This window comes from Parabacteroides sp. 52 (assembly GCF_010500925.1).
GTDB lineage: Bacteria > Bacteroidota > Bacteroidia > Bacteroidales > Tannerellaceae > QVMG01.
Window position 1 is genome coordinate 57672 of sequence record NZ_QVMG01000011.1, and the last position, 57671, is coordinate 115342.

Annotated in this window: 47 protein-coding genes and 1 tRNA gene (2 of these 48 cut by a window edge); 20 read left to right on the forward strand and 28 right to left on the reverse strand. The window is 44.0% G+C overall.

Annotated features, from left to right (window positions below; all coding sequences use genetic code 11):
* The 7 genes from mazG to D0T51_RS07870 form a co-directional block, all read right to left on the reverse strand.
* Positions 1-342: the 5' end (the start) of a nucleoside triphosphate pyrophosphohydrolase gene (gene mazG, locus D0T51_RS07840; protein WP_203583349.1), read on the reverse strand. The gene continues 447 nt to the left of window position 1, outside the view; 342 of the gene's 789 nt are visible here — the first part of the coding sequence; its start codon is at positions 340-342; its stop codon lies beyond the left edge, outside the window.
* Positions 335-2392, reverse strand: coding sequence for a cytochrome c biogenesis protein CcdA (locus D0T51_RS07845; protein ID WP_163727589.1), 2058 nt, complete (start codon positions 2390-2392; stop codon positions 335-337). The genes mazG and D0T51_RS07845 overlap by 8 nt, the downstream gene beginning before the upstream one ends.
* An 11-nt stretch (positions 2393-2403) precedes the next feature.
* Positions 2404-3315, reverse strand: coding sequence for an RluA family pseudouridine synthase (locus tag D0T51_RS07850; RefSeq protein ID WP_163727591.1), 912 nt, complete (start codon positions 3313-3315; stop codon positions 2404-2406).
* Between the two features lie 123 nt (positions 3316-3438).
* Positions 3439-4308: a nucleoside phosphorylase gene (locus D0T51_RS07855; protein WP_163727594.1), complete on the reverse strand. Its 870-nt coding sequence runs from the start codon at positions 4306-4308 to the stop codon at positions 3439-3441.
* 4 nt (positions 4309-4312) lie between these two features.
* Complete coding sequence (floA, locus tag D0T51_RS07860) at positions 4313-5305, reverse strand: flotillin-like protein FloA (protein WP_163727597.1); 993 nt, start codon at positions 5303-5305, stop codon at positions 4313-4315.
* 14 nt (positions 5306-5319) lie between these two features.
* On the reverse strand, positions 5320-5811 hold the full coding sequence (locus tag D0T51_RS07865) for an NfeD family protein (protein ID WP_163727600.1): 492 nt from the start codon (positions 5809-5811) through the stop codon (positions 5320-5322).
* Positions 5812-5817: 6 nt separating this feature from the next.
* Positions 5818-7263: a tetratricopeptide repeat protein gene (locus D0T51_RS07870; RefSeq protein ID WP_163727602.1), complete on the reverse strand. Its 1446-nt coding sequence runs from the start codon at positions 7261-7263 to the stop codon at positions 5818-5820.
* Between the two features lie 110 nt (positions 7264-7373).
* On the opposite strand from D0T51_RS07870, the gene D0T51_RS07875 reads away from it, so the two are divergent.
* Complete coding sequence (locus D0T51_RS07875; RefSeq protein WP_163727605.1) at positions 7374-8120, forward strand: ATP-binding protein; 747 nt, start codon at positions 7374-7376, stop codon at positions 8118-8120.
* Between the two features lie 64 nt (positions 8121-8184).
* Here the strand turns inward: D0T51_RS07875 and lpxA are convergent, their stop codons facing one another.
* From lpxA to D0T51_RS07910, 7 genes are all read right to left on the reverse strand, one after another.
* Entirely contained in the window at positions 8185-8973 is a 789-nt protein-coding gene (lpxA, locus tag D0T51_RS07880) for an acyl-ACP--UDP-N-acetylglucosamine O-acyltransferase (protein ID WP_163727608.1), read from the reverse strand.
* 8 nt (positions 8974-8981) lie between these two features.
* Positions 8982-10367, reverse strand: a complete 1386-nt coding sequence (locus D0T51_RS07885) for a bifunctional UDP-3-O-[3-hydroxymyristoyl] N-acetylglucosamine deacetylase/3-hydroxyacyl-ACP dehydratase (RefSeq protein WP_163727610.1) — start codon at positions 10365-10367, stop codon at positions 8982-8984.
* Between the two features lie 2 nt (positions 10368-10369).
* Complete coding sequence (gene lpxD / locus D0T51_RS07890) at positions 10370-11413, reverse strand: UDP-3-O-(3-hydroxymyristoyl)glucosamine N-acyltransferase (protein WP_163727614.1); 1044 nt, start codon at positions 11411-11413, stop codon at positions 10370-10372.
* Between the two features lie 92 nt (positions 11414-11505).
* A complete protein-coding gene (gene pyrF / locus D0T51_RS07895; RefSeq protein ID WP_163727617.1) occupies positions 11506-12348 on the reverse strand; it encodes an orotidine-5'-phosphate decarboxylase in 843 nt (280 codons plus the stop codon).
* Between the two features lie 43 nt (positions 12349-12391).
* Positions 12392-13477, reverse strand: a complete 1086-nt coding sequence (gene prfA / locus D0T51_RS07900; RefSeq protein ID WP_163727620.1) for a peptide chain release factor 1 — start codon at positions 13475-13477, stop codon at positions 12392-12394.
* Positions 13477-14649, reverse strand: coding sequence for an AIR synthase related protein (locus tag D0T51_RS07905; protein WP_163727623.1), 1173 nt, complete (start codon positions 14647-14649; stop codon positions 13477-13479). Before D0T51_RS07905 ends, prfA begins: the two co-directional genes overlap by 1 nt.
* A 44-nt stretch (positions 14650-14693) precedes the next feature.
* On the reverse strand, positions 14694-15554 hold the full coding sequence (locus D0T51_RS07910) for a glucosaminidase domain-containing protein (protein WP_373457011.1): 861 nt from the start codon (positions 15552-15554) through the stop codon (positions 14694-14696).
* A gap of 135 nt (positions 15555-15689) precedes the next feature.
* Between D0T51_RS07910 and D0T51_RS07915 the strand changes: the two genes are divergently transcribed.
* The gene (locus D0T51_RS07915) at positions 15690-16166 is read left to right on the forward strand and encodes a cytidine deaminase (RefSeq protein WP_163727628.1); all 477 of its coding nucleotides are present in this window, start codon (positions 15690-15692) and stop codon (positions 16164-16166) included.
* A gap of 62 nt (positions 16167-16228) precedes the next feature.
* Here the strand turns inward: D0T51_RS07915 and D0T51_RS07920 are convergent, their stop codons facing one another.
* The 4 genes from D0T51_RS07920 to D0T51_RS07935 all read right to left on the reverse strand — a co-directional run bounded on the left by D0T51_RS07920 (position 16229) and on the right by D0T51_RS07935 (position 24470).
* On the reverse strand, positions 16229-17977 hold the full coding sequence (locus D0T51_RS07920; RefSeq protein ID WP_163727807.1) for a phospho-sugar mutase: 1749 nt from the start codon (positions 17975-17977) through the stop codon (positions 16229-16231).
* A 136-nt stretch (positions 17978-18113) separates the two neighbouring features.
* Entirely contained in the window at positions 18114-19802 is a 1689-nt protein-coding gene (locus tag D0T51_RS07925) for a M23 family metallopeptidase (protein WP_163727630.1), read from the reverse strand.
* Positions 19803-20127: 325 nt separating this feature from the next.
* Positions 20128-22701, reverse strand: a complete 2574-nt coding sequence (gene glgP, locus D0T51_RS07930) for an alpha-glucan family phosphorylase (protein WP_163727633.1) — start codon at positions 22699-22701, stop codon at positions 20128-20130.
* 110 nt (positions 22702-22811) lie between these two features.
* Positions 22812-24470 carry a glycosyltransferase gene (locus D0T51_RS07935; RefSeq protein WP_163727636.1) on the reverse strand — a complete coding sequence of 553 codons (1659 nt, stop codon included), beginning with the start codon at positions 24468-24470 and terminating at the stop codon, positions 22812-22814.
* Positions 24471-24596: 126 nt separating this feature from the next.
* Here D0T51_RS07935 and D0T51_RS07940 point away from each other — a divergent pair, with 126 nt between their 5' ends.
* Genes D0T51_RS07940 through D0T51_RS07955 form a run of 4 tightly spaced genes read left to right on the forward strand, consistent with a single transcriptional unit; the run spans position 24597 to position 27504 of the window.
* Entirely contained in the window at positions 24597-24893 is a 297-nt protein-coding gene (locus tag D0T51_RS07940; RefSeq protein ID WP_163727638.1) for a hypothetical protein, read from the forward strand.
* Positions 24890-25438: a lysophospholipid acyltransferase family protein gene (locus D0T51_RS07945; RefSeq protein ID WP_163727641.1), complete on the forward strand. Its 549-nt coding sequence runs from the start codon at positions 24890-24892 to the stop codon at positions 25436-25438. The genes D0T51_RS07940 and D0T51_RS07945 overlap by 4 nt, the downstream gene beginning before the upstream one ends.
* A gap of 12 nt (positions 25439-25450) precedes the next feature.
* Positions 25451-26236, forward strand: coding sequence for an amidohydrolase (locus tag D0T51_RS07950; RefSeq protein WP_163727644.1), 786 nt, complete (start codon positions 25451-25453; stop codon positions 26234-26236).
* Positions 26233-27504 (forward strand): MFS transporter, encoded by a 1272-nt coding sequence (locus D0T51_RS07955; protein ID WP_163727646.1) that lies wholly within the window; start codon positions 26233-26235, stop codon positions 27502-27504. The genes D0T51_RS07950 and D0T51_RS07955 overlap by 4 nt, the downstream gene beginning before the upstream one ends.
* A gap of 92 nt (positions 27505-27596) precedes the next feature.
* On the opposite strand, the gene pfkA is transcribed toward D0T51_RS07955, so the two are convergent.
* The 4 genes from pfkA to porQ form a co-directional block, all read right to left on the reverse strand.
* On the reverse strand, positions 27597-28577 hold the full coding sequence (pfkA, locus tag D0T51_RS07960; RefSeq protein WP_163727647.1) for a 6-phosphofructokinase: 981 nt from the start codon (positions 28575-28577) through the stop codon (positions 27597-27599).
* Between the two features lie 98 nt (positions 28578-28675).
* Entirely contained in the window at positions 28676-29545 is an 870-nt protein-coding gene (locus D0T51_RS07965) for a 4-hydroxy-3-methylbut-2-enyl diphosphate reductase (protein WP_163727650.1), read from the reverse strand.
* Positions 29542-30234: a (d)CMP kinase gene (gene cmk, locus D0T51_RS07970; protein WP_163727652.1), complete on the reverse strand. Its 693-nt coding sequence runs from the start codon at positions 30232-30234 to the stop codon at positions 29542-29544. Before cmk ends, D0T51_RS07965 begins: the two co-directional genes overlap by 4 nt.
* Positions 30235-30369: 135 nt before the next feature.
* Positions 30370-31365, reverse strand: coding sequence for a type IX secretion system protein PorQ (gene porQ / locus D0T51_RS07975; RefSeq protein ID WP_163727655.1), 996 nt, complete (start codon positions 31363-31365; stop codon positions 30370-30372).
* Positions 31366-31622: 257 nt separating this feature from the next.
* Between porQ and D0T51_RS07980 the strand changes: the two genes are divergently transcribed.
* The 8 genes from D0T51_RS07980 to D0T51_RS08015 all read left to right on the forward strand — a co-directional run bounded on the left by D0T51_RS07980 (position 31623) and on the right by D0T51_RS08015 (position 36755).
* Positions 31623-32315: an energy transducer TonB gene (locus tag D0T51_RS07980; RefSeq protein WP_163727658.1), complete on the forward strand. Its 693-nt coding sequence runs from the start codon at positions 31623-31625 to the stop codon at positions 32313-32315.
* 72 nt (positions 32316-32387) lie between these two features.
* Positions 32388-33362, forward strand: a complete 975-nt coding sequence (locus D0T51_RS07985) for a polyprenyl synthetase family protein (protein WP_163727661.1) — start codon at positions 32388-32390, stop codon at positions 33360-33362.
* Positions 33363-33364: 2 nt separating this feature from the next.
* Positions 33365-34150, forward strand: coding sequence for a TatD family hydrolase (locus tag D0T51_RS07990; RefSeq protein ID WP_163727664.1), 786 nt, complete (start codon positions 33365-33367; stop codon positions 34148-34150).
* A gap of 143 nt (positions 34151-34293) precedes the next feature.
* Positions 34294-34381 (forward strand) — tRNA-Ser (locus D0T51_RS07995).
* A 74-nt stretch (positions 34382-34455) separates the two neighbouring features.
* Complete coding sequence (locus tag D0T51_RS08000; RefSeq protein WP_163727667.1) at positions 34456-35184, forward strand: MotA/TolQ/ExbB proton channel family protein; 729 nt, start codon at positions 34456-34458, stop codon at positions 35182-35184.
* A gap of 8 nt (positions 35185-35192) precedes the next feature.
* Positions 35193-35669, forward strand: a complete 477-nt coding sequence (locus tag D0T51_RS08005) for a hypothetical protein (protein WP_163727670.1) — start codon at positions 35193-35195, stop codon at positions 35667-35669.
* A gap of 22 nt (positions 35670-35691) precedes the next feature.
* Positions 35692-36282 carry a biopolymer transporter ExbD gene (locus D0T51_RS08010; protein WP_163727673.1) on the forward strand — a complete coding sequence of 197 codons (591 nt, stop codon included), beginning with the start codon at positions 35692-35694 and terminating at the stop codon, positions 36280-36282.
* Positions 36282-36755 carry a biopolymer transporter ExbD gene (locus D0T51_RS08015; RefSeq protein ID WP_163727675.1) on the forward strand — a complete coding sequence of 158 codons (474 nt, stop codon included), beginning with the start codon at positions 36282-36284 and terminating at the stop codon, positions 36753-36755. Before D0T51_RS08010 ends, D0T51_RS08015 begins: the two co-directional genes overlap by 1 nt.
* Before the next feature lie 91 nt (positions 36756-36846).
* Here the strand turns inward: D0T51_RS08015 and D0T51_RS08020 are convergent, their stop codons facing one another.
* Positions 36847-37413 carry a GNAT family N-acetyltransferase gene (locus D0T51_RS08020; RefSeq protein WP_163727678.1) on the reverse strand — a complete coding sequence of 189 codons (567 nt, stop codon included), beginning with the start codon at positions 37411-37413 and terminating at the stop codon, positions 36847-36849.
* A 249-nt stretch (positions 37414-37662) separates the two neighbouring features.
* Between D0T51_RS08020 and D0T51_RS08025 the strand changes: the two genes are divergently transcribed.
* The gene (locus D0T51_RS08025) at positions 37663-38133 is read left to right on the forward strand and encodes an Lrp/AsnC family transcriptional regulator (RefSeq protein ID WP_163727680.1); all 471 of its coding nucleotides are present in this window, start codon (positions 37663-37665) and stop codon (positions 38131-38133) included.
* A gap of 64 nt (positions 38134-38197) precedes the next feature.
* On the opposite strand, the gene asnS is transcribed toward D0T51_RS08025, so the two are convergent.
* The 3 genes from asnS to purB form a co-directional block, all read right to left on the reverse strand.
* Positions 38198-39604 (reverse strand): asparagine--tRNA ligase, encoded by a 1407-nt coding sequence (asnS, locus tag D0T51_RS08030; RefSeq protein ID WP_163727683.1) that lies wholly within the window; start codon positions 39602-39604, stop codon positions 38198-38200.
* A gap of 113 nt (positions 39605-39717) precedes the next feature.
* Positions 39718-41172 carry a pseudouridine synthase gene (locus D0T51_RS08035; protein WP_163727686.1) on the reverse strand — a complete coding sequence of 485 codons (1455 nt, stop codon included), beginning with the start codon at positions 41170-41172 and terminating at the stop codon, positions 39718-39720.
* Between the two features lie 74 nt (positions 41173-41246).
* Positions 41247-42590 carry an adenylosuccinate lyase gene (gene purB / locus D0T51_RS08040; protein ID WP_163727688.1) on the reverse strand — a complete coding sequence of 448 codons (1344 nt, stop codon included), beginning with the start codon at positions 42588-42590 and terminating at the stop codon, positions 41247-41249.
* Between the two features lie 299 nt (positions 42591-42889).
* On the opposite strand from purB, the gene dxs reads away from it, so the two are divergent.
* The 5 genes from dxs to sprA all read left to right on the forward strand — a co-directional run bounded on the left by dxs (position 42890) and on the right by sprA (position 55847).
* Positions 42890-44797: a 1-deoxy-D-xylulose-5-phosphate synthase gene (gene dxs, locus D0T51_RS08045; RefSeq protein WP_163727690.1), complete on the forward strand. Its 1908-nt coding sequence runs from the start codon at positions 42890-42892 to the stop codon at positions 44795-44797.
* Positions 44798-44881: 84 nt separating this feature from the next.
* The gene (trkA, locus tag D0T51_RS08050; RefSeq protein WP_163727695.1) at positions 44882-46219 is read left to right on the forward strand and encodes a Trk system potassium transporter TrkA; all 1338 of its coding nucleotides are present in this window, start codon (positions 44882-44884) and stop codon (positions 46217-46219) included.
* Between the two features lie 29 nt (positions 46220-46248).
* A complete protein-coding gene (locus tag D0T51_RS08055; RefSeq protein ID WP_163727697.1) occupies positions 46249-47703 on the forward strand; it encodes a TrkH family potassium uptake protein in 1455 nt (484 codons plus the stop codon).
* A gap of 125 nt (positions 47704-47828) precedes the next feature.
* Complete coding sequence (gene ruvA / locus D0T51_RS08060) at positions 47829-48416, forward strand: Holliday junction branch migration protein RuvA (protein ID WP_163727700.1); 588 nt, start codon at positions 47829-47831, stop codon at positions 48414-48416.
* A gap of 3 nt (positions 48417-48419) precedes the next feature.
* Complete coding sequence (gene sprA / locus D0T51_RS08065; protein ID WP_163727703.1) at positions 48420-55847, forward strand: cell surface protein SprA; 7428 nt, start codon at positions 48420-48422, stop codon at positions 55845-55847.
* Positions 55848-55852: 5 nt separating this feature from the next.
* On the opposite strand, the gene D0T51_RS08070 is transcribed toward sprA, so the two are convergent.
* Together D0T51_RS08070 and D0T51_RS08075 are read right to left on the reverse strand one after the other, a co-directional pair.
* A complete protein-coding gene (locus tag D0T51_RS08070) occupies positions 55853-56809 on the reverse strand; it encodes a lipopolysaccharide assembly protein LapB (RefSeq protein ID WP_163727705.1) in 957 nt (318 codons plus the stop codon).
* A gap of 36 nt (positions 56810-56845) precedes the next feature.
* Positions 56846-57671 carry the 3' portion of a helix-turn-helix domain-containing protein gene (locus D0T51_RS08075; protein WP_163727708.1) on the reverse strand. The gene runs 143 nt beyond the window's last position, so the window shows 826 of its 969 coding nt (coding positions 144-969); the start codon falls outside the window, past its right edge; it ends in the stop codon at positions 56846-56848.

A 57671-nucleotide genomic window follows, 5' to 3' on the forward strand; every position in this document is an offset into this window, starting at 1 on the left:
CTGAGCTGTATCGGCATTTTCTGTTCCAAAAACATGCGGATGGCGGTAGATTAGTTTCTGACATAAGGTGTCGCATACATCTTTTATATCGAAAGCCTCTTTCTCTTCTCCTATTTTTGCATAGAAGACTATGTGCAGTAGTAAATCTCCCAGTTCTTTTTTTATATTTTCATTATTCTTACGTATCAAGGCATCGCACAATTCGTATGTTTCTTCTATTGTGTTTGAGCGCAGGCTTTCGTTGGTTTGTTTCTTATCCCACGGGCATTTTTCCCGTAATTCATCCAGGATATCCAAGAGTTGGCCAAAGGCCTTCATTTTCTCTTCTTTATTACTACTCATCTTTGTTTTTATATTGTTGCAATCCTCCTTGCAGGAATTTGACATATTGGGAAACATCTTCATCGTAAGCATAGGAAGGAGCAAGCGGTTTGCCTTCGTTGTCCAGGAGGACATAGAAAGGTTGAGCGTTCGCGCCAAACTTACTGCGTTGCAGGTAACTCCATTTGTCTCCGATTGTTTTTAGTTTTCGTGTTTTCCCGTATTCCTCTATTTCGATTGTTTCCGGTAGTTTTGTCTTGTCGTCAACAAAAAGAGTGATTAAGACATAGTCGTTCTCTAAGAGTTGTTTTACTTTCGTATCTGTCCATACGGAGGTCTCCATCTTCCGGCAATTGACACATCCGTGACCGGAAAAGTCAATAATCACCGGTTTGTTCATCCGTTTGGCATAAGCCATACCCGATTCGTAATCGTCAAAAGGAGCATGTACTTCGTCATTGTACAGGTTGAAATCCTGCGTATTAAGTGGCGGTGCAAAGGCACTGATGGCTTTCAGGGGAGCTCCCCATAATCCGGGTATCATATAGATGGCAAAAGCAAAAGAGAGAATGGCCATAAAAAGACGGGATACAGAGACGTGTTTGAGGTCGCTGTCATGACTGAACTTTATTTTTCCCAACAGATAGAAACCCAATAGGGCGAAAATGACGATCCACAAAACGAGAAATACCTCCCGGTCAAGAATGCGCCAGCCATAAGCCAGATCTGCGACGGAAAGGAATTTCAGTGCTAATGCCAGTTCGAGGAATCCCAATACTACTTTTACAGCGTTTAACCAGCCGCCGGATTTAGGCATATTCTGTAGCATATTCGGGAAGATAGCAAAGACGCTGAAAGGAATGGCCAAAGCGAAGGCAAAACCAAACATACCAATAGCCGGTCCAAACAAAGAACCCATAGATGCGGCCTGTACCAATAAGGTACCGATGATAGGCCCTGTACAGGAGAAGGATACGAGCACCAGGGTAAAAGCCATAAAGAAAATACTGATTATACCACTTGTCGAATCCGCTTTATTGTCTAACTTATTCGTCCAGGACGCTGGCAGTACAATTTCGAATGCGCCAAAGAAGGAAATGGCAAAGACAACGAGCAATAGAAAGAAGATGATATTAAAGAGGGCATTTGTAGACAAATTATTTAAAGCACTGGCACCGAAAATGCCGGTAATCAACAAACCCATAATCAAGTAGATCCCGATGATGGAGAATCCATAGATTATAGCATCTTTTATCGCTTTCTTCCTTTCTTTCGTACGTTTTAAGAAAAAGCTGACCGTCATGGGGATCATAGGCCAGACACAAGGAGTTAACAGGGCAATAAATCCTCCTAGAAAACCGGAGAGGAAGATAATGATCCAGGAAGTGTCGGTTGAAGACACTACAGGATCACCGTATGTCTTTAATTCTTCAATGACCGGCGCCCATAAAGTTTGTTCGGATGCCCATTCCTCCGTTGCTACGTTTTTTACAGGAGTCGGCTGGATGGGGGCTGCTATAGGCGGGGTATTTGTCTCAGCTGTATCTTCCGACGTTATGATATCCGGCTCTTCAGTAACGGTAGTATCCGTATTTTCGGCAATCGCATCCATCCGTATATCTTTTTTATCAAAAGCAAATTCAATACGCTCAGGAGGTAAACATGTTTCGTCATTACATGCCATAAACTCTACCTCACCAGTAAGTTTGAATTTCTTTGGATCCGTTACTTTAAACTTTTGTTTGAAAGAGACATTGCCACCATACCAGCGTAGCTCCATGGCGAATAAGTCATCATAAACAGTCGTAGGTTGGGTGGATGAAACAGGTGTGCCAATAAGTTCTACCCCCTCTTTTCCTTCAAAGGTAAACGAAGTAGATACCGGTCCTCCCTCCGGCAGGTTCATATCATACAAATGCCATCCCTTTTCACAGACAGCTGTAAATGTAATTTCTTTTTCAGGACTGCCCGTATCATCCAGGTTTATTTGCCATTTGACGGGTGTTAGTATTTGTGCCTGTACAAAGAGGGTGATACATGCGAATAAAAACGTATGGAAAAACTTTTTCATCGACGAGAAATTTATTTAGTTAATGACGTAAAAGCGGCTGGTATTTGTGTGTCGAAGCACATTTCTACTTTTGTTTCCGGGTGAATGAAAGAAAACTTCTGAGCATGTAACATCAGTCGTCCGGCAGGATTGGATTCCGCTCCGTTTTTGCGGTCTCCGGCAACAGGGTGACCGATTCTTCCCAATTGCATACGTATATGATTCCTGCGTCCGCTTTCCAGGTGTACCTCCAATAAGGAATACTCTCCGTTGCTTCTTTTGAGTTTGTAGCGGGCGATAGCTTCGGCACCATCTCCTTCTGCGGCAATGATCACCCGGGTATCGGTTTCATTCGTCAGGGTACTTGTCAACAGATCGGTTTCTCTTTCCGGTCTGCCTTCGACTACGGTTATGTAACTTTGTTCGGTAACCAACCGGCCCCAGTCAGCTTGTAAGGTCTCTTGTATTCCCCTGTTTTTAGCGAACAACATCAAGCCGGATGTTTCTTTATCCAGTCTGTGAAGAATGAAGATTTTATTTCGGGGATCTGTTTTCTTTACATAGTTGATGAGCAGGTTATAGGCTGTCCGTTCTTTTTCTTTTTCGGTCCCAACAGAAAGCAATCCTTCTTTTTTATTTACCAGAACAAGGTAGTTATCTTCCCATACGATTTTCAGTAAAGGATGGTTAAAAGCCACTTTCCCTCGTTCATAACTGATACCGACAACATCGTTGGGTGTTAATGGGGTGTCGAACTGGGTGGTTACTTTTCCGTTGACCGATATTTGCCCGTGAGCCAATATGGCCTTTACCGAGCTTTTGCTTTGGTCATTAAGTGTCTGGAAAAGAAAAGGTAATAGGGTGTTACTCTCTTTTACGGTTACCTTACGTCCGCGCTGTGCGCGTTGCGGGTTGTATCTTCTTTTTGTGTTGTTTCTTTTCATATATTTCAAATAGAATACAAAGATACAGGCAATTAGCTAAACCCACAAATAGTCTATGTTATAATTGGTATTGAAGATAAAAGAAGAGGGTTTATATCCTACAGAATATAAACCCTCTTTATTTCAAATTCTATCTAATACGGTTTCTATTAACCCGGTTAGACTTCCTTTGTATTCGGTGTTCATGTTTTTATCCACGCGCCCGGCGATGATGCAGCAGACTGTCAGTGCCCGGTGTCCCATAAGGGCTGCTAAACCGGCAAGAGCGGAACTCTCCATTTCGAAGTTCGTTATTTTATGCCCTTCAAAGTCGAAAGCCTCAATTTTCCGGTTGAGATCCGGATCGTGTAGAGGCAAGCGTAACTCCCGTCCCTGTGCTCCGTAAAAACCATTCGTTGCGATTGTTATGCCACGGATAATATCCTTTTGGGTGATTTGCTCCACCAAAGAGGAAGGGGCGGAAACGACATAAGGAGATAGGCCTGTTACCTTCCATTTCAGTTGTTTAGCCAATTCCGATTCAAAATCAAGGTCGCGTACCTTATCATTCTGCGCATAGAAAAAGAGTACCCCGTCAAAGCCTATAGACTTTTCTGCTGCCACATAGGTACCGATAGGAACGAAGGGTTGTAATCCTCCGGATGTTCCGATCCGCACAAGGGTCAGTTGTTTAAATTCCGGCTTAACTGTGCGTGTCTTAAAATCTATATTTGCTAGGGCATCTAATTCATTTAATACGATGTCGATATTATCTCCTCCGATACCATGCGAGATCACCGTGAGCCTTTTCCCTTTATAACTTCCTGTGATGGAATGAAACTCCCGGCTGGATACTTCACACTCTTGGGTGTCGAAATAGTCTGCAACCGTATTTACCCGGGCCGGATCTCCTACAAGGATTATCCGGTCCGAAAGTTGCTCCGGTTTCAGATGCAGATGAAAAGCACTTCCATCTGCATGGATAGGCATCTCTGAAGCAGGAATAATACGCATCTATTTAGTCTTTTATCGGTTTAGAGCCTCCTCCTGTCGGTTTGGCAATTGCTTCCCGCATACCGGTATCGGCTTCGATATTTTTCATTTTATAATAGTCCATGATACCCAGATTGCCGGAACGGAAGGCTTCTGCCATGGCTTTGGGCACTTCGGCTTCGGCTTCAATTACCTTGGCGCGGGCTTCCTGCGCTTTAGCTATCATTTCCTGTTCCAAAGCAACCGCCATCGCGCGACGTTCTTCCGCCTTGGCTTGTGCAATGTTTTTATCGGCTTGCGCCTGATCCATCTGTAATACGGCTCCAATATTCTTACCTATATCGATATCAGCAATGTCGATGGAAAGAATTTCAAAAGCTGTTCCTGCATCCAATCCTTTTCTCAATACCAATTTGGATATAGAATCCGGATTTTCCAATACAGACTCATGATTCTCTGCAGAACCGATAGAAGATACAATACCTTCTCCTACACGTGCCAAAATCGTTTCTTCACCGGCACCTCCTACTAACTGACGGATATTGGCCCGTACGGTTACACGTGCTTTGGCTATTAACTGGATACCGTTTTTAGACACGGCAGTAACCGGTGGTGTATCGATAACCTTGGGGTTAACAGACATTTGTACCGCTTCAAACACATCACGGCCAGCCAGGTCTATTGCGGTAGCCATCTGAAACGTAAGATCGATATTGGCTTTAGAGGCAGATACCAATGCATGAACAACCCGTTCTACATGTCCTCCTGCCAGGTAATGCGCTTCCAATTCATCCCGGGTGAGAGTTTTTAATCCGGCTTTATGGGCTTCGATCATCGCTCTAGCGATAACACCCGGAGGTACATTTCGTATGCGCATCAGAAATAACTGAAGCAAGGATATGTTTACGCCTGAAACTTTCGCTGATATCCACAGCAGAAAAGGCACATAATAGAAAAACAGAATGAGCAGAAAGACTGCTGCTGCAAGTAAAACCAATGGCATGAAACTCATTTCCATAATGTGTTGATTTATTAATTGATATTAGTTGTTTTTTCTTCTTTAGGTAGAACGATGACATTGTAACCCTCTACACGAACGACTGTAACAGGTGTTTGTTCATCGATAAATTCTTCTCTGGATTTTGCTTCTACCGTAATTCCTTTGATAGACGCTTTGCCAATAGGAACCAGACGAGAAAGGGTGATACCCTCGTCTCCAGGTTCAATGCCCAGATCCCGGCTGGAAGTCAACGTGGAATCGACATTGGCATGGAGGGCTATTTTTCGGAACGAATTGGAACGTAATAACCAAAGAAAGGCTCCACCGAAGAGTATAACCGAAGAGATCAGGGTGATATGCCCTACCCAAGCCCCCTGGGCATAGGCATAAATAATTCCTCCGGTAGCAAAAAGGAAGCCTCCGACTCCGGCCAGTGTAATCCCAGGTAAAAGAAATATCTCAATCAGGATTAACGCTATGGATAATCCCATCAAGAAAAGAATGATAGCAACATCTAACCACATAGGCTTCTATCTTTTATTGTAGTTTCTTAAGTAAGTAATTTCTGCATTCCGTGCTTTTTTCTCCCATTCAATGGGTTGAGGAAGTAACTCTTCCAGTTTTTCTTCTGTTTGCAGAATCGTTGGGCGTAATTGATCACGTTGAGAACTACTTCCCTTTGTATAGTTGGCACGCATATTTTTAAGTTTGTCTTTTAACTCTTGAATTTGGTTATTTAATGAGATCACTTTCTCATAATAACTTTTAGCATCCGGACTGTTTATCTCTTCCAATACATAATAAACAATTGTGTTGTTAATGACAAACTCAAAGTCTTTTTTTATTTCAACTTCCCCGAAAGGTATTTCTTTATGTGCCAAGGCTATTAGTTCGGGATAATCGGTGTTTTCCTTCCAGGTAGCTTCGATTGAAAATAAGGAGGCCCTCATTCGTTTTATTTCAATATCTTCATCCTCCAAGCGGGTACGGTTCTCATTCGGTATAAAAAGATAAACGCAAACCTTGTCTTCCGGTTGATAGCGGTCGGAGACAAACCAACCCAGTTTTTTAGTTTCATCAAAAACAATCATATAATCGTTATAAGGTGAATTGTAGGGCATTCCCAGTTGTTCGGGAGTTAAGTAGGTGTCTGAGTTCGTATTATACCGGGTCACAAACAGATCATATCCTCCCAAGGTGCCATTTCCTTTAGACGCATAATAGAGGGTTACCCCGTCAGAAAGGACAAAAGGATAATTATCGTTTTCGGAACTGTTGATATTCATTGGTAATTGTTTCTCATCTCCCCAATGATCCATCAACCGGGATTGGGTAAACAAGCAAAGCTGGTTCTCCGCAGTCTCCTGCGCATAATAAATCTTGTCCCCTTTCTGATTCATATAAACAGTTGATTCAAAAGGCAGTGAGCTTTGAAAGAATTCTTTGTATGTAGTCAATGTTCCACTTTCTTCACTTAATGTATAAGCCGATAAGAACTGATCTTTGGCAATGACCACGCTGTCGATTACTTGTACGTCTTCTACTTTTTCCAGCATACGTTGTGCTGTCGTAGCGATATCCATTTGTTTTTGCCAATGTTCGGTGTCTTGTTTCTTTTTGGTCAGAAGGGTGATGTATTCTTCATACATCTCTGCCGCTTCTTCAAATTTGTAGCGGGCGAAATACACTTCGGCAAGATATTTGTACGAATCCTGCACTTTTCGGTTAATCCCGATCGTTAGATGTTTTTCCGCCCCATCCAAGTCTCCTGTTTCAAAACAACAGACACCATACCAATGGTTGTAGGAACCATTGTTGGGGGCTTGTTTTACTAATCGTTCGAAAGCGGGTTTGGCTTCGGCATATTGCCCGTCATTGTATAATTTTTTCGCCTGATCGAGACTTTGTGCCTGTAACCCGAAACTAAGAAATGTAATTCCGATTAAACAAAGTATTTTATGTGTGAAGCGTTTCATCGCAACTCTTTTGTTTTTCAATTTATAAAATCAAAGATAAGAATATTTTAGTACCCTATACATAATTCGCGACATAAATGTATAATTTTGCAGTCAATTAAATATTGACGATGGCGAAAGAAACAGAAGACGAACGTCTGTACCGGAAGGTAGAGGAGAAACTTATAAAAGCGATTCGTTCGTATGAGTTGATAACCGATGGCGACCGGATATTGGTAGGACTTTCTGGAGGGAAAGACTCCCTGGCATTAGTCGAATTATTGGGGCGGCGGATGAAGATTTACCGGCCGAAGTTCGAAGTGGTCGTTGCTCATATTGTAATGACTAATATTCCCTATCAGTCCGACAGGGAATATCTTCAGCAATGTGCCGAAGCCTACGGCTTGCCTTTTATTGTTTACGAAACACAGTTTGATGCCTCAACCGATCGCCGCAAATCCCCCTGTTTCCTTTGTTCCTGGACGCGCAGAAAAGCTCTGTTTGATATTGCCAAAAGAGAAAATTGCAATAAGATAGCCTTGGGACACCACCAGGATGATATACTGGAAACCTTGTTGATGAACATGACACATCAGGGAGCTTTCGGCACGATGCCTCCTCGTTTAAAGATGGATAAGTTCGCCATGGAGATTATTCGTCCGCTTTGTTTGATCTCAGAAAAAGAACTGAATCGGATAGCCATTTGGCGCGGATATCAAAAACAAGTAAAAAACTGTCCCTATGAACGCGACTCCAGCCGTTCGGATATGAAAGATATTTTAAATCGTCTAGAGGCCATTAACCCCGAAGCCCGATACAGTCTTTGGGCAAGTATGACTCATATACAGGAAGATTATTTACCCCCTAAAATCGGTTGAATACAATAAAAAGAGGGACATAGGCTATAAAACCTATGTCCCTCTTTTTATAGAGTATCCTATCTTATAATTCGTCCAGCGATCCTCTGACAATACCTCGTTCGGAACTTTTGATAAAGTTCAGAATCAAATCCCGTTCAGCACTGGGTTCATATTCTGTTTCGATTGCCTTGATAGCCTGTGTGTTATTTAACCCACGGGTGTATAATGTACGATAGATATCCTGAATCAAAAAGACCTGCTCATTGGTAAATCCCCGGCGACGGAGTCCCACGATATTAATACCGCAATAAACGATCGGTTCGCGTCCGATCAATGTGTAGGGAGGAATATCTTTACCTACCCGTGAACCTCCTTGTATCATGACATGTTGAGATATGCGAACAAACTGGTGAACCAGGCTGCCTCCACTGACGATGGCATAATCCTCCACTTCTACTTCACCGGCAAGCTGTGTAGAGTTGCCAATGATAATATAGTTATTGAGTAAACAGTCATGGGCAATATGCGAATAGGCCATGATAAGACAATGACTGCCTATAACCGTTTTCCCTTTGGCTGCTGTCCCGCGATTCACGGTTACACATTCACGGATGGTGGTATAATCCCCTATCTCAGCAGTTGTGTTTTCTCCGGCGAACTTAAGGTCTTGCGGGACACCAGCAATAACAGCACCAGGGAAAATGGAGCAGTGTTTTCCTATGCGGGCACCATTCAATATGGTGGCATGTGGGTAAATACGACAGCCGTCACCTATAACGACATCTTTCTCAACAACAACAAATGGATCAATGGTTACGTCCTGGCCGATTTGGGCATCAGGGTGAACAACTGCTAATGGAGAAATATTCATTTTACTTCTTATTTATTTTTTATTATTTGAGCCATAAATTCGGCTTCACTAACGAGCTTCTCGCCCACAAATACATATCCTTTCATTGTAGATATACCCCGGCGAATGGGGGCTACCATTTCCAAACGGAGAATGAGTGTATCTCCTGGAACTACTTTCTGACGGAATTTCACTCCATCTATCTTCATGAAATAGGTGGAGTAACGCTCCGGTTCATCGACAGAACTAAGCACGAGTAGTCCTCCTGTCTGCGCCATCGCTTCCACCTGTAATACACCCGGCATCACAGGCTCTTGCGGGAAATGCCCGACAAAGAATGGTTCGTTTGTCGTTATATTCTTAACACCTACGATATGGTTGCTGCCAATCTCAATGATTTTATCCACCAACAAGAAGGGGTAGCGGTGCGGTAATAATTCCCGGATACGGTTAATATCCATTACCGGTTCCTGGTTAGGATCATAGACCGGAGCTTGTATATCATTTAGTTTGATATCCTTCCGGATTGTACGGGCCAACTGGTTGTTGATTTTATGTCCGGGGCGTGTGGCAATAATCCGTCCACGTATAGGCTTTCCTATCAAAGCGATATCACCAATAACGTCAATCAATTTATGCCGCGCCGGCTCGTTATCGAATACTAACGGTTTGTTATTTACATAACCCAGATCCTGTACGTCCTTATGAGGGATACCGATCATATCAGCTAATTTGTCCAACGATTCCTGCGGGATCTTTTTGTCATAAATGACAATCGCATTGTCGAGGTCTCCTCCTTTGATCAGGTTGTTTTGTAATAAGGTTTCCACTTCACGGACAAAAACAAATGTGCGTGAGGCGGCTATTTCTTTGGGGAACTCAGCCAGATCGCTGAGCGTAGCAAACTGATTAGGCAAGACAGGAGAGTCAAAAGAGATCAACACATTGAGACTGAATTTATCGTCCGGCAAAATGATAAGAGAAGAGCCGGTCTTTTCGTCGACAACTTCAATTTTTTGTTTTACGATATAATAATCTTTCGGTGCGTTTTGCTCCTGGATGCCTACTGCTTGTATAGCCTCGGTGAAAAAGATGGAACTCCCGTCAAGGATTGGAAATTCCGGTGCATTCACTTCTATCAGGCAGTTGTCTATCTCGAAAGCATACAAGGCAGCCATTGCATGTTCAATGGTGCTGACGTATACGTCGTTTTTTCCGACAACAGTACCACGTTGCGTATTTATCACATTCTCCGCTAAAGCATCAATAACCGGTTCTCCTTCCAGATCGACCCGTTTGATTTTGTATCCATGATTTTCAGGTGCGGGGTTGAATGTGATCTGAATATCCAGTCCGGAATGCAAACCTTTGCCATTCAGGGTGAAGCTCTTCGCAAGCGTCTTTTGTTTTTGCATACTTATTTGCTATTTATTTCTTTCTTTAATTCTTCTATCTCACGCTGCAACTGTCCCAGGGTGCGGTACATATCCGGCAACCGGTTAAAGACTGCGCTGGAGCGCATGAAATTTTTTGCATCAATGGCTGGAGCACCTAATAGAGTGACCGGTTCTTTCACATTGCTGATAACGCCGGCCTGTGCACCGAATGTCACATTGTCGGCTACTGTTATATGACCTGCTAGGCCTGCCTGTCCGCCAAACATACAATGACGCCCTACTTTCACTGAGCCGGCTATACCAACCTGGGCAGCCATGACTGTATTTTCTCCAATCTCCACATTGTGCGCTATCTGGACCAGGTTGTCCAATTTGACACCTTGCCGGATAAGGGTAGAACCCATCACGGCCCGGTCGATGGTGGTATTAGCCCCCACTTCCACATTGTCTTCCAGAACGACATTTCCCATTTGAGGTATCTTATTGTAACTCTCTCCTTCGGGGGCAAATCCAAAACCATCCGATCCGATGACGCTACCGGCATGTAAGATACACTTATTTCCAATGACGCATCCTTCGTATATTGTTGCATGAGGGTATAAAATCGTATGGTCTGCAATCTTCACATGGTCACCTACATAGGCGTAAGGATATATTTTACAATTGGCACCTATCGTTGCATTTTCTCCTATATAAGCCATGTGGCCGATATAGCAATCGGCTCCGATCGTTGCTGTGGAGTCTATAAATGCAGTAGGGGAAACACCTGTTTTTTTAGGCTTCATCTGCTCAATCATATTCAGCAGCATGGCCAATCCGGCATACGCGTTGGCTACTTTTACCAAGGTGGCCTGTATCGGTTTGGAAGGAGTATAATCTGTATTTACCAATACAATACTCGCTTGTGTCTCGTATATATGATGTTCGTATTTAGGGTTTGCAAGAAAGGTGAGTGAACCGGCTTGTCCTTCTTCAATCTTTGAAAAAGTATGTACTTTCACTTCCGGATTCCCGTCGACTGTTCCTTTCAAAAAGTCCGCAATTTGTTGGGCTGAAAACTCCATTGTCAAGTTAAATTATAGCATGTCTATCAATGACGGCTCTGTTATGTGGTTATATACCAGTTTGCAAAAATGGTGAAAATTCTTTGTATAGCCTATGATTTATGTAGAATAATTCCTTTATCCAATAGATAAACGGCCATTTCCTGTTGCACTTCCCGGGCTGCTTCCCGGGCTGCATCAGCAAAGTTGCGGGTGTTGTCGGCGTAAATAATCGCACGGGAAGAATTAACCAACAAGCCACATTCTTCGTTCATGCCATAGCGTGCCACCTCTTCCAGGCTTCCTCCCTGGGCGCCTACTCCGGGTACTAAAAGGAAATGATGCGGGGCGTGTTTGCGTATGTCCTGGAACATTTTTCCTTGTGTTGCTCCGACAACGAACATCAACTGCTCATCGGTTGCCCACTCCTGGGATTTCTTTAATACTTTTTCAAAAAGACGTTCTCCGTTACTGTCTTCAGTCATTTGAAAATCCTGTGAGCCTTTGTTAGACGTCAAGGCCAAAAGGATTACCCAGCTTTCCGGATAGATAAGGAAGGGTTTGACACTGTCTTCTCCCATATAAGGGGCAACGGTGACTGCATCCACTTTGATATGATCGAAAAATGAACGGGCATACATTTCGGATGTATTCCCTATATCTCCTCGTTTGGCATCGGCTATAATGAATTGATCCGGATAGTTCTCACGTATATAGGTTACTGTCTTTTCAAAAGCGAGCATGCCTTTGACCCCCAAGCTCTCATAAAAAGCTAAATTGGGTTTGTAAGCCACGCAAAAAGGTGCCGTAGCATCAATGATTGCCTTATTGAATGCAAAGAGAGGATCCTCTTCTGTTAACAGATGTTCCGGTATCTTTTTTATATCAGTATCCAATCCAACGCAAAGGAAAGATTGTTTCTTTTGTATGTTTTCGAATAATTCTTGTTTGTTCATAATGGTAGAACGTTGATTTATTAAAATAGATAACTACATAGGGCTAAAACTCGGACTCTTTCATGCGTTCCGTGTTCTCTGCCACAATTAAATGATCGATACAATCCTGAATGTCTCCGTTCATAAAGGCCGGAAGATTGTATATCGTATAATTGATACGATGATCCGTGATACGTCCCTGAGGGTAATTATACGTACGGATCTTCGCTGAACGATCACCCGAAGAAACCATGGTTTTTCGTTTGGAGGCAATCTCATCGATATATTTCTGATATTCCATATTGTAAATCCGCGAGCGGAGTTCAATCATGGCTTTTGCTTTGTTTTTCAACTGCGACTTCTCGTCCTGGCATTGCACAGTAATACCTGTAGGGATATGCACCAGGCGAATGGCTGAATAGGTGGTATTTACCGATTGACCACCATGTCCGGATGCACAAAAAATATCCGTACGGATATCTGATTCTTTTATCTCTACATCGAACTCGTCGGCTTCCGGAAGAACGGCTACGGTAGCAGCAGAGGTATGTACTCGTCCTTGTGTTTCCGTTTGTGGTACGCGCTGTACCCGGTGTACACCGGATTCATACTTCAGGATTCCGTATACTCCCTCCCCGTTAACGGTAAAGATTACCTCTTTGTATCCTCCGGAGGTGCCTTCGGTAAAACTTGTCAGCTCGATCTTCCAACCTTTACTCTCACAGTATCTTGTGTACATACGATAAAGGTCTCCGGCAAAAATAGACGCTTCGTCTCCTCCGGTACCTCCCCGTATCTCCACGATAGCATTTTTGCCGTCTTGCGGATCGGCAGGGATAAGAAGCAACTTGATCTCTTCCTCTAATTCGGGGATACGATTGGCGTTGGCTTCCTGTTCCTCTTTAGCCATCTCCCGGAGCTCAGGGTCTTGTTCTGTCTCCAGTATATGTTTCGCTTCTTCAACGTTTTGAAGAGTCTGTATGTATTTTTTACGCGCTGAAAGGATGAGTTCCAGATCGTGGTATTCTTTGTTGAGCTTGATGAATCGTTTTTGATCAGCGATCACTTCCGGGTCGGTGATTAATGTTTCCACCTCCTCGAAACGACTTACTAATCCGTCTAATCTACCAAGTAAACTATTGTCAGCCATTAATTTGAATAAACAAAGCGCCCTTGTTCGCTTTCAATGATAAGTTCATTGGCCGGAGCATCTTCTACATAACCGACCACCTGTGCTTGAATATCAAACTGTTGTGCTATTTTTATCACCTCTTCGGCATGTTCCGGGGCGATGTATATTTCCATCCGGTGTCCCATATTGAACACTTTGTACATTTCTTTCCAGTCTGTACCGCTTTGTTCCTGAATGATGCGGAACAAGGGAGGAATGGGGAACAAATGGTTTTTGACCACCCGTTTGTTTTGTACGAAATGCATCACCTTGGTTTGTGCCCCTCCGGAACAGTGAACCATGCCATGTACCTGTGGGCGTAATTTATCAAGAACCTGTTTGATGACAGGAGCATAAGTACGAGTAGGAGAAAGAACCATCTTACCGGCTGTCATGCCGATCTCATCCACCCGATCCGTTAGCTTCAATCCTCCGGAATAAAGCAGATCTTCCGGTATCGCGGCATCATAACTCTCCGGATACGTCGCTACCAGGTATTTGGCAAATACATCATGACGGGCAGAGGTTAGTCCGTTACTTCCCATACCACTGTTGTATTCTTTTTCATAAGTAGCCTGACCATAAGATGCCATGCCGACGATCACGTCACCGGCTTGTATATTTTGGTTGTCGATCACCTCGCTTCGTTTCATCCGGCAGGTAACCGTACTATCGACAATGATCGTGCGTACCAGGTCGCCGACATCAGCCGTCTCTCCTCCGGTAGCGTAACAGCCAACACCCATTTCACGGAGCTCGGCAAGTAATTCATCGGTTCCATTGATAATGGTCGAAATCACATCGCCACTGACAAGGTGTTTGTTGCGTCCGATTGTCGAAGATACCAATATGTTATCGGTAGCCCCTACGCAAAGCAGGTCGTCGATATTCATAATCAGTGCATCTTGTGCAATCCCTTTCCAAACGGAGAGGTCACCGGTTTCTTTCCAGTACAGATAAGCCAATGCCGATTTGGTACCGGCTCCGTCGGCATGCATGATATTGCAATAAGCCGGGTCGCCTCCCAATATGTCCGGAATGATTTTACAAAAGGCATACGGGAAAATGCCTTTGTCAATATTCTTTATCGCATTGTGTACATCCTCTTTTGAGGCGGATACTCCTCGTTGATTATAACGCTGGTCACTCATTATACAAATATTTTGGAGGACAAAGGTAATATTTTTTGTTTTACTTATCTAAGTTTTAGAACATCTCCTTCTTCCGGAATATAATCCGGGTCCTTTTTATTCATTTTATACAAGCTCTTAATCTGTATGCCATATAGCTGAGAGATGCTGTGCATGGACTCTCCGATTTGTACGACATGGTCATAATAGGGTTTGTCTGCTTTTTTCTTTTTCTTTTGCAGATAAACGATATCGCCCCGTTGCAAAGGGAAGTCTTCGGGCACTTCGTTGTACTTTTTCAGCTTTTTCACTTTGAAGTCGAGATCCTGTGCAATCCGATCGAAGCTGTCGTTGGTGGTGGCATATACATAAATGAGACCATGGGTTTTATAAACGATCCGTTTCGTGGTCGGCCCTGTCTCTTTGTTTTTGCCTTTTGCAGCTGTTTTTATTCCTTTATCCTTGTCATAGCGGTACAGCTCGTAATCTTCAATGATCTTTATCAATTTGTTAGCATAGGCCCGGTCGGTGGCATAACCGCATTTCTGCAATCCCCGTGCCCAACTTTTATAATCGGTGATCTGAAGCTTGAAGAGAGAGGCGTAGCGGGAACGTTCGGCCAAGAAACGGGAGTGGTCCTCATAAGATTCTTCTACCCGTTTGTATTTGCGGAAGCATTCACCTTTCAGGTCATCATCGTGATAGACCCTTCCTCCCCGCCAATCGGAATGACATTTGATGCCGAAATGGTTATTCGATTCCCGGGCTAATTTGCTCATGCCGGCTCCGGATTCAAGGATGCCTTGTGCCAGCGTGATACTGGCGGGAATACGGTATTTCTTCTGGTGTTGTACCGCCAGGTTACTGTATGTATCGCTGTATTTCTGGTAAGAAGCATTTTTGCGTTGGGCTTGGGTGGTTCCCATACCGCCCCCGATCAAAAATAGGATGAACAATAAAATACGCAGGTGTGATCTCATGATGGGATTTGTTTTCTTTTCGCAAAGATATAATTATATGAAAAGATTCATATATTTGTTTCTCTTAATAATCCTTATAACATGAAAGAGGTAAAAATTGAAATAAGTGTATCGGTGCGTATTGTAGAGGAGTTGACTACAGCGGAAAAGGCCTTGATGGATAAAGCGATAGAAGTGGCAAGAAATGCTTATGCTCCTTATTCCCGGTTTCATGTAGGAGCCGCTCTTCGTTTGGCGAATGGACAGATAATAACAGGAAGTAATCAGGAAAATGCGGCCTCTCCCTCTGGCTTATGTGCCGAAAGGGTAGCTTTGTTTTATGCGGGTGCTCAGTATCCGGATGTGCCTGTTTGCGAGATCGCTATTGTGGCCCTGGTGAATGGAGTGTTGCAAGATCATATTTCACCCTGTGGCGGTTGCCGGCAGGTACTCCTGGAGACAGAGGAACGCGGGAAATCCCCTCTGCGTATACTCTTGTGTGGAAAAGATAAGGTACAGACCCTCTCTTCGGCCAACGATCTATTGCCTCTTTCATTCGGACAAAACGATCTGAAGTAAACTCCTAACAAACAAGAAATAAAAAGGGCTGTCCATTTCATATCGGACAGCCCCTTTTTTATTTAAATACCTAACGATTGTTTGATCTGTTCGATCTTTTCGTTTGCCGCCTGTTCAGCTTCTGGTATATCTTCCAATCCTTTTATTTTAGCATGTACTTCGCAATAGAATTTAATCTTCGGTTCTGTACCTGAGGGACGGATGGACACTTTGGTGTTGTCTTCCGTGAAATATTGTAAGACATTCGAAGTGGTCGGCATATCCAGGGTAAGGGTTTCTTTATCCGGGTAGCTGTATCCTTTGAGGGTGCCAAAGTCATTGAAAAGGCTTACTTTCGAACCGGCTATTTCAGTGAGCGGGTTTTCACGGAAACGTTTCATCATGGCTTCAATCTCTTCGGCTCCGCTTTTGCCTTTCTTTACAACAGATATACCCAACTCCTTGGAGAAACCATATTCTACATAGATCTTCTGAAGCAACTGGAACAAAGAGAGACCCTGGTCTTTCGCCCAAGCCGTGATTTCGGCAAGGATGGCACAGGCGGATACGGCATCTTTGTCGCGCACAAAGTCTTCGCAAAGGAAACCGTAACTTTCTTCTCCACCACCGATATAACTTTTCTTCCCTTCGTTCTTACGCATGACATCCGCAATCCATTTGAATCCGGTATAAACGTCATACATTTCCACTCCGTTCTTTTCGGCTATCGTGCGAATGGTCTCTGTGGTCACAATCGTTTTTACGATATACTCTTTGCCTTCCACTTTTCCCAATTCTTTCCAGCGGGTGATCAGGTAATAAACAAAAAGCAAAGCTGTCTGGTTCCCATTTAACAACACCCACTCGCCTTCATTGTTCTTGACGGCTGCGCCTACACGGTCTCCATCCGGGTCAGTTGCCAGTACCAATTCGGCATCTGTCATTTTCGCCTTTTCGACAGCCATAGACAGGGCGGCCGGCTCTTCCGGATTGGGAGAGATCACGGTTGGAAAATCACCGCTTACCACATCTTGTTCCGGTACGTGGATGATGTTTGTGAAACCAAAGGCTTTCAATGTGTCCGGTACAATATTTACCCCCGTTCCATGAATAGGAGTGTACACGATCTTCATGTCGTTGTGACGGGCGATAGCTTCCGGAGAAAGCGAGATCGTCGTCAGTGCCTTTATATATTCTTCATCGACCTCTTTGCCGATGATCTGTATCAATTCTTTTTTTCCTTCGAATTGGATATCTGCGGCATTACGTATTTTGTTCACCTCCGCGATGGTGTTGCGGTCATGCGGTGCAATCATCTGTGCCCCGTCATCCCAATAGGCTTTGTAACCATTGTATTCTTTCGGGTTGTGAGATGCTGTCAGGATAATACCGCTTTGACATCCCATTTGACGGATGGCAAAAGACATTTCCGGGGTAGGACGTAAATCTTCAAAAAGGTATACCTTTATGTTGTTCGCCGAGAAGATATCTGCCGATATTTCCGCAAATTTCCGGCTGTTGTTCCGGCAATCGTGACCGATCACGACCTTGATCTCTTCCCGATCAGCAAATTCTTTTTTCAGATAATTGGATAAGCCCTGTGTGGCAGCGCCTACTGTATAAATATTCATGCGGTTTGAACCGACTCCCATGATGCCGCGCAATCCGCCTGTTCCAAATTCGAGGTCTTTGTAAAAACTTTCAATTAATTCCGTAGGGTCTTCGTTATCGAGCAGTGCTTGCACCTGTGTGCGTGTATCTTTGTCATAACTCTCTGTAAGCCATCCTTGTGCCTTACTTCTTACCATTTCGAGTAAATCATTATTTTCCATCTCTTCAATATGTTGCATTTATAGCTAAGAATTCTAATCCTATTAAATGAGCAAGCAAACATACATAAAATTATTGAATTTTAGGTGTTTTTGGGGGAAATATCGGAATAGAAACAGGCAATCGTTAGCCGTTGTTTCACCAGGTAAACGTGTGATTATAAACGGTTTCATTACCGCAGCCGTCTGTTGCTGTCAAGGTCAGTATATGGGTGCCCCGTTCGATCCGTTCCTTGTCCAAACGATACCTGATGACAGAGCGGCTGTTCATTTCGAAGAGAATGTATTGTCCGTCGATTTCTCCCCGGTATGTTTTTATGCCGCTTAGGTTATCCGATAGGCGAAAGATGAATTCTTGTTTCTTTTTCCAGCTTTCCGGCTGTATAGGGGTTAGGGTCGGAGGCAGGGTGTCGGCCGCCAAGGTATAGGCCCCCAGCTCACGGATGGTGGCATCGATCCACCCCTTCCGGTAGGTGCCGCCTATCCAGGTGCGTTTTCCGTTATGAATACGCACAATGCCGTATATTTGTTTGTTCTCCAATGTATCTTGCCTGAGTCGCAAAGACAAAGAGGCTTTTTGGTGTAAAGCCAGCGGACTGTCATGTAAGATGTGGACAGGAGCCAGCCCATTCTCTTCTTCTTTGACTTTATACCGGAAATAAAGGTCGGTATACAGGTTGCCGCGCGGGATGGTCAGCCGGATACCCTTGGCGCCAAAGCGATTCTCTCCTGCCCGGTAGAAACATTCAGTGTCCGGATCCGGCGGGGGTATTATTTGTTTTTTTCCTTTGATTTCGACAGCAAGTTCTGTGGTATTACCAAAAATATCGGCCAATTGATAAAGAAGGTGATAGGTGCGTTCCTGGTCAATCACCAGATAGCCCCGGTTGAGGGCTTTGAGGAAGGGGAGGCGGTTGCCGGGTTCGATGAAGCTTTTCATGTAGAAAGAGCGGTTGTTTACCCACTCGGCATAGTCAGTGAAGCTGTTTAAATACCGGGTATCATCTAATGCGAACCCTTCGATGTCGCTTTGGAAAACGACCAGGCTGTCCATCAGCAAACGGATACTTTTTACTCCGTATATATTATGGTTATTGTCCATATAATCATACGCTTTGACAGCCAACCCTATTTTCCCCCAGGCCTCTATATGAGCAGACAGTACCGGTCGCCCGTTTTTTTTGTTTATGAGCTTAAATTCTTGTTTTTTATTGCTGCCGTTCACGACTCCTTCTCCTGTCTGGGCATAAACCATTATGCCGTGTATGCGGGGAGGGGTGGTGTCTTTGATTTGTTTTTTATAAAAAAGAAGGGGATCCATGAGCTCCTCCGTTTGCGTGTCCCGTACTTCGAAATGCAGATGAGGTCCTCCGGAACTTCCCGTATTGCCACTTAAAGCGATGACCTCTCCCTGTTGAACGGGGAATTGCTCCGGGTCGAGGAGGAGATTGACAGGGAAACTCTCCTGTTCGTATTGCTGCTCCTTGACATATTGCATTATATGTTTGGCAAACCGCAACAGGTGAGCATACACTGTGGTGGTGCCGTCCGGATGAGTCAGGTAAAGCGCGTTCCCATACCCCCAGGGGCTGACCGATATGCGGGATACATACCCTTCCTGTACGGCATGAACCGGCTTGCCTTCCACCTGTTGTGTTTTGAAGTCAATACCCGAATGAAAATGATTACTCCTGAGTTCCCCAAAATTGCCACTGAGTTGAATCGGAAATTCCAACGGATTGGGAAGTTCCTGTCCCCATAGGCCACAAGGACTGATTACACCAAAGAAGAAAAGAAGCAAGAGGGTGGCAAAGTGAAAATATTTCATGGGATTTTATTTGTACCCACAAAGGTAAGAAATTATTTATGTCTTTCCCCTTTTTCCTGCCCTCCCGCCATTTCAACGGAGAACTTAACCGCAGGGAAATAGAATTGCTGACAATTGTCGGCAATTGTGTCGATATATATCGGCAATTGTGTCGACAATTATCAGCACAAGTGCCGACAGCTATCGACACTTTTATTTAGCAGCGTGACATACTTTGAGGTTTGTATAATGGGTAAGGTGAGTGTTGTCGGTTGGCTATTTTGGGGGACAAAAAAAGGCTGTTTGAAAAAATCAAACAGCCTTTTGACGTTATTTATTTATTGAATCAGCACTGGATCCAGCGTACGTAAGCAAAGTCCATCCGATGAGGGAGATCTTTGTTTTCCGGATAGACGCGGAAGCCTAATTTCAGGTTGCCAGACTGGTCTGGTGTGGCAATCTTTTCAAAATACAGTTTGGAGCCTTCTTCTTTTTTCAGATCAAATTTATGAACCTGTACCAACTCCATTGTGTGGGTTTCCGGATTTTCCTGGGTTACTACCAGGTCAACACCTAACATGCCTTTCAACTCCTTACGGTCGATTACCAATTGGAGCTGATGTTTTTCTCCGACAATCGGTCCGTTGCTGGAGAAGATATCCGGATTGCTTGAGAATGATTCTATTTCGAAAGAGTCCCAATGGGCGGCAACTTCTTCTTTCCAGGCAGCTATTTCTTTGGCTTTGGCGAAATTATTCTCTTTCAATACAACCGAACGGGTTGCCAGTTTATTGTAAAAACGAGAGATATAATCATCCAACATACGTTTCATTGTATAGTCCGGAGCGATTTGGGCAATAGAATTTTTGATGTATTTTGCCCAGGCAGTGGAAAATCCCTGTTCGTTGCGATCAAAGAAGGTCGGAATAATCTCTCTCTCTAATGTATTATAGATTGTGGCCGCATCCAATTGATCCTGGTATTGTTGGTTTTCATAGGTGCGTTTGTCGGTTAAAGCCCAACCGGCTCCTTCTTTATAACCTTCGTACCACCAGCCATCCAGTACGGAGAAGTTTAATACGCCGTTCATTTCGGCTTTTTCTCCGGATGTACCGGAAGCCTCCAATGGGCGTGTTGGGGTATTTAACCAAACGTCTACTCCGGAAATCAAGCGGCGTGCCAGGCGCATGTCGTAGTTTTCAAGGAAAATAATCTTTCCCAGGAATTCCGGGCGACGGGATATTTCTACAATATGTTTGATAAGCCCTTGTCCACCTCCGTCGGCAGGGTGGGCTTTCCCTGTAAATATAAACTGAACCGGATACTTCTCGTTATTGACAATTTTAGCCAATCTGTCCAGGTCGGTAAACAACAGATGTGCCCGTTTGTAAGTTGCAAAGCGGCGGCCGAAACCGATCAACAGCGCATTCGTATTGAACTTTTCCAGGATAGACAAAACCTTAGAAGGATCGCCCTGGCTCTTCAACCAGTTTCCTCTGTATTGTTCCTTGATATATTCGATTAGTTTCTTTTTAAGTGCTTGACGCAGATTGTAAATCTCTACATCCGGCACATTGTGTATCTCTTCCCAATATTTCTTATTGGACTGGTCGTAAAGGTATTCTTTGTCGAATTTCTCTGCGTAGAATTTCTTTACCTCTGTAGCCGCCCAGGTGGGCATATGTACTCCATTAGTTACCCAGCTTACATGAAGTTCATCGGGGAAATAGCCTTTCCAAACGGGGGCAAACATTTTCTGAGATACTTTTCCGTGCAACCAGCTAACGCCATTGGCTTCCTGGCAGGTATGCAAGGCAAAGACGCTCATGGAGAACTTTTCGTTGCTTCCCGGGTTTTCGCGGCCCATATCAATAAAGTCCTGCCAGCTTATACCCAGTTTCTCGGGGAATTCTCCCATATAGCGGCCGAACAAACCTTCTTCGAAATAATCGTGTCCGGCTGGTACCGGGGTATGTACGGTATATAAGGCGGAGGCACGTACGACTTCCAATGCCTGGTTAAAGGTCAAACCTTCTTTCTGAATATAATTTACCAGACGTTGTGCGTTGATAAGTGCGGCATGTCCTTCGTTGCAATGATAGATTTGTTTTTTGATACCTAATTTATCAAGCATCATGATACCACCGATACCCAATAGGTATTCCTGTTTCATGCGGTTTTCCCAATCGCCTCCGTAGAGTTGGTGTGTGATGGAACGATCCCATTCGCTATTTTCAGGCAGGTCTGTATCCATCAGATACAAAGGAATACGTCCAACGCTTACTTTCCATACGTGTGCATATACAATTCTACCGGGATAAGGAACCTCCAACACCATAGGCTCTCCATTGGAAGTGGTTACCTGTGTCAATGGCAAGGCGTTGAAGTTTTGCGCTTCATAGTTGGCAATTTGTTGGCCATCCATGGCTAGTGACTGTGTGAAGTAGCCATAGCGATAGAGGAATCCAACGGCACATAGGTCGATATTGCTGTCGCTGGCTTCTTTCAGGTAGTCGCCTGCCAATACACCTAAACCTCCGGAATAGATCTTTAATATATTTGTCAATCCGTATTCCATGCTGAAATAAGCAACAGACGGTTTGCTTGTATCCGGCTTTTTATTTACATAAGCTTTAAAATCGGCATACACTTTTTCCATGTCTGCCATGAATGATTTATCCGCTATTATTTCCTCGATACGTTTATAAGTCAGGCTTTGCAGCAAAAGAACCGGATTTCCTTCTGTTTTTTTCCACAGTTCGTTATCTACCCGGCCAAAAAGTTTTGCTCCTTCATGATTCCACACCCACCACAGGTTGTTGGCCATTTCAAGTAAGGGCTCTAACTCCTTGGGTATATTTGAATGTGAATACACTTCTTTCCAAATAGGTTCATTTGCATTGTTTGCCTTAATCTTCATTATAGTGAATTTTAAAAATGTTTCTACTTTTTACAGACGGTATTGCTTCTCTTCGGAGAAAAAATAACCGGGGCAAAGGTAATATTATATTACCAATTCCCCCTTGATGTTCAGCAATTTCTTTCGTCTTTACGCACTAACGCCAGTTGAAAAGCGGCCTGATAATGGGTGATAAATCGACTCCATTCCGCTTTTTCTGCCAGGCTTAGACAGTTGCTTTTGATTCCTGCACGTTCTTTTTCTCCTTTTTGTGTTAAAGAAAGGATATGGTTTGCTATGGCGTCGGCGACATCGAAATAGTTGAAGTCCGTTCGTTCAATTACAGCTACTCCTTCTTGTATATCATTGCCCGATACGTTTTTCATTGCCCACATGCCAAAACCGGCCAGGTTGGTCGTTATGGTAGGGATGCCAAAAGCAATACTTTCCAAAGGGGTATATCCCCAGGGTTCATAGTAGGAGGGGAACACGGTAGCATCCATGCCGATCAATAGATCGTAGTAATATTGATTGAAGATACCATCTTGTTCGTCCAGGTAACAGGGGACGAATACAATTTTTAATTTATCGGAGGAGGTATTTGTAAAGCCTATATGCATGAGATGATTCAATACCTTATCATTCTCCATTTCGTTCAGCCAATGTGTGACGAAAGGAGCCTGCATGGGGGTGGTGATGGGCAGGTCCTTGTCGAGAGCCTCTTTCAGGTCGGCTCGGGCAGCCCGTACCCAGGCGGGAACCATTACGAAGGCGATGACCTCCTGTTGAAGGCGTCCGGATGTCTTTACCCGGTTCATCGCTTCGATAAAGACGTCGATGCCTTTGTTTCTGTATTCATAACGCCCGCTGGTAGCAACCAACAGGGCGTCGGGGGCTATAGTTGTACCAGTCAATTTTTCTGCTACCTTTACTAAGAGAGTACGGGCTTCTTTTCGTTTGTTGGTATATGTTTTCCCTGTCGGAACAAAGTTACGCTCAAAGCCGTTCGGGGTTACGATGTCCGGCTCTTTGTCTAATAACTGTCGACATTCAATGGCCGTGATATCACTTACAGTAGTAAAACAATCGACCTGGTGAGCCACTTGTTTTTCCAATGAATGTTTGGCTTCCATATTCAATTCGTGCGCCATTTGGTCACCGTTGTATCCATCCATGTAAGCATATAACGCTTTGTTGTTTCCAGCGATCGACCGACCGATAGAGGTGGCATGTGTTGTGAAAAGTGTGGCGATAGCCGGTACTTGTTTTTTTACATACAAGGCACCCATGCCCAACATCCATTCGTTGAAAAGAGCTGTGACGGCTTTGTTTTCCAGTTGATAATAATGATAGAAACTCTCTATCACTTTTCCTACGGCGTAAGCGAAAATACAAGATTCGTCGTAATCTCCATACGCATGCATGGAATCCACCTGGAAATCATTCCACATGGCATAAAATAAAGAATCTCTGTCAGCAAAGAAAGGTTTGAAGTCGACCAAAATAACCGGGGGAGTTCCTGGTACTTTCCAGCGACCTATCTTCAGTTTGAGATTATCCGTCGTAGCGGCGTGGTTTTTCCAGTCGGCAAAGAGGGTCTCTTCTTCTGAAAAGTCTGCGATTTCTTTATCTGCCCATACATCCGGTCCGATAAAGATGACCTTGTCATGGAATATTTCCTGTAAAGTGTGTGCTTTTGTTGACAGGACAGTATAAATGCCTCCTACCTTATTACAGACCTCCCAGCTTGCCTCGAACAGGTAGTCGGGGGTTCTTGTTTTATCATTCATATATATAAAAATTGTTTTACCAAATGGCTGTGAGCCCGCAAAGATACTATTTTATGTTTTTTTTGCAGTAAACAATTGTATTAATAACAATGTTTTTAACTTTGTAATGAATTAAAGTAAAACATTATGGCTAAAAGAAAAACGTTAAAAAGAGATATTGGCTATGCAGCCGGTGAATTATTCACAGAAGTATTGGTGACCAAGATGCTTATACCGGGTGTGAACCAGGAGAAAGCAGATGCTCTGATGACTCAGATACTGGACATGCAGGATACATTTATCCGTCGTGCGGGCAAACCGGATGCCAAAGAGAACAAAAAACTGATAAAAGAGTATTATAAAAAACTATTTGCCGATCTGCAAAAGGATATCGATTTGATAGTCAAAGGTGTAGAAGAGTTGGGCAAAGAAAGTAACGCATGAAGAAATCATTGAGTAAGGCGATCCTCCGGATGGCCGGATGGAGAATAGGCTCAGTCGAAGGAGTCGAATTACCCAAATGTGTTATATGTGTAGCGCCTCACACGAGTAACTGGGATTTCCTTGTTGGTAAACTCACTTATACGGCTCTTGGATGTACGGCCAGTTTTCTGATCAAAAAGGAATGGTTCTTTTTCCCCTTGAATTTTTTATTTAAAAGTATGGGGGGGGTGCCGGTAGACCGGCGTAAACATACATCCGTAACGGAGCAAATGGCAGAGGAGTTTGCCAAACGAAGTGTTTTCCAGTTGGCCATTACACCGGAGGCTACGCGCAAGCCTGTAGAGGAATGGAAAAAAGGATTTTATTACATTGCATTAACCGCCCAAGTGCCTATATTGATGGCTTATTTTGATTATTCCCAAAAGGTAGTAGGTATATTGGGTGTGTTTTATCCGACTGGCGATGTAGACAAAGACATTCATACGATCCGTTCTCGTTACAAAGGAATAAAAGGACGTAATCCAGCATATTTCATAGACATCTAAACACAAACTATTATGGCCGACAACTTACGTATCAGTATGATACAATCCCATATTATATGGGAAGACAGAGATGAGAACCTGGGGTACTACGGTGAATTGCTTCGCCGGGTAAGTGGTAAAACCGATCTGGCAATACTGCCGGAGGCCTTTTCTACCGGTTTCTCCATGCATGTGGAAAAAGTGGCAGATACAATGGATGGAATAACGATTCCAACCATCAAAGGCTGGACTCAAAAATACAACCTGGCTGTTGCCGGCAGTTTTATAGTAAAAGAAAATAATGCATACTACAACCGGGCTTTCCTGATCACTCCAGAAGGAGATGCCTATTATTATGATAAGCGTCATTTGTTCCGTATGGCAGAAGAAGATCGTTACTTCTCTGCCGGAGATAAACAGGTGATCGCGATTTATAAGGGTTGGAAGATTGCTCTGCAGGTATGTTATGACCTGCGTTTCCCGGTGTGGAGCCGGAATGTGGATAATGCGTATGATCTGTTGATTTATGTGGCCAACTGGCCGGAAGCCCGCAAGCGTGTGTGGAAAACCTTGTTGCAGGCGCGTGCTATGGAGAATATGGCTTTTGTCTGTGGCGTCAACCGTGTGGGTGTAGACGGTAAAGGTTTTGTTTATCGAGGTGATTCTTTGGTGTTTACTCCCAAAGGAAAGAAACTGGCAGATGCGGGCAAGCGGGAAGAAATCACCCGAACCTGTACGCTGGAGAAAGCCGAACTGGAGAAGATACGCACTCAATTTCCTGCCTGGAAAGATGCTGATCACTTTACCCTGAATCCATGAAAAGCCGGAGTCCATGGACTTGGATTCCCTCCCTCTATTTCGCAGAAGGACTTCCGTATGTCGTTGTAATGACAGTCTCTGTTATCCTGTACAAGAGGATGGGTATATCCAATACGGATATAGCATTGTATACCAGTTGGCTTTACCTGCCCTGGGTGATCAAACCATTGTGGAGCCCTTTTGTCGACCTGGTGAAAACCAAACGCTGGTGGATATATACCATGCAATTGTTGATAGGAGGAGGGATGGCCGGTGTGGCCTTTACGATTTCGGGTGATTTCTTTTTTCAGGCGACCCTGGCCTTTTTTTGGTTATTGGCTTTTAGCTCTGCGACGCATGATATTGCAGCGGATGGATTTTATATGCTTGGTCAGACGGAAGAGCAACAAGCCTTTTTTATCGGTATCCGGAATATCTTTTACCGGGTTGCTATGCTCACCGGGCAGGGGGTATTGATCTTTTTAGCCGGTAAATTGGAGGCTTCCACCGGGCAAATACCTTTTGCCTGGACGCTCATATTCTTTGTTTTGTGCGGATCTTTTATTGGGTTGGCAGCCTGGCATAGGTTCGTTTTGCCTTTCCCAGAGAGGGATAAACAACGGGAGCGGGTGACATTCAGTACAATAATGACTGCCTTCGGCAGGACCTTTTTGGTTTTTTTTCAAAAAAAAGGAATTATCCCTGCTTTGTTATTTATGCTTACGTATCGTTTAGGGGAGTCTCAGTTGGTAAAATTGGCTTCTCCTTTTCTACTTGACAGTAATGAAGCCGGAGGTTTGGGGCTGTCGACATCCGAAGTGGGGGTGACCTATGGGGGTGTAGGCGTGATCTCTCTATTAACAGGCGGTATTTTAGGTGGTTTTTTTATTTCCCGTTATGGTTTGAAGAGGTGTCTATGGCCTATGGCTTTTGCTATATCCTTGCCCAACCTGGTTTATCTTTATATGGCTTATGCCCTACCGGAGAGTAGGGTGATTATCAGCGGTTGTGTTGGTGTCGAGCAATTCGGTTATGGTTTCGGTTTTACTGCTTACACCATGTTTCTGATGCTCTTTGCTGAAGGGGAATATAAGACGTCTCATTATGCTATCAGTACGGGATTTATGGCGTTGGGGATGATGCTTCCCGGGATGCTATCCGGATGGATACAGGAGCAGATAGGTTATCCCTATTTCTTTGTATGGGTGATGGCTTGTTGTATTCCGGCTTTTCTGGTTATTCCTTTTTTGCGATTTAAAGAAAAGGAGGGAGATGAAAATGAAGAATGAGGAATGAAAATAAATAACCCCGGTGGAGAGTCCCCGGGGTTATTTATTTGTATGATGCCCATGGATTCTGTAATGAACCCATGGGTTTTGTGTTAAATAGAAGAAATGCGCAGGGTATTCAGTAAATCCCGGTTGATGGGTTTTACATTTTTGATCGCCTTAGAGAAAGGTACATAGACAATATTGTCGTTTTGAATACCTATCATCACATTTCGCTGATCTTCCAGGATAGCGTCGATGGCAGCAACTCCCATGCGTGTTGCCAATACACGGTCCTGAGCCGTAGGGGAACCTCCGCGTTGTAAATGTCCTAATATAGAAACGCGGACATCGAATTGTGGATATTCATTTTTAACCCTTTCGGCTACGCCCATAGCACCTCCGGTTATTTCACTTTCTGCCACAAGCACGATACTGCTGTTTTTGGATTTGCGGAAGCCGGTTTCGATCATCTCAGCCAACTGGTCCTTCTCCATGGATATCTCTGGGATAATGGCGGCTTCAGCTCCGGAAGCGATGGCGCCGTTCAATGCCAGGAAGCCAGCTTCCCGTCCCATTACCTCAATGAAAAACAAGCGGTCGTGCGAGGTTGCCGTATCACGGATTTTATCCACGCACTCCATGATTGTATTCAAGGCGGTGTCAAAGCCAATCGTTACATCGGTTCCAAAAAGGTCGTTGTCTATCGTGCCGGGCAAGCCGATGATGGGGAAGTTGAACTCTTGGGCAAACACGCGGGCTCCCGTTAATGTGCCGTCACCTCCTATGGCAACCAGGGCTTCAATCCCATGCTCCTGTAGACGTTCATAAGCCTGTTTTCTGCCTTCCGGCGTTAAGAACTCCATACAACGGGCTGTTTTTAAAAGAGTACCTCCTCGCTGTATGATGTTGCTGACATTCTGGGTTTTAAAATCTTCGATCTCATTCGTGATCAAACCCTTGTATCCGCGATAAATTGCTTTAACAGTCATTCCGTTATAAATAGCGGAACGAGTCACTGCCCGAATGGCAGCGTTCATGCCGGGTGCATCACCTCCGGAGGTTAAAATGCCAATACACTTCACTGTTGACATAGCGTATTACGTTTTTAAATTCGTGGACAAAAATACAAAATATTTAGACAATCGCTTTCTTTTTGTTCTTTTTTCATTCGAATTCACTAATTATGCTGTCATTTTGTATTAAGTTTCTTAATGTGAGCTGCCACTTTTTCCATCAGCCACTTAGGGGTGGAGGTTGCCCCGCAGACCCCCACTTGTTTTACATCCGCCGGCAAGGGACTGGTTATTTCGTCAACTGCTGAGATAAATACCGATTGAGGATTGGCGTGCAGGCATTCCTCAAAGAGCACTCTTCCGTTGGAACTCTTTTCATCTGCTACAAAATAGACCCAGTCTTTTCGGGAAGCGAATTTTTTAATATTTATTAATCGATTAGCCACCTGTCTGCAGATGGTATCATGCCATTCGAAGCGTACCTCGGTTGTGATCCGACTTTGTATCTCATGGACAATCTCGCGGAAGCCATCCAACGATTTTGTTGTTTGGGAAAAGAGTACGATATTCCGGTTAAAATCCAATATAGACAGATCTGTTTTGTTTTCTATCACAATGGCGGTGCCTTCTGTTTGTCCTACCAGTCCGTTCACTTCGGCATGGCCTTTTTTGCCATAAATAACCAGTTGGGTGTTGTTGTTGCAAGTTTCTTTGAAATAGGTGTGTATCTTACGCTGTAAGCGAAGTACGACGGGGCAGGTGGCGTCGATAATGGTGATGTTGTTTTGCCGGGCGATAGTGTAGGTAGAAGGCGGTTCGCCGTGGGCACGCAAAAGTACTTTCTCCCCATATAAGATTGCATATTCTGTATGGTCGATGGTGCGCAATCCCAGGGACTGCAAGCGTTCTACTTCCAGGTTGTTATGGACAATGTCTCCCAGACAATATAACAAATCAGCCTGTTTAAGTTCTTTTTCGGCACTCTCTATGGCTGTAACTACTCCGAAGCAGAAACCGGAATCTTTATCTATTTCTACGTCGATCATTGCTGGCCTGTAACCTTTTTAAACGCGGTGAGTAGCCATTCTTTCTGTTCGGCAGGGGTCATTTGGGAGTTGTCCAAAAGCAAGGCGTCTATTGCTTGTCGCAAGGGACTTTCTGTGCGGGTAGAATCAATATGATCCCGTTTGCGTACATTCTCCAAGACTTCTTCGTAAGAGACGTTTTGTCCTTTTCTTTTTAACTCATCCATGCGGCGTTGCGCCCGTACTTCGGGGGATGCGGTGAGGAAAATCTTCAATTCTGCATCCGGAAAAACAACTGTTCCTATATCACGTCCGTCCATGACGACTCCTTTGTCTTTTCCCATAAGCTGTTGTTGGGCTACGAGGGCCTGGCGGACAAAACCTACAGCGGCAATGGTGCTTACCTGATTGGCAACGGCCATGTCGCGGATCTCTTTTTCTACATTTTTTCCATTCAGATAAGTGTCGGGTTGTCCGTTTTCCGGATTAAGCTTGAAACTTATATATATATTGTGTAGTTCTTTTTGCAAACGATCTTCATCGAGGTGACCTGCGTCAAACATCCCGTGTTGCAAAGCATAGAGAGTCACAGCCCGGTACATGGCACCGGTATCAATATAGATGTATCCTATTTCGCGGGCCAGTTCTCTGGCCATTGTGCTTTTGCCGCTGGAAGAATGTCCGTCGATGGCTATTGTTATTTTTCTCATACTTAAATTTTACGTCTTTGGGGTATAATTCCTGTTACGCCCTATGAGTGTTTTATTTATTCATTTATCTGCAAACTTAGGAAAAATCACTTATACGTGAGGTGTTTGGATAGGAAGAAATGGATGAAAGCTTATTCAAGGCCTGAAATCCGCCAGGGTGGTGGAGATGCTGACCATGGTAGAAAGTGCGGAGGGATGATATTTAGCTACGGATACACCGACGTCAAACATTTTGATTTTAACGCCTCCTCCGATAGAGAATCCTCCCAAGGTATTCCCGTTTTGTAGTTTCATGTCCATGTTTCTCTTGGGGTTAAATCCCAATCCTATCCAAAAATTCTCGGAAGGAACAAAATCGATACCCAAAACGAGGTGTTTGGCGAATGTCTGGAAGAATTTATCTTCTTTATCCTCTTGGGTATCATCAATGGAATCAAATTTCCATCGGTTCAGGTACATGGCTGTCAGTGAGAAACGGATCGGGGCATGATTCATCTTTTTCGTGATACCCATCTGGATGTCCCAGGGGAGTTTTTGTCGTTCGTCCTCGTAGGCTTTTAACTGGGCTCCTATGTTTTTTAAGGCAAAGCCAAAAGAGAAAGCCTTTTCCCTGTCGTAATAAGTGGCTCCGGCATCTACTGCCAGTCCCATGGAGGAGTAGTCGGCGTAACTGGAATAGAGAAACTTCAACGAAAGACCTCCCCGCCACTTCTCGGATAAGTCGTAGGCATAAAAGGCTTGTACATTAATATCTTTTGCAGAGGTATTTCCTAAGTGAATATTCTCGGGAGAGAATTCTCGGATATCTCCATAGTTGATGAACGTTGCTCCGATGGCCCATGCGGCCCGTTCTTTGACTGCCTTGGTGTAGAGAGCACTGCCAACGTTGATGTCCGATATATAATTCATATAGTTGAGGTTCACCATACCATCCATTTCTCCTCCCAGAAGTCCAGGGTTGTGAAATATCAATGAGGGGTCGCGTTCGATTAAAGCTACCGTATGTCCTCCTACGGCATTGGCACGGGTAGATGAGGGATAGTGTAGGAAGGTGAATACTTCATCCCCGCTCTGAGCAAACATCTGTACGGACAGAAAAGAAAGAATCAATATATATAGTTTGTTTCTCATATTTTCAACAAAATATCGTGCAAAGATACATTATTTCAGAAAAATGTTTTTACTTTACGGCCGCAAAAACGGAGTAAGACAAATACACATTATCTGAAACGGGAAAATCTTCAAAAAGGTATATGTGTACCTTATATTTTTCTGTTTGCATTAAAAAAAACGAAAAAGAAAGCGGATTTTTTGCTTCCGGTAGGCGGAGTTGAAAATAATTCTTATTTTTGCATAGTTGGAAAACACATTACTAAATAATTTAAAGTATGGAAATTAAAAAATCACCGAAAGCGGATTTGGAAGGTGGAAAGACCTTAAGCGTTCTGATGGGCTTGGTAATAGCTTTGGCTGTTCTGTTCGTCGGATTCGAATGGGGTACTTTTGACATTCAAGTTGTAACCGCAAGCGAGGGTGTTGCTGACATCATCGCAGAAGAAGAAATTGAGATAACAAGGCCTGAGGATACTCCTCCACCGCCCCCTCCACCACCGGCTCCTGTCGTGGCAGAAGTGTTGACCGTCGTTGACGATGACGTAGAGTTGGAGCAACAAGATATCTTGACAACAGAAGATAGCCAACAAGATGCTCAGCTTCAGACGTATGTGGCTCCGGCTGTGGTGGAAGAAGAAGAAGAGTCCGAGAATCATATCTTTACTGTGGTAGAGACGATGCCGTCTTTCCCAGGAGGAGATCCTGCTCTGTTGTTGTTTATCAAAAATTCAGTTCGGTATCCTGTGATCGCACAAGAAAACGGTATTCAGGGACGTGTGACGGTTTCGTTTACTGTTAACCGTGACGGTTCTGTAGTGGATGCAGAAGTTCTTCGCGGGGTAGACCCTTCTTTGGATAAAGAAGCTCTTCGTGTGGTAGGTACCATGCCTAAATGGTCTCCCGGACTGCAAAGAGGTAAACCGGTACGTGTGAAATACAATGTACCTATTAACTTCCGGTTGCAATAGGATATAAAAAAGATAATAGGAAAAGGCTGCGGTAAATTGCAGCCTTTTTCGTTTCATTAAAAACTTCAATATATGCTTTCTTTTGAACAAATCCTGGAACGGATTGAAAAGGAGATCCATTGTTTAGATCTCAATTATCCTCCCCAAAGTTTATACGATCCGATAGAATATATCCTCTCGTTGGGTGGAAAAAGGATACGTCCGGCATTGGCGTTGATGGCGTGCAATATATACAGCGATGATATAGAAAAAGCCATAGCTCCCGCCTTAGGCATGGAAGTGTTCCATAACTTCACCTTGCTGCATGATGATTTAATGGATAAGGCGGATGTGCGTAGAGGGAAATCTACGGTTCATAAAGTATGGAATGATAACGCCGCTATTCTATCGGGGGACGCAATGCTCATTGTGGCGTATAAGTTAATCGGGGATTCAACGCCCGGTCAATTGAAAGAAATCCTGGACCTGTTCACGCAGACAGCCTTGGAGATCTGTGGCGGGCAGCAGTATGATATGGAATTCGAATCCCGGATGGATGTAACGGAAGAGGAGTATATAGAGATGATTCGTCTTAAAACAGCCGTGTTGTTGGCCTGCTGCCTGAAAGCAGGAGCAATCACTGGAGGAGCCTCTCCCGAAGATGCAGATCATTTATACCATTTTGGTATCAATATTGGGTTAGCCTTTCAATTGCAAGACGACCTGTTAGATGTATACGGGGATAGCGCAACCTTTGGGAAAAAGATAGGTGGGGATATTTTATGCAATAAAAAGACATTCCTGTTGATTCATGCATTGAAGAAAGCTTCGGATAATCAGTTGTTAGAATTGAACGAATGGATGAATAAAGAAACGTTTGATCCGGCAGAGAAGATCGCAAGGTTTACGCATATATATAATGAATTGCATCTGAAAGCTATGACGGAAGCGAAGATGCAGGCGTACTTCGAGGTGGCAGTGAAACATCTGGATGCCTTGCAGGTGCCGGCTGTCCAATTGGATGTTCTGAAAACAGTTACCCATCAGCTTATGTATCGGAATTCATAACGATGGAACTTATTGATACTCATTCTCATCTTTATCTGGAAGAATTTGATTCGGACCGGGATTTGTTGGTGCAACAGGCAATGGATTCCCGTATCGGCCGGTTGTTGTTGCCCAATGTGGACCGGGAAACAGTCGATCGGATGTTTGCTTTTTGCGACCGTTATCCAATCTTTGCCTATCCGATGATGGGTTTGCATCCGACAAGTGTCGGTGCGGATTACGCTTCCCAGCTGCGGTATATAGAATCTTTTCTGCCCCGTAGGTCGTATTGTGCGATTGGGGAAATAGGTATAGATCTTTATTGGGATAAAACGTATTTGAAGGAACAGAAGATTGTATTCGAAGAGCAACTGCATTGGAGTCTATCGATGGATCTGCCGGTTGCGATTCATACCCGGGAAGCCTTCCCTGAAGTCTTGGATAGTATACACAAGATAGGAGCCGACAAACTAACGGGTGTCTTTCATAGTTTCAGCGGAACGGTAGAAGAATTGCAGGAAGTCAAGAAGCTGCCCGGTTTCAAAATCGGCATCAATGGGGTCGTGACTTTTAAGAATGCTAAACTGGCCGAAGTCATTGCTCATACGGATATTCATCACATCTTGTTAGAGACGGATGCACCTTATCTGGCACCTGTTCCTTATAGGGGGAAGAGAAACGAGCCAACATATATTTGGAAAACGGCCGAAAAGGTGGCTGAGGTGTATCATTTATCCTTGGAAAAGACGGTAGAAATGACCTCTTCCAATGCATTAAAACTCTTTAAAAGCCTTTATATGCCTATATAGTTGTATTTTTTGCAAGGGTTGCTCATTTTATTCGATGGATATTACGATTATGTCGTGCAAAAACTTTAGATTTGTGCGCTGAAACGTTTGGAAATACAATTTTTTTCGTAATTTGCGCTCGTTTTAAGGAAAAAAACCTCATTGGAGAGATGCTCGAGTGGTTGAAGAGGCACGCCTGGAAAGCGTGTATACGCCTAAAGTGTATCGCGGGTTCGAATCCCGCTCTCTCCGCAAATAAATTTGCATTAGTAACAAATTAATAAAATAAAAAAAGAGAATTATTAATCTTAAAAATTGAACACACAATGAAAAAGTTATTTGCAAAAGCATTCTTGGGATTATGTGCCCTTGGAACCTCTACAGTTGCATTCGCACAGGAAGCTGCCGTTGAAACGGGTATGCATCAAGCTTTAAAAATCAAGTTTATTGAAGGTAGTGCAGACTTTATGAGTTTGGTTGCTGTTACTTTGGTGCTTGGTTTGGCTTTCTGTTTGGAAAGAATCATTTATCTGAACTTGGCTGATGTTAATGCAGACAAATTGTTGCAAGGTATTGATGAAGCACTGGAAAAAGGTGACGTAGAAGGAGCTAAATCTATTGCTCGTGACACTAGAGGTCCTATTGCTTCTATTGCATATCAAGGTTTAATGAGAATTGATCAAGGCGTTGATATCGTTGAGAAATCTATTGTTTCTTATGGTGGTGTACAAAGTGGTTTGTTGGAAAAGAACCTTTCTTGGGTTACTTTGTTTATCGCAATGGCTCCTTCTTTGGGATTCTTGGGAACAGTAGTAGGGATGGTAATGGCGTTCGACAAAATCGAACAAGTAGGTGATATCAGCCCGACGGTTGTTGCCGGTGGTATGAAAGTGGCTTTGATCACAACTATTTTTGGTCTTATCGTAGCGTTGATTCTTCAAGTATTCTACAATTATTTGTTGAGCAAATTGGAATCTATCTTGAATCAAATGGAAGATGCTTCTATCACTTTGGTAGACACAATCCTTAAATACTACGTAAAATTTAAAAAATAATACAGATCATGGCTGTTACTAAAATAAGAAAAATATCAAGTTGGACCCTGATCGCTTGTACTGTTATCACATTAGTGGTACTGGGATTGTTCTTCTTGGGAGGAGACGATGAACCCTACAAGGGAGAAATGTGGAATCCAATCTATACAGGGTTATTGCTTAACTGGATGTATGTGTTGATGGGAGTTACTGCTGCTGCAACCGTTTTATTTGGTCTTTGGCAGTTTATAACTAATTTCAGACAGAATCCGAAAGGTGGTTTGATGGGACTTGTTGTTCTTGTATTGTTTTTCGGTATGTTGTTTATTTCCTATACTATGGGTAATGGAACACCAATCCCCGGATTGAATGCAGATATCCAAGAATATAATACTCCTATGTGGTTGAAAATGACTGATATGTGGTTGTATTCTACCTATATTTTGACCGGATTGGTTGTTTTGGCTATTCTGGCAGGAAGTGTGAAGAGAATTATTAATAAATAATTTAAAAAAACAAAAAAGCTATATGGCAAGAAAAAAAAGAAAAGCACCATCGATTAATGCTACTTCTTCAGCCGATATCGCTTTCATGTTGCTTCTATTCTTCCTATTAACCTCATCGATGGATACAGACCGTGGTTTACCTAGACGTTTGCCACAACCCGTGCCCAAAGATCAGAAAAAAGAAGATGTTGATATTAAAAAGAGAAACCTGCTGGTGGTATTGATTAGTAGTTCTAATCAGATACTTTGTGGAGGTGAATATGTCGATATCAAGCAACTGAAGGACAGAGTGAAGGAATTCGTTGAAAATCCTTACAACGATGAACATAAGCCAGAGAAGATAGATGTAGACGTTCCTCTTTTTGGGAATATGATGGTAACAAAAAATCACGTTATCTCATTACAGAATGACCGGGGAACATCTTATCAGGCATATATTGATGTACAAAATGAGTTGGCAGCAGCTTATACAGAGTTGAGAAATGATGTTTCCCAAAAGAAATTTGGAAAGATCTTTGCCGAATTAGATGAGGAGCAACAAAAAGCGGTTCAGACTATTTATCCACAAAAGATATCTGAAGCTGAGCCTAAAAATTATGGAGGAGGAAAGTAATGGGAAAATTTAATAAAGCCGGTGGCCGCGAAATGCCCGAATTAAATACTTCATCCTTACCTGACTTGGTGTTTGCTTTCTTATTCTTCATTATGATGGTTACATCTATGCGTGAAGTATCATTGAAAGTAGTGTTCCGCTCTCCACAAGCAACTGAGCTTCAAAAACTGGAAAAGAAATCATTGGTGACATTCATTTACGTGGGAGAACCTATGCAAGAGTTCCGTGCGCAAATGGGTACAGCTACCCGTGTACAGCTAAATGATAATTTTGCTGAGATTTCGGAAATTGAATCTTATATTGCTCAGGAAAAAGGTAGTATGAAAGAAGAAGATGCTCCTTTCATGACCGTCTCAATCAAAGCAGATAAGGAAACACAGATGGGGATCATAACGGATATCAAACAAGCGCTTCGTGAAGCGTATGCTTTGAAGATCAGTTATTCTGCATCACCTCGCGTGAATCCTCTTTAATGAAAGAGAATATACTTTAATATAGAAAGGCAGAGTTTTTTACTCTGCCTTTTTTATTGCCTTAAACTTGTCTTTTCATTCTCATCTCATCTCATCCTTCTTCTTTCACCTGGTAAACATATGTATAAAGGCAATCTCGCACCGATTCAAAGGCCGTTTCCAAGTTCATATTCCCGTAGGACATAAGAAGCATGTCGAACCAAGATTCTCCTGGTCGGTAGGGTGGTTGCTGGTAGGGATGGTTGTTCAGTACAAACCCCAATCGTTCGTAGAATCCGATTCTTCTCTGGCTCATCTCATCGGAGGGCATTTCCACTTCGAGTACTATCGGTTTTGGGCATGTAAGAAAGAATGCATGCATGGCTTCTGTGCCCATCCCGTTATTCCGGGCGACACTGTCGATGGCAAAATGCTCGATATAATTAAAGCTACCAAAATCCCAGGCTGTAATAAAACCGGCATACGTATCTTCCCCCGCATTGATCTCTTCTTTATTTAATGCATAAACAGTAAATATGGGCTCCTCTTTTATCAGGTCCCGTACGTATTTGAATGCCCTGCGTTCTACTTCCGGAAAGGATTCGGTATATGTTTTTTCTATACGATCCAGTAAAGGATCTGTTGCGGAAGTAATAGGGATGCATTTTATTCTCTTCATTCTTCTTCTCGTATGTATGATTTGACATGCTTCTGCCTCTGAAGTCTCTCTATTTTTCTTTGCGACAAATGTATCGAATCCGAATAAATAACGCCTGTATTATAGGCTATTTGTCAAAGATTCTCTATTTTTGTATGAAAATGAAAGTAGAGTGACTTTCGATAATACAGGTATAGAGGGAAGCCTAACGTGTTCAAGTTTATTTGAAATAGGCGTGACCTTCCTCTATGCTACAAATATAACAAATATATGGCACAGCATCAATTGGATGAGTTGGATGAAAGAATCCTCAAATTAATCATAGGCAACGCACGTATGCCTTTCCTGGAAGTGGCAAGAGAATGTAATGTCTCTGGTGCTGCCATCCATCAACGTATTCAGAAACTGACAACGATGGGTGTTATCAAAGGATCGGAATTTATTGTGGACAATACCAAGGTGGGGTATGAAACCTGTGCCTATATGGGCCTTTACCTGCAATCTCCCGGTCAATTTCCGGCTGTTACTGAAGCCCTGAAAGAAATACCCGAAGTAGTGGAGTGTCATTATACAACAGGGCAATACGATCTTTTTATCAAGATCTATGCAAAAAACAATCAGCACCTCTTGCATATTATCCATAAGAAATTGCAACCCCTGGGGCTGGCGCGTACCGAATCACTTATCTCTTTCAAAGAGGCATTTAAGCGGCAGATACCCATTAATTTGAATGAAGAATAAAGAATACATAAAAAAAGAGGCGAAAACCATTTGGTTTTCGCCTCTTTTTTTATTCTCTTTCTTTTTAGAAATCCGCATTTTTGGGTGTACGTGGGAAAGGAATCACATCCCGGATATTAGCCATTCCTGTCACAAAGAGCAATAAGCGTTCAAAACCTAATCCGAAACCGGCATGCGGAGCTGTTCCAAAGCGACGGGTATCCATATACCACCAGATGTCTTTTTCAGGCACTCCCATTTCTTCCGCTCTTGTACGCAGTTTTTCGTAATCCTCTTCCCGTTGAGATCCTCCGATAATTTCTCCGATCTTGGGGAAGAGCACGTCCATGGCCCGCACCGTTTTGCCGTCTTCATTCTGTTTCATGTAGAATGATTTGATTTCTTTCGGGTAATCCGTCAGTATAACCGGGCGTTTGAAGTGCACCTCTACCAAGTAGCGTTCGTGTTCGGAAGCCAAATCGGCTCCCCAGAATACGGGGAATTCAAATTTATGTCCTTTGGCAACGGCCTCTTCCAATATCTGCACCCCTTCCGTATAGGTCAGGCGTACAAAGGTATCTTTCAATACGCCCTGTAAGCGTTCAATCAGGCCCTTGTCGACCATGTCGTTGAGGAACTGGATATCTTCCATGCAATTGTCCAGTGCCCACTGTATACAATACTTAATAAAGTCTTCCGCCAATTGCATATTCTCGGCAATCTCATAGAAAGCCACTTCGGGTTCTATCATCCAGAACTCGGCCAAGTGGCGGGGTGTATTGGAGTTTTCCGCACGGAAGGTAGGACCGAAAGTATAAATAGATCCCAATGCCATGGCAGCCAATTCTCCTTCCAATTGTCCGGAAACGGTCAAGCTTGCCTGTTTACCAAAGAAGTCGTTATCGTAACAGATCTGTCCTTCTTCGTCTTTTTCCAGATTGTACAGGTTCATGGTAGTCACCTGGAACATCTGTCCGGCACCTTCGCAATCGGATGCTGTAATGATTGGCGTATGAAAATAGAAAAAGCCTCTCTCATGGAAAAACTTATGAATCGCTATGGCCATATGGTGGCGAAGGCGGAATACAGCACCGAACGTATTGGTTCGCGGACGTAGATGTGCAATTTCCCGAAGGAATTCCATCGAATGCCCTTTCTTCTGCAAGGGATAAGTAGCCGGGTCGGCAGTTCCGTAAATTTGGATTTCCGTTGCCTGCACTTCAGCTTTTTGTCCCTGTCCTTGTGATTCAACAAGGAGTCCATTTACACTTATACAAGCTCCTGTTGTTATCGGTTTCAGGTATTCTTCACCAAATGTATCTACATCTACAACAATCTGAACATTATTTATCGTAGAGCCGTCATTTAAGGCGATGAAATTAACTTGTTTACTTCCTCTGCGGGTACGTACCCATCCTTTCACATTAACGGTGGTGCCGAATGCATCGCTTTTCAGCACATCTACAATCTTTGTTCTACTAATTGTTTCCATATTTTTATTATTAAAAGCCCCTCCAACCTCCCCCAAGGGGAGGCTAAAAGAGGCTAAACTAAGCTGTTTTTTATTCAAATCCTCCCTTTGGGGGAGGTTAGTGGGGCTGTTGTTTATTCAAAAGCACCCATGCGAAGCGCGTTGACTTCTCTTTCGTTCAGATAGCGCCATTTGCCACGTCCGAGATTCTTTTTGGTTAATCCGGCGAAATAAACCCGGTCCAGGCGAACCACGTGGTATCCCAATGATTCAAAGATGCGACGTACAATACGGTTGCGTCCCGAGTGGATCTCGATGCCTACCTGGCTCTTGTCCATTTCGCTGGCATAGCTGATTGCATCGGCGTGAATCTCACCGTCTTCCAATTCCAGGCCGTTGGCTATCTTCTCCATATCTTCGATGGCTACATTTTTATCCAACCATACATGGTAGATCTTTTTCTTCTTGAAAGAAGGGTGGGTCAATTTAGATGCCAGGTCACCGTCGTTGGTGAGCAGCAATACCCCGGTCGTGTTCCGGTCTAAACGTCCTACCGGATAAATACGTTCGGTACAAGCTGTTTTTACCAGATCCATTACGGTCAAACGTTCTTGCGGATCATCGGATGTTGTCACGCAATTTTTGGGTTTGTTCAACACGATATACACCTTGCTTTCGATCTGTACCGGTTGGTCATGGAACATCACTTTGTCCTGACGCGTAATCTTTGTTCCCAATTCAGTCACTACCTGGTCGTTTACCTTTACAGCTCCTGACTGGATAAATTCATCGGCTTCACGACGTGAGCACACGCCGGCGTTGGAGAGGAATTTATTCAAACGGATCGGTTCGTTCGGGTCTGCCAATACTTCTTTGTACTTCAATTGTTTTTGTACGCTGTATTTGGCGTTGGGGTTGTAATCATTCGTCCGGTAATTGTTGTTGGGACGGCGATTGTATCCTCCCTGATTGTACCCCCCTTGGTTGTATCCCCCTTGGTTGTATCCTCCCTGGCGATTGTTTCCATAAGAAGGACGTCCGCCTCCCCGGTTGTCATACGCATTGGGACGGGGGTCTCCCACGCGTGGTCTTCTTTTCTTCAGTCCATCCTGTCCTCCTTCTTCCGGAGTGGCCGAATAGACTCTTCCGCCACCGTGATCGTCGTAATTGCGGGTGGGTCTGTTGTATCCTCCCTGGTTACCATAGCCATCCGAGTGGTTATATCCTCCTTGGCGATTGTTCCCGTAGGAAGGGCGGTTATTGTATCCTCCTCCCCGGTTATTGCCGTAGGAAGGGCGATTGTAGTTTCCTCCTTCCCGGTTGTCGTAGCCACGCACTTGTCTCGGGCGGTCTCCGTAAGAAGATTGGCGTTCACCATACGAAGAACGGTTGTCTCCGTAAGGTCTGTTATAACCTCCCCGGTCGTTGGATGGGTTATAGGGTCTCCGTTCATAGTTGTTTCCTTCGGGTCTGTTGTAGCCTTGATTGTAAGGTCTTCTTTCCCCTTCCTGATCTGTGTTCTCTCTGCGGATACTGGGTATCACTTTTCTTGGACGCGGTTGAGATTCATCTCTTTCTTCTGTACTCATTTTCGTAAATCAATTAATTAATTACTTTTTGGCAACCTCACGGTGCACTCATTCATTAACACTTAAACAATATATTATATACCTGTATAATTATATGGCGTTATAGCCTTTAATTCTGCTTTTACTTTATCATCTATATTTAATGTCTCAATAAACTGCTTGATAGACTGTTCGGTTATACCTTCGTTTGTTCTCGTCAATGCTTTCAATGCTTCATAAGGTTTCGGATAACCTTCCCGTCTTAAAATGGTTTGAATGCCTTCCGCCACGACTGCCCAACAAAGCTCCAGGTCTTCGTGTAAGGCCTTCTCATTTAATAACAATTTACTCAAGCCTTTTGTTAAACTTTTGAATGCAATTTCGATATGCGCCATAGGCACTCCTATGTTTCGCAAGACGGTAGAGTCGGTCAGGTCTCGTTGCAAACGGGATATCGGTAATTTGCCCGCCAGGTGTTCCAGGATAGCCGTGGCCATACCCAGGTTTCCTTCGGCATTTTCAAAATCGATCGGATTCACTTTGTGCGGCATCGCTGAAGAGCCTACTTCACCGGCTTTGATCTTTTGTTTGAAATACTCCATAGAGATGTATTGCCAAAAGTCACGGTTCAGGTCGATCAGGATCGTGTTTATTCGTTTCAATGCATCGAAAACAGCCGCCAGGTTGTCGTAGTTTGAGATTTGGGTAGTCCATTCTTCCCGTTTCAATCCCAATACATCATTGACAAAATGATTACCGAATGTTCTCCAGTCGTATGCCGGATAAGCCACGTGATGGGCGTTGAAATTACCTGTGGCACCACCGAATTTCGCAGATAACGGTATGGTTTTCATTTGTTCCATCTGTTGTTCCAAGCGATAGACAAAGACCCTTATTTCTTTACCCAGGCGGGTAGGAGAGGCCGGTTGTCCATGTGTTTTAGCCAACATAGGAATGTCTTTCCATTCTTCCGCTTTTGTTTTCAATAAATCGATTACTTCCTGCAATCCCGGATAATACACTTCCGTCAAGGCATCTTTGAAAGAAAGAGGCACGGATGTATTGTTGATATCCTGTGAAGTCAGTCCGAAATGAATAAATTCATGGTATTGTTCAGACAACAAGGTGTTAGTCTTTTCTTTGATGAAATATTCAACCGCTTTGACGTCATGGTTGGTTACCCCTTCGATCTCTTTGACACGCAGCGCATCCTGTTCGGTAAATTCTGTATAAAGTTTCCGCAGTTCGTTTTTTATCTCTGCGTTATTTAACGCACTCAGCTGGGGTAAATATTCGGAAAGCGTAATAAGGTATTCCACCTCTATACGTACACGGTATTTGATAAGGGCATATTCTGAGAAGTATGCAGCCAGATTTTCGGCTTTGTTCCGGTAACGCCCATCTACAGGCGATATCGCTGTCAACGTTGATAGTATCATTTTTGTTCAGTCATATAAAGTTGCAAAGTTAATACTTTCTCCGGAATAATATGTGTTTTAATAGTTTTTCACTTCCCGTGAACGGGTTCATAGGGCTTCTGTTTCCGGACTTATAAAATTGCTGACAATTGTCGGCAAAATTGCCGATAGCCGTCGGCACAATTGCCGACATATGTCAGCACAATTGCCGACATACGTCAGCAATTTTATACCCCTGCCTCTGCCCGGTAGTAAAATTATAGCAGGCGGCTATTAAGATTGCCTTTTATTCCGTACTTTTGCCCCAAATTTGTGTGATTATGTCAGAAAGCAACAACGAAAATCTGTTGAAAAAGATTGACTACCCAAATGATCTCAGGCAATTGGCTCCGGGCCAACTTCCACAGGTGTGTGACGAATTGCGTCAATATATTATTGATGTATTGTCTGAGCACCCCGGGCATCTGGGAGCCAGTCTGGGCACAGTTGAATTGACCGTAGCGCTTCATTATGTCTTCCAAACCCCTGACGATCGCATCGTGTGGGATGTGGGGCATCAGGCGTATGGGCATAAGATACTGACCGGCAGACGGGACGCTTTTCAAACATTGCGTACATTCAAAGGCATCAGCGGTTTTCCCAATCCGGAAGAAAGTGAATACGATGCTTTTATTGCCGGACATGCTTCCAACTCTATCTCTGCAGCCTTGGGCATGTCGGTGGCTTCCAATTTGCAGGAAGAAGACCGGAAAGTCATTGCTGTCATAGGAGATGGAGCCATGACAGGCGGTTTGGCTTTCGAAGGACTCAATAATGCTTCGGCCAACCCGAACAATTTATTGATTATCCTGAACGATAACGATATGGCCATTGATCAAAGTGTCGGTGGTATGAGTCAATACCTGGTGGATATTACTACCAGCCAGACCTATAACAAAATGCGGTATGACCTGTATCGGGGGTTGAAAAAGATGAAACTCATCAATGACGATCGCCGGGGCAACATCCTGCGTTTTAACAACAGTCTGAAAGCCTTGCTTACCCAACAACACAACCTGTTTGAAGGATTCAGTATCCGTTATTTTGGACCGGTAAACGGCCATGATGTGAATTACCTGGTCAAAGTGTTGAATGATATAAAAGGATTGCAGGGACCTACCCTGTTGCATATTAAAACAAAAAAAGGAAAAGGTTTCAAGCCGGCCGAAGAATCTGCCACCGAATGGCATGCTCCGGGCAGATTCAATAAAGAAACCGGACAGCGTATCCTGCCCAAAAAGCTGGATGAACCCCAACTCTATCAGGATGTATTCGGACATACCCTGGTGGAACTGGCTGAACAGGACGAGCGGATCGTGGGAATAACACCTGCTATGCCGTCTGGCAGCTCTATGTGTTTTATGATGAAAGCGTTTCCGAAACGCTCATTCGATGTCGGCATAGCCGAAGGGCATGCAGTTACATTCTCTGCCGGCCTGGCCAAAGAAGGCATGATTCCTTTTTGTAATGTGTACTCCTCCTTTATGCAACGGGCCTATGATATGGTGATTCATGACGTGGCTTTGCAAAAACTGCATGTCGTGATCTGTCTGGATCGTGCCGGATTGGTCGGTGAAGACGGGGTGACCCATCACGGAGTATTCGACCTGGCTTACCTGCGTCCCATTCCGCATCTGATCATTTCTTCTCCTTTGAATGAAATCGACCTGCGCAACCTGATGTATACGGCGTATATTGCCGCTGATGGTCCTTTCGTGATCCGTTATCCCCGTGGTAAAGGCGAAAAGAAAGACTGGCGGAACAAAATGCAGGTTTTACCTGTTGGAAAAGGGAAGAAGTTGCATGAAGGAAAAGATATAGCCATCCTTTCTATCGGGCCGATAGGCAATGAGGTGATAAAAGCGATTGAGGAGGTGGAAAAAGAAGGTTTGTCGGTGGCTCATTATGATATGATCTACCTCAAGCCCATCGATGAGGAACTCTTGCATGAAGTAGGCAAGCGTTTCCAAAAGATTATCACCGTAGAAAACGGAGTCAAACAAGGCGGATTGGGAACGGTCGTTATCGAATTTATGTCTGAAAACGGATACACCCCTCATCTGCAGCGTATTGGAGTGGGTGATCACTTTGTGGAACACGGCTCCATTGCGGAATTATACAAACTATGTGGCATGGATGCCGGCAGCATAGCCGAACAAATAAAAAGAACGATTAACGATGCGCAATAAACGATTGACAGAAAAGGGGTATACCTTTTCTTCGTTGACGGCTGAACGTTAGTCCTAATAATAAATCGCTAATCGTTAGAGAATATGAAAATTATCATTGCCGGTGCAGGCGAAGTGGGAACCCATCTGGCAAAGATGTTGTCTCAGGAAAAGCTGGATATCGTATTGATGGATCCGGATGAGGAACGCCTTGTTTTTCCGAATTCGAATATGGACATATTGTCCATGATCGGCAATCCAACCTCTCTGAAAAACCTGGAAGAAGCAGGTATTAAAAATACGGACCTGTTTGTCAGTGTCACCCCCGAAGAAACAACCAACGTCATGGCTTGTATGTTGGCACATAACCTGGGTGCGCGCAGGACCTTGGCCCGTATCAATAACTATGAATACCTATTGCCTAAAAACAAAGATTTTTTCGAGAATCTGGGCATCAATGCCATGATCTATCCGGAGATGTTGGCCGCCAAAGAGATTGTCTCCGACATACGCCGTCCCTGGACCCGGCAGTATTGGGAACTGTTCGGAGGTGCCATCATTCTGATCGGGGTGAAGATACGGGAAAACTCATTGTTGGTAGATAAACAAATCATGGAGCTGCCCAGTGAGGATAAGTTATATCATATTGTCGCTATCAAACGACAGAACGAAACGATTATACCCCGGGGAAATGATTATATAAAAGCGGGCGACCTGCTTTTCTTTACCACCACCAAGGCGCATGTGGAAGAGGTGCGTAAGCAGGCAGGCAAAGAGGATCCGGAGGTGAAGAAGATATTTATCATGGGAGGCAGCCGTATTGCTATTCGTGCCTGTCAGTACCTGCCCAATAATATCCGGATCAAACTCATCGAAATAGATAAAGAGAAAAGTCACCGTATCGCAGAAGTCGTGCCGAGCAATGTCTTGGTAATCAATGGTGACGGACGCGATATGGAATTATTGAAACAGGAGGGCATAAAAGACTCCCAGGCTTTCGTGGCATTAACGGAAAATGCAAGTACCAACATACTGGCTTGCCTGGCTGCTAAACGCTATGGTGTTTTTAAAACGATCGCCAAGATCGAGAATTTGGACTATATCTCCTTGGCCGAGAGCATGGATATTGGTGCCGTTATCAACAAAAAGTTGATCGCAGCCAGTTATATCTATCAGTTTTTGCTCGATGCGGATGTATCCAATGTCAAATGCTTGACCTTTGCCAATGCGGATGTGGCCGAATTGATCGCCCGCCCGAAGGCCAAGATTACCCGCAAGCCGGTCAAAGACCTGCGTCTTCCCCACGACATGACCCTGGGAGGAATCATCCGGGATGGGGAACCGATGCTGGTGAACGGGAGTACACAAATCCAGGCGTATGACCATGTGGTCGTGTTCTGCCTGGACTCGGCCATGCGTAAATTGGAAGATTATTTTAATTGAGAACAGACAAAAAGAGAAGGTAAGCGAATATGGTTAATTTCCGGTTTATAATCAAGATGCTGGGGCATATGTTCTTTCTAGAGACATTTTTTATGCTGTTGGCAACATGGGTCGCCTTTGTCTACAAAGGCGGTGACTTTATGGCCTTTCTTATCTCAAGTGGGGTATTGTTGGGTGTCGGCTTTCTTTTTCATCTGATTGGCTCCAAAGGCAATGAGCTGAATGTCGGCCGCAGGGAAGGCATGTTGACGGTAGCCTTGACCTGGATTCTTTTCTCCTTATTCGGTATGTTGCCCTTTTACCTGGGAGGGTATATCGACAATATAACAGATGCTTATTTTGAGACTATGTCCGGATTCACGACAACCGGTTCGTCTATTATGACGGATATCGAATCGTATCCGAGGGGCATCTTGTTCTGGCGCAGCCTGACCCAGTGGCAGGGCGGGATCGGCATGATCGTCTTTACGGTGGCCTTACTGCCTATCATCGGCGGGGGAGCGGCTCAGATGTTCGATGCGGAAACGCCCGGTATTACGCACGAGCGTTTTCGTCCGCGTGTGACGCAGGTGGCCAAACGGCTTTCGGGTGTTTATATTTTTCTTACCATCTTACTGATCGGACTCTTATGGGCTGGTCCTATGGATTTTTATGATGCTCTGAATCATGGGTTGACCACTATTTCTACCGGTGGTTATTCTACCAAGAATGCCAGTATAGCCTATTGGAATTCGTCTTATGTGGATTATATCGTGATGTTGTTTATGTTTATTGGGGCGACCAATATTACATTGATCTATTTTTGTTTCAACCGGCAGCCCCGGAAATTATTCAAAGACGAAGAGTTTCGTTGGTTCTTTTTCTTTGTTATAACGGCTGTTGGTATCACTGTTGTATGGTTGTTGTACAATGGCTTTGCTACCGGACTGCCTGCCGCTTTCCGGCAATCGGCCTTCCAGGTGATAAGCTTGATCACGACCTGTGGCTTTGCTACGACGGATTATCTGGAATGGGGGGGCTTCTTTTGGTTGATCGCCCTGGTGTTGATGATTATCTGCGGATGTGCCGGATCTACCAGTGGCGGGTTGAAGATGGGACGCTTTGTTATCCTGACCAAAAACCTGTCCAACGAATTTAAGAAACAGACCCACCCGCATGCGGTTATTCCGGTACGGATGAACGGGCATGTCGTGTCCGGCGAAATCGTACACCGGGTATTGGCTTTTATTTTTGCTTACATCGTTTTGATTATACTAAGTTGTATGGTTTTAGCTTTGGATGGTATGCCTTTTGAAGAGTCTGTCGGTGCGGCGGTTTCTGCCATTAGTAATATAGGACCGGGCTTAGGTGCGATCGGTCCTGTCGGTAATTATGCAGATGTGCCGGTGGTCTCCAAATGGTTCCTTTCTTTTCTGATGCTTACGGGGCGTCTGGAGATATTTACCATACTGACCATACTGGTCCCGGGATTCTGGAAGCAATAACCGGAAAATGAAAGGATGTCTGTTGGGGAAAGAAGGATAAAATGTCTTTTTTTTCTTCCCTTTTCATATACGCTTTTAGTTAATTTTGCGTTATAGTAGGTACGAATCACAAAGAGGAGAGATAAATGATAGAATATATAAAGGGTGAAATTGTCGAATTAACCCCTGCTCATATGATTATGGAATGCGCCGGAATAGGCTATGCGTTGCATATTTCACTGAATACGTATAGTGCATACAACGGACAATCTACCGGGAAAATTTATGTCTATGAAGTGATCCGGGAAGATGCCCATCTCTTATTCGGCTTTTCCGATAAATTGGAACGTGAATTGTTTTTGCAGCTCACCTCCGTCTCCGGTGTAGGACCCAATACGGCACGTATGATTCTCTCTTCCCTGCCGCCGGAAGAACTGATTCAGGTCATTACTTCCAAAAATGAAGCGGCCTTGACAGGTGTCAAAGGTATTGGCTTGAAAACGGCTCAACGTATTTTAGTGGATCTGAAAAACAAGGTGAAACCGGTGGATGGAATGAGCGATAAGGTCATTTCCGCTGCAGGTGATGCTGCTGTTACGGAAGAGGCCGTTGCCGCCTTGGTGATGTTGGGTTTTCAAAAAGCGGCTTCGCAAAAAGCGGTATTATCCATTTTGAAAAATTCTCCCTTACTGTCTGTGGAGCAAGTGATTAAAACTGCCTTGAGGATGTTATAATAGATGAGACAACGATTGCTGAAATATATACTGTGGTCTTTCCTCTTTCTGTTTGGAGTGGGTTTGTATGCGATGAATGCCAATCTCTCTTCGGCTATTTATGCCTTCCAGCCCGAAGTGCCGGAAGCCCCGCAGGATACGTTGCGCTTTCCGGTATCGCGAACTGCTCCGCTGGAATATGAAGACATTGTCAAACAATCCCCGGCAGACCTGCGGGATCCGGAAAACGTAAAGACATCCATCGAATATGATATACGGACAGGCAGCTATGTGGTCCGTACAAAGATAGGGGATATGGAGATCAATACGCCGTTGACCCTTACCCCGGAGGAATACCAGAACTATAGTATACAGCAATCTTTGCGTTCCTATTTCCGTCAAAAGAATGTGGATGAATTTGAGAAAGAAGCGAATGGCGAATTCAATCTGTTGGATATGCAATTCGGCTTGGGAGCCGGTGAGCGGCTTTTCGGTCCGGGAGGGGTGCGGGTACGTACCCAGGGATCGGCGGATATAACGATGGGGTTAAAGAATAATACCACCAAAGATCCTTCTCTGCCGGAACGTGCCCGTAGCCGTACTTTCTTTAATTTCGATGAAAACATACAACTCAATGTGCAGGCGTCGGTAGGATCGAAAGTGAATTTCGATATGAACTATAATACCCAGACGTCTTTTGACTTCGACTCCAAGAAGTTGAATTTAGCTTATCAGGGAGAAGAAGACGAGATCATCAAAAATATTGAAGCCGGGAATGTCAGCATGACCACCAACAACTCTCTGATTCGGGGAGGTGCCGCTCTTTTTGGTATAAAAGCGGATCTGCAATTCGGGAAATTACGGGTGAATACCCTGCTTGCCCAACAAGAATCGGAATCCAAAACGGTAAGTTCGAATGGGGGAGTGCAGACCAAGCCGTTTGAACTGACAGTGGATCAGTACGATGAGAACCGGCACTTTTTCCTTTCGCATTATTTTCGTGACGTTTATGACGATGCCCTGAAGAGCCTGCCTTATATCAATTCTCCCGTGAATATCAATAAGGTAGAGGTATGGATCACCAACAAAAGGGGGAATTTCGATCAGGCCCGGAATATTGTTTCTTTTTCCGATCTGGGAGAACATGATGTGATCGGTAATACCAATTTGGTGAAACCGGAGGGCAGTTCGAAGTATCCCTCTAACAGAGCAAACAATCTATACAATTTCTTAATAGAGCAGCAAGAAGCCCGGAAGATAGGGCAGGCGACCAAAACATTGACCGGTTTGGGCTTTGAGGGAGGAAAAGACTTCGAAAAGTTGGAAAGTGCCCGGCGGTTGGATGAAACGGAGTTTACCTTTCATGCCCAACTGGGATATATCTCTTTGCGTACCCAATTGCAACCGGACGAAGTACTTGCTGTAGCCTATGAATTCAAGATTGGTTCAACCTCTTATCAGGTCGGTGAATTTTCGACAGATAATATCAATGAAGATGCAGCTGCCTGTTTATTTGTAAAAACCCTGAAGGGTACTACCCCTTCTCCCCGTATGCCGTATTGGGACCTGATGATGAAAAATATCTATTCTTTAGGCGCCTACTCGGTACAAAAAGAAAAATTTCAATTCAATATCCTTTATCAGAGTGATACTACCGGGGTGTATATTAACTCTTTACCCGGTGGAGTGAAGAAAGATACGCTCTTGCTTCGGGTGATGAACCTGGACCGTCTGGACTCCCGGGATTCCAGAAATCCGGATGGCTTTTTCGACTTCGTAAACGGCATCACCGTACAGGCGGAAACAGGCCGTGTCATTTTCCCCGTAGTCGAACCTTTCGGGTCCAATATGCGCAAACAAGGCATCGAAGAAAGGTATATCTTTCAGGAGTTATACGACTCTACCCTGACGGTGGCCCGGCAAATAGCTGAAAAGAATAAATACATCTTCCGCGGAGAATATAAGGCTTCGTCAGGTGCGGAGATACAACTGGGGGCTACGAATGTGGCAAGAGGATCCGTCGTTGTTACTGCCGGAGGAGCGATATTGACGGAAAATACCGATTATACGGTCGACTATATGTCGGGAGTGGTTACGATCCTGAACGAAAGCATTATCGCCAGTAATACGCCTATCAGCGTTTCATTGGAAAACCAGTCGATGTACAATATGCAACGCAAGACAATGATGGGGCTGGATATGAATTACCAGTTTAATAAAGACTTTAGCCTGGGCGCCACCATAATGCATATGTCGGAAATGCCATTGACCGTAAAAACAAGTATTGGAGATGAATCTATCAAAAATACATTATGGGGATTGAATACGTCTTATAAGACAGAAAGTCAGTGGCTTACCAATATGTTGGACAAACTGCCTCTCTTGACCTTAACCAAACCCAGTCAGATCTCGTTCAATGCCGAATTTGCTCATTTGATAGCCGGACATTATGAAAATAAATATACGGGTAGTCATTCGTACCTGGATGACTTTGAATCGACACAAAGTGGTTTCAATTTGTTAAACCCTTATTCCTGGCAATTAGCCAGTACCCCTTTCCAGGATTCAGAGCCTGTTCTTTTCAGAGAAGCCAACCGGTCGAATGATATTTCCTACGGTATGAACCGCTCCTTATTAGCCTGGTATTATATAGACGGTCTCTTTACCCGTAGAAATTCATCCAATTATCCGGGGATAAACAAAGATTCCCTGGCCAATCACAATGTGCGTCCCATAGACGTGAGCGAACTATTCCCTAACAAACAATTGGGCATGAGCGAAGCTTCTACTTTATCCGTATTGAACGTCGCTTATTACCCGAATGAACGGGGGCCTTATAACCTGGATGCAGAGAATGTAAATCCGGACGGTACCTTGGGCAATCCGGAGCAACGCTGGGGAGGGATGATGCGTCGCATCGAACAAAGTGACTTCGAAACAGCCAATATAGAATATATCCAATTCTGGTTGCTTGACCCGTTCCTGGAAGAACAGGGACTGGCTAAAGGAGGGGATCTTTATTTCAACCTGGGAGAAATATCCGAAGATATCCTGAAAGATGAAAAGAAATTCTACGAAAATGGTTTGCCTTTGGATACCGATCCGGCAAAGATCAGTGAAAAAGTAGAAGAAACGGTTTGGGGGAGAGTACCTAAACAGCAGAGTACGGTATATGCTTTCGACAATACGGCCAATGCCCGCGAAAGGCAGGATGTGGGATTGAACGGGCTTTCCTATAAAGAAGAACAGAGCTTCCCTACCTATGTCGAGTATATGAATAAATTACGCAGTCGCTTGTCGCAGGAGACAATTACCCGGATGGAGAATGATGTGTATTCTCCGCTCGTTTCTCCCGCTGGTGATCGCTACATCTATTATAGAGACGAATACTATGATCAACGGGAAGCCGGCATCCTGGAACGCTACAAACGTTACAACGGAACGGAAGGAAACTCCCAGGAGTCGACCGGTAGATATCAAACAGCCTCCAAAACGGTACCGGATGTAGAAGATATCAACCAGGATTATACGTTGAATGAGAACGAAAAATATTATGAATACAAAGTGTCTCTTCGCCGGGAAGACCTGCGGGTAGGGCATAATTATATTACAGACATTCGTCAGGTAGACAGTCTGCTTTTACCAAATAACACAAGAGGATCCTCACGTTGGTATTTGTTCAAGATACCGGTAAAGAATTTCAACCGTACCATAGGTGGAATCAGTGACTTCAAAAGTATCCGTTTTATGCGTATGTATCTGACCCAGTTTGAGAAACCGGTGGTATTGCGTTTCGGTACATTTGAACTCGTTCGTGGTGAATGGCGGGTGTATGAACAGAGTTTATCCAACCCTTCTATGCCGCCGGCAACCAAAGGTATGTTGAATGTCGCTTCTGTCAATATCGAAGAGAACGGAGACTATCAGGAAGGTAAACCTTTGAACTATGTGTTGCCTCCGGGAGTGAATCGTATGTTCGATGCCAGCCAACCGCAACTTCGCCAGGAAAATGAACAGGCTCTTTCTCTCACCGTAAATAACCTGTCACCTCTGGATGCTTTGGCCATTTATAAAACAACCAATTATGATTTGCGACAGTATAAGCGGATTCAATTGTTTACGCATGCGCACCGTTTGATGGAAGATACGCAGTTGGAACATAGTGATTTGACCGTCTTTATGCGGTTGGGATCCGACTATAAGAATAACTATTACGAATACGAGGTGCCGTTGACATTGACGGCCCATGGTAAATACAGTAACAGAAGCACATCCGATCAGCGCAAAGTATGGCCGGAAGAAAATGAGTTAAGCTTCAAATTGGAGATACTGACCGACCTGAAGCTGAAACGTAACCGGTTGAAGCGGGCAGGGGAGCCCGGTGTGGATTATCAGACTGTTTTCTCAGGAGAAGATCCGGATAATAAACGGAATACGATCAGTATTGTCGGTAATCCGAGCCTTGCGGAGGTGAAGACCATCATGATTGGTGTGCGTAACAATTCGGGTACTATAAAGAGTGGAGAAGTCTGGATCAATGAATTACGCCTGACCGAATTTAACGAAGAAGGGGGCTGGGCTGCCAATGCCAACCTGAGTGTGGCTCTTTCTGACCTGGGTACGGTAAATGCCTCCGGGCGTATTGAAACGGCTGGATTCGGAAGCCTGGATCAATCGCTGATGGAACGTCGCTTGGATGACTTTAAACAATTCAGTGTGTCAACCAATCTCGAACTGGGTAAGTTCTTCCCTGAAAAGGCGAAGGTGAGTATCCCGCTTTATTATGCTTATTCCAAAGAAACGATCAGTCCGAAGTACAACCCATTGGACCAGGATATTAAATTATCAGAGGCATTGGACGTGGTAGAGACGAAAGCCGAAAAGGATTCTATCCGTAGTTATTCACAGGATATGACGACCAATAAAAGTTTCGCTCTGAATAATGTGAGGGTCGATATCCGAAGTAAAACCCCGATGCCTTACGACCCGGCTAACTTCTCTTTTGGTTATGCCTTCCGGGAAAGCAGTAAAAGAAACCCGGAAACGGAATACGAAACAGAAAAAGACTATTCCGGTAATTTCGCTTATAACTATACACCTTATGTCAAACCCTGGCGTCCCTTCAATAAAATAAAGAAGAATAATGGGTATACAAGGTATTTCAAACAATTGGCTATAAACTATCTGCCGGCAACAGTGGCATTCCAGACTTCGATGATGCGTAATTACTATGAAATACAATTACGTGACCTTGTAAGTAATACAACAGGAGGAAGCAATGTGCCCGTTTCTTTCAGTCAGAACTTTTCCTGGGACCGGGCTTTCAGTATCCGGTGGAATCTGACCAATAGTTTGAACCTCTCCTTTTCTTCAGGAACGAATGCCCGCATAGAAGAACCCCACGTACAGGTTAACAAAAAAATCAACGCAGACGAGTACCGGCTGTGGAAAGACTCTGTGATGCAGAGTATCCGTAATCTGGGGACACCTATGAAATATGACCAATCCTTCCAGGCTACCTGGACATTGCCTTTGCAACATATACCTATCCTGGATTGGGCAAATAGTACCATCGGATACAACGCGACTTACAATTGGGACCGTGGAGCGATAACCGAGGATGTCGAACAGGAAATAGGAAATGTGATCCGTAACCAACGGCAGATAGACTGGCAGGCAGGATTTAACTTCCAGTCCCTGTATAATAAAAGTGCATACTTGAAAAAGGTCAATCAGAAATATGCGCAAACGACCATGGCTTCCCGTACGCCGGAACAAAAGAAGCCGTCAAAAATAGTACTAGACCTGACATTGAATACGGATAGCGGAACGATTGTTGAACACAAAATGTTCTCCAAGAAAGTACGTCTCTCTGCCCGTCGCTTATCGAATGGAAAAGCCTTCCCGATAAAGTATAAGATACTCAATTTTGCGCAGGCAGAGATATTGAACCAAGATACTGTCGCTTTGAAAGTAACAGTGGTGCAAGCGGAACAGCCGGTACGTGCTACCTTTATCAAAGCAGGGGAATACTCCAGCCGTTTCTTGATGATGTTACGCCGTTTCAATATTCAATACACCCAATCCGATGGTATGCTGCTTCCCGGCTTCCGCCCGGAAATAGGTGATGTGTTCGGACAAAAACGTACCGGAATCTTATCTCCCGGTTTAGGATTTGCCTTTGGAGATGTTCGGCGGGGATATATAGATGATGCCGTTGACAGAGGATGGATGGTCATGAATGAGACGAATATCACGCCAGCTGTAATCAATTATTCAACCAACCTGAATGTGCGGGCAGACTTGGAACCAATCTCCGGTTTGAAGATAAACCTGAATGCAAACCGTACCAGTATGAAGAATACTTCTGTAGAGTATATGCTTGATGGTATGCCGGAAACGCAAACAGGTAGTTTCACCATCACGACTATCAGCCTGAAAAGTGCCTTCAAAAGTAGTGGCAATGCAGGTAATGAATATGCCTCTTCCACTTTTGAGGAATTCCGCAAAAATATAGATATCATAGCCGGGCGATTAGAGAATAACTTTGCCGGAACAACGTATCCGAATAAAGGCTTTTTGACAGGTACTGGCTTTGCCGGAAACAGTTACAATAAGGCAAATGGAGAAATAAACAAAAAGTCTTCCGATGTGCTTATACCTGCTTTCCTGGCGGCTTATACCGGAAAGAGTGCCAAAGGCATCGGACTTTCCTCTTTCCCTTCCTTGTCAAGCATGTTACCCAACTGGCGAGTAACCTATGAAGGACTGATTCAAATACCTTTCTTTAAGAAACATTTCAAGAGTTTCATGTTGAGTCACCAGTATCGCAGCACGTATGCGGTAGGTTCGTATTCGACCTTCCAGAGCTGGGTGCAGGCAGACGGAGGAGACAGTGGATTGGGGTTCATACGGAATGTGCAAAAAGACAATCCGATGCCTTCTTCGGCATATGATATTTCTTCTGTCAGTCTTATTGAAAACTTTAGCCCTCTGTTAGGTGTGGATGCGACCTTATTGAATAATATGACAGGACGTGTGCAGTATAACAAAACACGCACCTTGAATCTGAATGTAAGTTCTTATCAGATCGTGGAAGCTCTGTCGGATGAAATTGTTGTGGGGTTGGGATATAAACTGACCGAGTTTAACAAAGTATTGAAACGGAAAGGCTCACAGAATTTCAGTAACGACCTGACTGTTCGTGTGGATTATTCGTACAGAAAGATGCAGTCTATTATCCGGAAGATTGAACAAGGTACCCTCCCGCAGGCAACCAGTGGCAATATCGCTAAGACATTTCAGTTCTCGGCCGACTATGCTTTAAGTCGCGCATTGACTTTGAGTGCTTTCTATGATTTGCAGATGAACGAACCTCTTATTTCAAATGCTTCCTACCCGACGTCGAATTCGAACTATGGTATCAGCATTCGTTTCTCTCTGGCACAATAAAGGGTTTAAAAGATTCCGCCTTTATACAGATTATCAAAATTGACTTGTCCCAGTTTTTGCGCTTCTTCCCCTTCCGGGTTCAGCTCGATGGACATCTGCAGGTCTTTTACAGCGCCTTCTTTATCGCCCAATAAGTGCTTGGCACGGCCACGTTCGGCATAAGCTTGGGCAAAGTGTTCATTGTGTTCAATGGCCTCGTCCAGAAGAGTTATGGCTTCGTCGTATTTTTCTTGGTTTATAAGTAATTGCCCTGCCCGTAGATAAGCCTCTTCATTAAATGGGTTCAAGGTTAATGTATGGTGATAATCGGCAGTTGCAGATGCCGTTTCATTCAATAATTCATAGATACGCCCGCGCAATAAATAGCCGGCTTCCTCTTCGGGAACCAAGGCTATCACCTGTTCTGCATCCGCCAGGGCTTCTTTCCCTTGTTTCATGGCGAGCAATACTTCGGCACGTACGAGGAAGCCGTCCGCAAATTCTTCTTTCAACGCGATCGCTTTGGTCAGATCGGCAATGGCCCTTAAGAAGTCACCGGTATTTCGTTTGGCTTTTGCTTGCAGGAAATAGGCCAGATAATTTTCCGGATCCAACGTTATGGCTTGCGTGCAGTCCGCAATTGCTTCGGCATCCCGGTCTAACATAAAAAGAATATTGACACGGGTCAAATAGCTGTTCACCTCTTCCGGCTCCATCTCTATCATCTCTTCCAGCACATCCAATGCTTCTTCTAACTCCTGTAACATCGTATAGGCTGTCGTCAAAAAATGCATCGTTTCAAAATCTTTTTGAAGATGCAGCGCTTCCGTAAAACACTTCACCGCATAATCCGTCCTGCCCATGCGAAGTGCCCGCACACCGTCATATTTCAGGATATCAAAATTCTTTTGATTCTCTTTTTGTTTGCTTTCTGTTGTTTCTTCACTCTTCTTGGAGGAAAATATAGATGAAAAGATTCCCATGGCATATTTTATTTATGCCCGCAAAAGTAAGAAAATTTATAATGTATCGACTGCTTTACGCTGTTTATTGAAGAAGAGTAGCCTTTCTTTTTCGCCACTTTGGGAGATAAGGATAGAGGATGTTTTCAGGGTGTGGATCCATCGTTTCATTTTCATGCAAAATGCTTTATCGTAGGTGATGATGGCATGGATCAGGTGAATATTCAGGTAGTAAGCCCAGAGATCGCCTGCATGCAGATATACATGGGAAGTGTTTATATGCATGGAGGCTGCATATAAATCGAATTTGTTGTCGGTACCGCTGTATCTTCCTTCAATAGCCATCGTTTCGAGCTGATCCAGTAATGAAAACAAATCTTCTTTTATGGAGAGGATATCTTCTTTGCGGATGGCATCGATGCTTTCGTAGTATTTGATATCATTCACCAGGTTGGGAATGATTTGGCTGTCCCAAATGAAAAATGACTTTTTATATTTCTTCAATAATGACAGTTCGAAAGTCATGGATTGTTGTTTTTTTTCATCAATCTGAACGGTTTCAAAGTGTTTGTATATCTCCTGATGGGTATAATAACGTCCCCATTTGAAGAGGTAAAAACGGGTAAGTTGTTTGTATGGTATATAAAAGAAACGGTTCAGAGTGCCCATGGCTCCACCTATCTCTGCATCTTCTCTGGAAAGAGCCTCTTCGTAATGGATATATTCCTCTTCCTGTAGTTCATAATTCAAATCATTTGTCTCCGAAATCATGGGAAGCTCGAATTTAATCGTTTTCAGGTTTTTCTGAGAGAAGTTTTCCAATAGTTCGTCCAAGGAGATCTGGTGTTCTTTTGCAATGAGCCCCATCTCGTCTACGGAAAAA

Coding starts and splice junctions, on each gene's coding strand:
- D0T51_RS07950 (WP_163727644.1), top strand. CDS start 25,451: ATGGCCGACAACTTACGTATCAGTATGATACAATCCCATATTATATGG.
- D0T51_RS07905 (WP_163727623.1), bottom strand. CDS start 14,649: ATGAGTGACCAGCGTTATAATCAACGAGGAGTATCCGCCTCAAAAGAG.
- D0T51_RS07915 (WP_163727628.1), top strand. CDS start 15,690: ATGAAAGAGGTAAAAATTGAAATAAGTGTATCGGTGCGTATTGTAGAG.
- pyrF (WP_163727617.1), bottom strand. CDS start 12,348: ATGAACAAACAAGAATTATTCGAAAACATACAAAAGAAACAATCTTTC.
- D0T51_RS07990 (WP_163727664.1), top strand. CDS start 33,365: ATGGAACTTATTGATACTCATTCTCATCTTTATCTGGAAGAATTTGAT.
- D0T51_RS07965 (WP_163727650.1), bottom strand. CDS start 29,545: ATGATCGACGTAGAAATAGATAAAGATTCCGGTTTCTGCTTCGGAGTA.
- D0T51_RS08015 (WP_163727675.1), top strand. CDS start 36,282: ATGGGAAAATTTAATAAAGCCGGTGGCCGCGAAATGCCCGAATTAAAT.
- D0T51_RS08025 (WP_163727680.1), top strand. CDS start 37,663: ATGGCACAGCATCAATTGGATGAGTTGGATGAAAGAATCCTCAAATTA.
- D0T51_RS07980 (WP_163727658.1), top strand. CDS start 31,623: ATGGAAATTAAAAAATCACCGAAAGCGGATTTGGAAGGTGGAAAGACC.
- D0T51_RS07845 (WP_163727589.1), bottom strand. CDS start 2,392: ATGAAAAAGTTTTTCCATACGTTTTTATTCGCATGTATCACCCTCTTT.
- porQ (WP_163727655.1), bottom strand. CDS start 31,365: ATGAGAAACAAACTATATATATTGATTCTTTCTTTTCTGTCCGTACAG.
- D0T51_RS07920 (WP_163727807.1), bottom strand. CDS start 17,977: ATGGAAAATAATGATTTACTCGAAATGGTAAGAAGTAAGGCACAAGGA.
- D0T51_RS07850 (WP_163727591.1), bottom strand. CDS start 3,315: ATGAAAAGAAACAACACAAAAAGAAGATACAACCCGCAACGCGCACAG.
- dxs (WP_163727690.1), top strand. CDS start 42,890: ATGTCAGAAAGCAACAACGAAAATCTGTTGAAAAAGATTGACTACCCA.
- D0T51_RS08020 (WP_163727678.1), bottom strand. CDS start 37,413: ATGAAGAGAATAAAATGCATCCCTATTACTTCCGCAACAGATCCTTTA.
- D0T51_RS08010 (WP_163727673.1), top strand. CDS start 35,692: ATGGCAAGAAAAAAAAGAAAAGCACCATCGATTAATGCTACTTCTTCA.
- floA (WP_163727597.1), bottom strand. CDS start 5,305: ATGGAAATGAGTTTCATGCCATTGGTTTTACTTGCAGCAGCAGTCTTT.
- D0T51_RS08055 (WP_163727697.1), top strand. CDS start 46,249: ATGGTTAATTTCCGGTTTATAATCAAGATGCTGGGGCATATGTTCTTT.
- trkA (WP_163727695.1), top strand. CDS start 44,882: ATGAAAATTATCATTGCCGGTGCAGGCGAAGTGGGAACCCATCTGGCA.
- D0T51_RS07875 (WP_163727605.1), top strand. CDS start 7,374: ATGGCGAAAGAAACAGAAGACGAACGTCTGTACCGGAAGGTAGAGGAG.
- D0T51_RS08000 (WP_163727667.1), top strand. CDS start 34,456: ATGAAAAAGTTATTTGCAAAAGCATTCTTGGGATTATGTGCCCTTGGA.
- D0T51_RS07985 (WP_163727661.1), top strand. CDS start 32,388: ATGCTTTCTTTTGAACAAATCCTGGAACGGATTGAAAAGGAGATCCAT.
- D0T51_RS07925 (WP_163727630.1), bottom strand. CDS start 19,802: ATGAAATATTTTCACTTTGCCACCCTCTTGCTTCTTTTCTTCTTTGGT.
- D0T51_RS07865 (WP_163727600.1), bottom strand. CDS start 5,811: ATGTGGTTAGATGTTGCTATCATTCTTTTCTTGATGGGATTATCCATA.
- D0T51_RS07855 (WP_163727594.1), bottom strand. CDS start 4,308: ATGCGTATTATTCCTGCTTCAGAGATGCCTATCCATGCAGATGGAAGT.
- lpxA (WP_163727608.1), bottom strand. CDS start 8,973: ATGAATATTTCTCCATTAGCAGTTGTTCACCCTGATGCCCAAATCGGC.
- D0T51_RS08005 (WP_163727670.1), top strand. CDS start 35,193: ATGGCTGTTACTAAAATAAGAAAAATATCAAGTTGGACCCTGATCGCT.
- asnS (WP_163727683.1), bottom strand. CDS start 39,604: ATGGAAACAATTAGTAGAACAAAGATTGTAGATGTGCTGAAAAGCGAT.
- D0T51_RS07885 (WP_163727610.1), bottom strand. CDS start 10,367: ATGCAAAAACAAAAGACGCTTGCGAAGAGCTTCACCCTGAATGGCAAA.
- D0T51_RS07955 (WP_163727646.1), top strand. CDS start 26,233: ATGAAAAGCCGGAGTCCATGGACTTGGATTCCCTCCCTCTATTTCGCA.
- D0T51_RS08070 (WP_163727705.1), bottom strand. CDS start 56,809: ATGGGAATCTTTTCATCTATATTTTCCTCCAAGAAGAGTGAAGAAACA.
- D0T51_RS07940 (WP_163727638.1), top strand. CDS start 24,597: ATGGCTAAAAGAAAAACGTTAAAAAGAGATATTGGCTATGCAGCCGGT.
- purB (WP_163727688.1), bottom strand. CDS start 42,590: ATGATACTATCAACGTTGACAGCGATATCGCCTGTAGATGGGCGTTAC.
- D0T51_RS08035 (WP_163727686.1), bottom strand. CDS start 41,172: ATGAGTACAGAAGAAAGAGATGAATCTCAACCGCGTCCAAGAAAAGTG.
- D0T51_RS07910 (WP_373457011.1), bottom strand. CDS start 15,554: ATGGGAACCACCCAAGCCCAACGCAAAAATGCTTCTTACCAGAAATAC.
- prfA (WP_163727620.1), bottom strand. CDS start 13,477: ATGGCTGACAATAGTTTACTTGGTAGATTAGACGGATTAGTAAGTCGT.
- D0T51_RS07870 (WP_163727602.1), bottom strand. CDS start 7,263: ATGAAACGCTTCACACATAAAATACTTTGTTTAATCGGAATTACATTT.
- pfkA (WP_163727647.1), bottom strand. CDS start 28,577: ATGTCAACAGTGAAGTGTATTGGCATTTTAACCTCCGGAGGTGATGCA.
- ruvA (WP_163727700.1), top strand. CDS start 47,829: ATGATAGAATATATAAAGGGTGAAATTGTCGAATTAACCCCTGCTCAT.
- D0T51_RS07945 (WP_163727641.1), top strand. CDS start 24,890: ATGAAGAAATCATTGAGTAAGGCGATCCTCCGGATGGCCGGATGGAGA.
- glgP (WP_163727633.1), bottom strand. CDS start 22,701: ATGAAGATTAAGGCAAACAATGCAAATGAACCTATTTGGAAAGAAGTG.
- D0T51_RS07935 (WP_163727636.1), bottom strand. CDS start 24,470: ATGAATGATAAAACAAGAACCCCCGACTACCTGTTCGAGGCAAGCTGG.
- lpxD (WP_163727614.1), bottom strand. CDS start 11,413: ATGGAGTTTTCAGCCCAACAAATTGCGGACTTTTTGAAAGGAACAGTC.
- cmk (WP_163727652.1), bottom strand. CDS start 30,234: ATGAGAAAAATAACAATAGCCATCGACGGACATTCTTCCAGCGGCAAA.
- sprA (WP_163727703.1), top strand. CDS start 48,420: ATGAGACAACGATTGCTGAAATATATACTGTGGTCTTTCCTCTTTCTG.